Genomic DNA, 57,671 nt, shown 5'->3' with positions numbered 1-57,671 from the left:
GAGCAATACCATCAGGGTCGCGATAACCGTCTGGCCTATCGGATTGCCCGTCGCGATGCGCATAACACTGACGCAGAGCTGGCTTCCGTTGTCTCGAATATGTCAACTGAGCCGCGCGCCACGGCAGAAATCCGGGAGATAGCCTTCCGCCTGCTGTGTCTGAACCACACGTTCACCAGCTATATCTCTACCCTTGGCGCCCACCGAGAGAAACTGACGAATCCGGGCATCCTGGCACTACTGGACGATGCCGTTTGCTACGTTGATGATGCGCTTCATCATCAACCTGCGGATGAGCCACGGGTTCACCAGGCACTGGATGAACTGGTGCAACGTATCGCACACCTTGATCCAGGCACCGACAACAAAGCTCCGCTGGTCCTTCAGCAAATTGGCCTGCTTATCGCTTTGCTGCCGGAAATTTGTCGGCTGCGACAGCAGATCGCTACCTGGCGGAATGATGGCCCTGCGACTCAGGCAGCGCATTAAACCACTCCGTAAGCTCCCGGCGAATATCCGCCGGGAGTGCCGCTTCATGTAACCCTTCAATCGCGCCTTCAAGCGCGAACAATACCCGGATACTCAGCGCTTTATTCTTAGAGCGCATTTTCAGCCAGCTCGTCTTCGCCCCCAACTGTCGTAGCGTCTCTTCATTGGTAATGCCCGCCTCCATAAGCAGGACCTCAATCTGAAAGGTCAGGTTCGGCAGATCTTTAAGCCGGTTACGCTGATGGCGCTGGTAGCGCTCTTTCCTGGCGGCATCGAGCGCAAACGAGGAGAGCTGAAGCAGTTTTTCCCTGTTTTGCCACAGACCTTCATCCACACGGTAGTAATTAAGCAGCACAGGACGTCCTCGTTTCATCAGGGTCAGAACAGAGGACGCGTTTTTTACACAGTATTTTGCACTTTGCTCACAGGCGCGAAGGTAAAGCTCACCGTCAGACACCATCGCGAACACCGCTTCATCCACGGCCAGGGTATAACCGCCAAACAGGGCGCGATGATGAATTTCGCCCAGCGGAGAGAGGTATTCTTGAGATTGATAAATCCGATCATAAGATATCTTTTTCATGATAATTCCATTAAAAATCATACAGTAACCACGATATTTCTTAGTAACGGATCCGTTAGCAGGAAAATAGGCAACTTATTGCCGTTGGGCAAGATGATTTTTTCAGGTTCACCAGGAATGGATGAAATTTGCGAGTCGCTTTCCGAAAATGAGGTTGATCTTTATGCATACAGGGGTTACTGTATATCCATACAGTAACTACAGGGCTGGAATGAATATGTACACTTCAGGCTATGCAAATCACTTAACACCTTCTACTTCTGCCGCTGGCAATGCTGCGCAGAATTCTATCGGGCGTGAATCGACAGGGCTTATCAGTGAAGTGGTTTACCGTGAAGACCAGCCGCTGTTGACACAACTCTTACTCCTGCCGCTTTTGCAGCAGCTCGGGCAACAGTCTCGCTGGCAGCTCTGGCTGACGCCACAGCAAAAATTAAGTCGCGAATGGGTTCAGTCGGCTGGCCTGCCGTTAGCGAAGGTGATGCAGATTAATCAACTCTCCCCTTGCGATACGGTCGAGTCGATGGTCCGGGCATTACGTACCGGGAACTATAGCGTCGTGATTGGGTGGTTGCCTGAGGATCTGTCGCAAGAGGAACATTTGCGTCTGACTGAAGCGGCTGAAGAAGGTAACGCGATGGGTTTCATCATGCGGCCAGTTCGTGGAGATTCCTATCGCAGAGGACAACATCCCGGGCTAAAAATTCACTCAAATGTGTACCATTGAGTCATTTTAAGAGTTTTCCTGGAATTTTTTTCGACCGCAGTATGCAAAAAAAGTTCAACGCGCCAAAACTGCGGCAAGGCTTGTCTGACGCGGTTCTCGTTAATTTTACTGCACAAAATTCGTTCAAAAATTGTTAAATATTAGGTATACGGAACTTTTTTTTTCATATGCCTGACGGACTTCACACTTGTAAGTTTTCAGCTACGTTGTAGACTTTACATCGCCAGGGGTGCTCGGCCTAAGCCGAAGATATCGGTAGGTTTATATTTGACCACGCCCCCCGGTGAAGGATTTAACCGTGATTCCTCCGATGGAGATATTCATGGCAAATTTTGGATGATAACGAGGCGCAAAAAATGAAAAAGACAGCTATCGCGATTGCAGTGGCACTGGCTGGCTTCGCTACCGTAGCGCAGGCCGCTCCGAAAGATAATACCTGGTATGCAGGTGGTAAACTGGGCTGGTCTCAGTTCCATGACACCGGTTGGTACAACAGCAGCCTGAACAACGATGGCCCTACTCACGAGAGCCAGCTGGGTGCAGGTGCGTTCGGTGGCTATCAGGTTAACCCGTATGTTGGCTTTGAAATGGGTTACGACTGGTTAGGTCGTATGCCTTACAAAGGCGACAACGTAAATGGCGCTTTCAAAGCTCAAGGCGTACAGCTGACCGCTAAACTGGGTTACCCAGTAACTGACGATCTGGACGTGTACACCCGTCTGGGCGGCATGGTATGGCGTGCAGACTCCAGCAACAGCATCGCTGGTGACGACCACGATACTGGTGTTTCCCCAGTATTCGCTGGTGGCGTTGAGTGGGCAATGACCCGTGACATCGCTACCCGTCTGGAATACCAGTGGGTTAACAACATCGGTGACGGTGCTACCGTTGGTGTTCGTCCAGACAACGGCATGCTGAGCGTTGGTGTTTCTTACCGTTTCGGTCAGCAGGAAGATGCGCCAGTCGTAGCTCCAGCTCCGGCTCCAGCGCCAGAAGTACAGACCAAGCACTTCACTCTGAAGTCTGACGTTCTGTTCAACTTCAACAAAGCTACCCTGAAACCAGAAGGTCAGCAGGCACTGGATCAGCTGTACACCCAGCTGAGCAACCTGGATCCTAAAGACGGTTCTGTAGTGGTTCTGGGCTTCACCGACCGTATCGGTTCTGACGCTTACAACCAGGGTCTGTCTGAGAAACGTGCTCAGTCTGTAGTTGATTACCTGGTATCTAAAGGTATCCCAGCTAACAAGATCTCCCCACGTGGTATGGGCGAATCTAACCCAGTTACCGGTTCTACCTGTGACAACGTGAAACCACGCGCTGCACTGATCGACTGCCTGGCACCAGATCGTCGCGTAGAGATCGAAGTTAAAGGTATCAAAGACGTTGTAACTCAGCCTGCGGCATAAGTTATCGTCTTATAAAAAAACCCCGCCATGCGGGGTTTTTTATTATCTGAAGAAAAGTAAAAAGCTTATTTTTTACCTAACAGTGCCTGTAGATCGTTTTTCAACGTCGACATCTGGCTGGCATACTTCTCTTTGTGCTCGGCATCTTCAATCAGCTGCACCACCGTTTCCGACAGGGTTTTCCCGCGCCGTTGCGCAAGCCCGGCCAGACGCTGCCAGACCATGAATTCCAGGTCGATGGATTTCTTACGGGTGTGCTGATGCTCGGCATTGAAATGCCGTTTACGACGAGCACGGATAGTTTGCTTCATCCGGTTTAACAAGGCCGGATTAATGTGTTTCTCGATCCAGCCGTTGACCTGTACCGGTTCGTTTTCGAGGGTCAGCAACATATCCACAGCTTCTTGTGCCGCGCTGGCTTCGATGTAGCAGGTGATCAGCTCCCCTTCACGGTGCTTTTTGACCAGGTACTTCCATTTCCAGCCGCTTTCGAGGTTTTCCAGTTGTTGATATTTCATTGCGATCTCAGTGTTACCGTGTAACTCTGTTCAGAATATCAGTTTTTTGGCAATCTGCTGAAAAGAAATCATATCCTGTGAAACGTCGCAGGCGATCCGCATGACGAAAACCCGAATCCTGATTGGGCAGAGTGCGCCGCTTACGGTATACTCCACGGTTTTACTTCTGACTAAAAAACATCAACTTTGACCATTACGAAACTTGCATGGCGTGACCTGGTTCCGGATACCGAGAGCTATCAGGAGCTGTTTGCACAGCCAGACCTCACAAAAGAACACAAATTCATACTTAGCGAGACACAACCGCGTTTGCATTACGCGCTGGAGCAGATGTCATCCCCATGGGCTACATCTCCTTTCATGCTGCTCAAAGCCCCGGAAGAAGCCGAGTATCTGACGCTTCTCGGTGATGCCATGCGCCAGTTGCAGCCAAAAACGAATGCCGTTTTTGGTGGTCAGTATCATATTGCCGGTCGCGACGTGACATTCGAACCTGCCACGCAGGCAGATGGATTGTTCGCTGCAAAAGGCGAGGTGATCACCGCCAACTGGGTGGAAGCAGAACAGTTGTTCGGCTGCCTTCGTCAGTTCAATGGCGATGTTTCACTGCAACCCGGGCTGGTACACCGCGCTAATGGCGGCGTATTGCTCATCTCCCTTCGCACACTGCTTGCGCAGCCGCTGCTGTGGATGCGCCTGAAAACGGTGGTGACGCAGCAACGTTTTGACTGGGTAGGCTTCGACGATTCACGTCCTCTGCCTGTTTCCATTCCGTCTATGCCGCTGTCGCTGACCGTCGTGCTGACGGGTGACCGTGAATCACTGGCTGACTTCCAGGAAATGGAGCCAGAACTCGCGGAGCAGGCGGTTTACAGCGAATTTGAAGACAATATTCAGATTGTAGATGCCGATGACATGGCGCAGTGGTGTCAGTGGGTTATGGCCGTGGCGGAACGTTTTGCGCTGCCCTCACCTGCCGAGGATGCGTGGCCGGGCTTAATCCGCGAGGCCGTACGCTACACCGGCGATCAGGAAACCCTGCCGCTCTGTCCGCTCTGGATCGGCAAACAACTACGTGAAGTGGGCGTTATCAGCGGCAACGGTACGTTCAACGGTGAGCAACTGAGCCAGATGCTGGCCCAGCGTGAATGGCGCGAAGGCTATCTTGCTGACCGTATGCAGGATGAAATTCTGCTTGAACAGATTCTGGTGGAGACCGAAGGCGAACGTATCGGGCAAATCAATGCCTTGTCCGTCATCGAGTTCCCCGGGCACCCACGCGCCTTTGGTGAGCCTTCCCGTATCAGCTGTGTCGTACACATTGGTGACGGCGAATTTACCGATATCGAACGCAAGGCCGAACTGGGCGGAAACATTCATGCCAAAGGCATGATGATCATGCAGGCATTCCTGATGTCTGAACTTCAGCTCGAGCAGCAGATCCCCTTCTCTGCCTCGTTGACCTTTGAGCAGTCCTACAGTGAAGTCGACGGCGACAGCGCCTCAATGGCAGAGCTGTGCGCCGTGATCAGCGCGCTTGCAGACGTGCCGATTAACCAGAATATTGCGATTACCGGGTCCGTGGATCAGTTTGGCCGTGCCCAACCGGTGGGCGGACTGAATGAGAAAATCGAAGGCTTCTTCGCAATCTGCCAGCAGCGCGGTTTAAACGGCAAACAGGGCGTGATTATTCCGGCACCTAACGCTCGCCATTTGAGCCTGAGCCAGGCGATTCTGGATGCGGTAGAGCAGGAACAATTCACTGTCTGGGCCATCGAAGGGGTTGAGGATGCACTACCCTTACTGACAAACCTGGTCTGGGACGGCGAAGGCCAGACAACCCTGATGCAGACCATTCAGGAACGTATAGCTCAGGCGACACAGCAGGATGCTCGTCATCGTTATCCGTGGCCGTTACGCTGGTTAAGTTGGTTTAGTGCGAACTGATCGGACTTGTTCAGCGTACACGTGTTAGCTATCCTGCGTCCTTCACTAAAATAAGGCTTACTGAGAACATGGTAGATAAACGCGAATCCTATACTAAAGAAGACCTTCTTGCCTCTGGTCGCGGTGAACTGTTTGGCGCGAAAGGCCCGCAGTTACCAGCCCCAAATATGCTGATGATGGACCGTGTCGTGAAAATGACCGAAACCGGCGGCAACTTTGATAAGGGTTACGTAGAAGCAGAACTCAATATCAACCCGGACCTGTGGTTCTTCGGTTGCCACTTTATTGGCGATCCGGTAATGCCTGGCTGCCTGGGCCTCGATGCTATGTGGCAGCTGGTTGGCTTCTATCTGGGCTGGCTTGGCGGTAAAGGCAAAGGCCGTGCGCTGGGCGTAGGCGAAGTGAAATTCACCGGTCAGGTTCTGCCTACCGCGAAGAAAGTCACCTACCGTATCCATTTCAAACGCATCGTTAACCGCCGTCTGATTATGGGCCTGGCGGACGGTGAAGTGCTGGTTGATGGTCGTCTGATCTATACCGCGAACGACCTGAAAGTGGGTCTGTTCCAGGATACCTCCGCTTTCTGATAACGGCTTTTAGCCCCTTCCAGAAAGGCGAAACCTCCGCATTGCGGAGGTTTCTTTTTAAAGAGACGGTATCAAGCAAGTACTGCCCTGTCTCCGATGGCTTCTCGCCAGCCCCCTAGCCATTGGGACCTTTGATTCAGGGCCTGATAGGGACACATTTCTTTAGAACGTCCGGCGATGCCAGCCTGATAACCACGTTGATGAGCCCTTTCCAGGCGATCTCGTTTCTGTCTCTTCATGCCTCGTTTCCCTCATTCTTTTGTCTGGTGGAAAGAAAACAGTGGTTGCAATATGTGCAAGCACAGTTAACGAATACCCCGAATCTGCGTCAGCGTCAACGTTCAAAATTCATACGGGTGTCATATTTGTGAGCTACATGGAAGATCGTTTGTACAAAAAGTGTGATGCGGGACAAGTAACAACCTGAACGTAAAACGAAAAAAAAGCCGCAATCAGCAAGAAGCTGAGTGCGGCTTTCGTCGATGAATTTTACTTATGGCAGGCGGGAAATCTCTCTTGCTATAGTAGCCGACTCCTGTGCCCATCCCTGCGCAAGTACTTTCACCATTTCGTCATAGCCATCTTTCTGCTGCTTGAGTTCAAGATGGAAAGGACGCTTAATCAGCTGACCCTGGTGATTCAGCAGCCACTCCCCGCTGATAACAACGGCACCATCATAGCGGCCATGGAATCCCGTCACGTTAACATTCAGAGTGTCCTGATCGCTTCCCAGAGGCTGCGAGGCAACGACCCAACCGGGGAGCTGGCTGCTCAGATTCGCCACCAGCGTATTGCGTAGCTGCTGATCCAGCGGGCTGGCCCACAGGTTATTGTTGGCGATTACGTACTGCACATCGCTGGTCTGGTAGACCACCCCGTTGCCCGCCAGGTAATCTGGCACGGCAACCTGCTCAACCCACAGCAGACGGCTGCCCTGCGAGGCACTGCTCTGCGCCCCCGACTGCGCGCTTAACGGCAGCTGGTAGTAGCTTTTGTTATCGCTTCCAGAGCTACAGGCCGTTAATACCAGTGCGCCTGCGATGATTAGCCATTTTTTCATTGTTTCGCCCTCTTAGGCTCAGGATCCTTTTTATCTTTCGCTTCAAACACCAGCGCGTTGCTCTTTTCATTGAGCGTTTTCAGAACGGGCTGTAGCTCGCGTAAAACCTGATCAAGACGTTGCATATCCGCCACCATCTTGTTGTAGGCCGCTGAGCCCGGCTGGAAGCCCTGCATACTGCGATTCAGTTCACGCAACGTTTTCTGCATATCCTGCGGCAGCTGCTGCATGGACTGGTTGGCCGTGATCTTGTTGATATTATCCAGGGTGGTTTGCAGACGTTGCATCGTCGCCTGGCTCTGATGCAGTGATCCCGTCGCAGCCTCAAGCATTGGATTCAGCGGCAGATTGTTGATCTTATCCAGCGTTTCCATCAGACGCTGTTGGATCTGCGCCAGGCCACTGCTGACCGTAGGAATGATTTTGTAGCCGCCAAATTCACGGACTCCCGTCATAGGTGGCGCTTTTGGATAGAAGTCCATATCGACATACAACGCCCCTGTCACCAGGTTGCCGGTTTTCAGCGAGCCACGCAGACCGCGATTCATCAGGTCGCTGATATGCTCCCCAATATCCTGATCCTCACCAATCTGGTTAATTAAACGCTCAGGCTCAATGCGTATCAGCACCGGAATACGATAATCATCATCAAGCATTTGCTTGAGTCCCGGAACAAAGTAAGGCACTTGCCCCACTGTACCCAGACGGATACCGCGGAACTCAACTGGCGCTCCTGGCTGCAAGCCGCGTACAGAGTCCTTAAAGAACATCAGATAATCGATGTGATCGGTATAGAGCGCATCCTGAATGCTTTTTTGATCGTCAAACAGTCTGAAGGCGGTTTTTTCCGCCACCGGTTGTCCCAGATCTATACCTTCCGGCACGTCAAAACTGACGCCCCCACCAAACAGCGTGGTGAGTGAACCCATCTCAACGCGCATCCCCGCAGAGGTGAGATCCACAGCGATCCCACTGTCTTTCCAGAAACGAACGTTACTGGTCACCAGTCGGTCATTAGGCGCATTGATAAATAGCTGATAGCTGATGGTCCGTTTTTGCGGATCGAAGGTGCTCGTTTCAACCGAACCGACACGATACCCACGGAACAGCACCGGATCGCCCGGCGAGAGCTGGCCCGCTTTTTTGCTGTCCAGAATGACGCGGATCCCTTTTGCATCCGGTGGCGCAAGCGGCGGTGAATCCAGCAACTGATAGTTTGCTGGCTGGGCGCCTTTATTGCCGGGCTGGAGTTCAATGTAAGCCCCTGACAATAGCGTCCCTAAGCCGCTGATCCCTTCTCTTCCGACCTGCGGTTTCACCACCCAAAAAACGGAATCTTCATGGAGCAGTTTTTCCATGCCAGCATTCAGGCGGGCCTTAATTTCAACATGGGTTAAATCATCCGTCAGGGTCGCGCTTTCCACGACACCCACATCCACGCTGCGGCTCTTGATGGTGGTTTTTCCGCCCTCAATTCCCTCTGCATTGGTGGTAATTAGCGTGACTTCCGGTCCCTGATGGCTGTAATGATAAAACAGGATCCATGCACCGATCAGCGCGGTCACGATGGGGAAAATCCACACCGGCGACCAGTTTCTGACCTTCTGCACTTTAGCCTCTCCACTCTTATTTTCCATGCTCTTACTCTTCCTCATGGCTTGAATCGGGCTCACGATCCCACGATAAACGAGGGTCGAAGGTCATGGCCGCAAACATGGTCATAATGACGACCAAAGCAAACATCAGCGCTCCCATAGCGGGATAAATACTCATCAGCCCACCCATACGCACCAGCGCTGAGAGAACCGCAATCACGAACACGTCAATCATCGACCAGCGGCCAACAAATTCCACGACCTCATAAATCAGATGCATGCGCTCACTGTCACGCTTACCGTGCCCTTTTGCATCCCAGCAAAGCCAGGCAATGGCAATCATCTTTAAGGTCGGAACCATAATGCTGGCGAGAAATATGACGCCTGCAACAGGGTATGACCCTTCGCTCCACAGCAAAATCACCCCGGCAAGGATGGTCGAGGGCATTCTGTCGCCGAGCAGATCGGTGATCATGATCGGCAAAATATTGGCGGGCAGATAAAGCATGACAGAGGTCACCAGCAGCGCCATGGTCCATTGCAGGCTATTTTTGCGTCGGACGTGACCTTTTGTTTCACAGCGGGGACACACCTCGACATCCGCGGGCAGCACGGCGGTGCAGCAGGAGCAGGAGCGCAGCCCCTGACGGATACCCGGTACGCCCACCTTTACCGTCTGCGAGAGCGTCGGTGCCGGGGCAATATCGTCCCAGGTCCATCGTCGGTCCACGCACTGGAAAGCGCGCAGTTGCAGCACGCAATACAGACACCACGGAATAAAGCTGCTGCCAATCCCCACATCGCCGTAGGCCATCAGCTTCACGAAGCTGACCAGGATACCCGCCAGAAAAATTTCCGCCATCCCCCAGCTTTTTAGCTGGAACAGGATCCGCGCGAGTTTGATTTTAAGGGCGGTGGGCATCCTGACGCGATTGACCAGTAGCAGAATGACGACCAGGCAAAAAGCCGGGACTATCTGCACGAACAGAAGAAAGAAGGTGCCAAGGCTGGCGTAATCTTCCGAGAACATCACGCCTGGAATTTCCAGTAACTCCACCTGGCTTACCATCCCACCCACTTTCATAGAGATGAAAGGGAAGAGATTGGAGAGTAGTAACATGAACAGGGCTGCCAGTGCGTAAGCCGTAGGACGCTGCCTTGGCGCGTCCCACTCGGTCGTCAGCGTAGCTCCGCAGCGCGGGCAGGCAGCCTTATGTCCGTGACCAAGCTCTGGCAACGCCACGAGCATATCGCATTGCGAGCATAAAATATGCCGATCGGCATGGTGCTGGTCACACATAGATTATCCCTGTTTATGCGCCGTTTTTCAGAGACTCAAGGTACTCCCAGCGCTCAAATGCCTCTTCCAGCGCCTGCTCGGCCTGGGAGAGTTCAGCCAATACTTTCTGAGTATAGTCGTGAGGCTGCGTAAAGAATGACGCATCAGCGACCTGAATTTGCAGTGCTTCCAGTGCCGCTTCCAGCTCTTCCAGACGCTGCGGCAGTCCTTCCAGCTCGCGCTGCAAGTTATAGCTCATTTTAGCAGGAGACTTTTTGACAGTTTCTGCTTTCACAACAACAGGTTCAGCGACATTTTTGGTCTTCGCCTGTTTTTGCGCCAGCGACTGCGATTGCTGTCCACGCGCGTCATGATAGCCGCCCACATATTGACCGATGCGTCCTTCGCCTTCGAAGATCCAGCACTCGGTCACGGTGTTATCGACAAATTGACGATCGTGGCTGACCAGCATCACGGTTCCCTGATAGCCATCAATCAACTCTTCCAGCAGTTCCAGCGTTTCGACATCCAGATCGTTCGTCGGTTCATCGAGAATCAGTAAGTTACTGGGTTTCAGGAACAGGCGCGCCAGTAAAAGACGGTTACGCTCACCGCCGGACAGCGCGCGCACAGGCGTCAGGGCGCGTTTTGGGTGGAACAGGAAGTCCTGAAGGTAGCCCAGCACGTGACGCGGCTTGCCGTTAACCATCACCTCCTGTTTACCCTCTGCGAGGTTGTCCATCACCGTACGGTCCGGATCCAGCTCTGCGCGATGCTGGTCAAAGTACGCTACTTCCAGCTTGGTACCACAGTGAATACGACCGCTGTCTGCCTGCAACTGGCCCAGCATCAGTTTCAACAGCGTGGTTTTGCCGCAGCCGTTTGGACCAATAAGCGCAATTTTGTCGCCACGCTGAACCTGTGCGGAGAAATCGTTCACCAGCACTTTGCCGTCAACCGAATAATTCACGTTCTCCATTTCGAAGACAATCTTGCCCGAGCGGGACGCCTCTTCCACCTGCATTTTGGCGCTACCCATGACTTCACGGCGTTCGCTACGTTCGCGGCGCATCGCCTTCAGGGCGCGAACGCGGCCTTCATTACGGGTACGACGCGCCTTGATGCCCTGACGGATCCATACCTCTTCCTGCGCCAGCTTGCGGTCGAACTCGGCGTTTTGCAGCTCTTCCACGCGCAGGTTCTCTTCTTTCTCCAGCAGATAGGTATCGTAATCGCCCGGATAGGTCACCAGCTTGCCGCGGTCGAGGTCGACAATGCGCGTGGCCATGTTGCGGATGAACGAACGGTCGTGGGAGATGAAGATAATGGTGCCATTGAAAGTTTTCAGGAACCCTTCCAGCCAGTCAATCGCTTCGATATCCAGGTGGTTCGTTGGTTCGTCCAGCAGCAGTACCCTGGGCCCGCTCACCAGGGCACGGCCCAGCGCGGCTTTACGCAGCCAGCCGCCGGAGAGCGCCGACAGCTCCATATCCGCTTCCAGGCCAAGCTGAGCCAGCACTTCGTTAATGCGGTTTTCCAGCTGCCACAGGCCATGGTGATCGAGCATCTCCTGCACTTTTGCCAGCTCGTTGAGATTTTTGTCGCTCGGGTCGGTCATGACCAGATGCGAAATCTCGTGGTAGCGCTTGAGGTATTCCGCCTGCTCTGAAATTCCTTCGGCAACAAAATCGTACACGCTGCCGGTAACGTTACGCGGCGGATCCTGTTGCAGACGAGAGACGACCAGATCCTGCTCGTAAACAATACGGCCGTCGTCCAGCCCCTGCTCACGGTTGAGGATTTTCATCAGCGTCGATTTACCTGCGCCGTTACGGCCGACCAGACAGACGCGCTCGTTATCTTCGATATGCAGCTCTGCATTATCGAGAAGCGGTGAGTCGCTGAAAGAGAGCCACGCGCCGTGCATACTAATTAAAGACATTTATTTTTCCTTTCAGACCGCGGAGATCAGCCAGCAGTTGTGGATTTGACGGTTACGGGCAAAGTCCTGAGACAGCGTTTTTTGGCTGATTTCTTGTGCTTTAAGTCCCAGTTCGGCCAGGCCGTCGTGATCCATGCGGAATCCGCGCTTGTTATTCGAGAACATAATGGTGCCGCCTTTACGCAGCAGACGCTTCAGGTCGGTCATCAGGCGCAGGTGATCGCGTTGAACGTCAAAGCTATCCTCCATACGCTTGGAGTTAGAGAAGGTCGGCGGATCGATAAAGATCAGGTCAAACTGCTCGTCGGTATCGCGCAGCCAGCCCAGCACGTCGGCCTGTAACAGGCGATGCTGACGACCGGTTAAGCCGTTAAGACGCAGGTTGCGCTCTGCCCACTCCAGATAAGTACGGGACATATCGACCGTGGTGGTACTACGCGCCCCACCAAGCCCTGCATGAACGCTGGCGCTGCCGGTATAGGAGAACAGGTTCAGGAAGTCTTTGCCCTTACTCATCTGGCCCAGCATGCGGCGGGCGATGCGGTGATCGAGGAACAGACCGGTATCAAGGTAATCGGTCAGGTTAACCCACAGGCGCGCGTTATATTCGCCCACTTCGATGAAGTCGCCCTTCTCGCCCATCTTCTGATACTGGTTTTTGCCTTTCTGACGCTCACGGGTTTTCAGCACCAGCTTGTTTGGCGAAATGCCGAGTACGGCGATGGTGGCCGCAATCACATCCAGCATACGCTGACGCGCTTTTTGCGCATCAATGGTTTTCGGCGGGGCGTATTCCTGAACCACCACCCAGTCTGCATAGCGGTCAACCGCCACGTTGTATTCCGGCAGGTCAGCGTCGTAAAGGCGATAACATTCGATGCCTTCCTGCTTCGCCCACTTCTCAAATTTCTTCAGGTTTTTGCGCAGACGGTTGGCATAATCTTCCGCCACGCCAGACGGTTTGCTGTCCGCTGCTATCTCTGCCAGATGGTAGTTTTTCTGCACGCAGTCCAGCGGGCCGTTTTTCGCCTTGAACTGGCGATCGGCACGTAATTGCAGGCAGCTCAGCAGCTCCGGCGAGGCGCTAAACAGGGAGAGGTTCCAGCCGCCGAAATGCGCTTTCATGTTGCGGCCCAGCAGGCTGTGTAGCGCAATCAGCGCTGGCTCGCTGCCAAGACGCTCACCATACGGCGGGTTGCTGATCACCGTACCGTACGGGCCTTTTGGCAGCGGATTGGTCAGGTTCGCCACATCTTTGACGTCGAAGGTCACCAGCTCACCGATACCGGCACGACGGGCGTTGCTGCGCGCGCGTTCAATCACCCGTGGGTCGTTGTCCGAACCGTAAAAGTGAGAGGTGTACTCCGCCAGCCCTTTACGGGCACGGGTCTGCGCGTCGTCTTTGACCTCTTTCCAGAGGGCTTCATCGTGCTGCGCCCAGCCTTTGAAGCCCCACTGTCCACGATGCAGCCCTGGCGCGCGGTCGGTGGCCAGCATCGCGGCTTCAATCAGCAGCGTACCGGAACCGCACATTGGATCGAGCAACGGCGTACCCGGCTGCCAGCCGGAGCGCATCACGATAGCGGCGGCCAGTGTCTCTTTGATTGGGGCCATGCCGGTGCGATCGCGATAGCCGCGCAGATGCAGGCCTGCGCCGCTCAGATCCAGGGAAATACTGGCAGTGTCGCCGTTCAGCCAGACGTTGATACGCAGATCCGGGTTTTCACGATCTACGTTCGGACGTTCTCTATTACGACGCGTGAAGCAGTCCACAATGGCGTCTTTGACGCGCAGGGCGCCGTACTGGCTGTTGCGGATCTCATCGTTGACGCCGTTGAAATGCACCGCAAAGGTGGCGTCCGGGGTGAAGATCTCTGTCCAGTCGATCATCTGTACGCCGGTGTAGAGATCAAGATCGCTGTAGACCTTGCACTCTTTCATCGGCAGCATGATGCGCGACGCCAGACGGCTCCACATCAGGCTCTGGTAAATAAGCCGCGTGTCGCCCTCAAAATGGACACCACCCTGAACCACCTGGCACTCTTTCGCGCCCAGGGTTTCCAGTTCAGTTTTTAACAGCTCTTCCAGCCCACGGGCCGTACTGGCAAACAGAGAATTCATATCGTCACTTTTACTCATAGAAAATTGTCGCGCATTATAGCTAATATGGCGTGTATGTCATAAAGTTGAAGGCTTATTTTATTTAGCGGGAGTGTGCAGTGGCGACGTTATCCAGGCTTTTTATTCATCCGGTGAAATCCATGCGTGGTATCGGCGTGACGCACGCGCTGGCCGATATGAGCGGATTCGCCTTCGATCGTATTTTTATGATCACCGAGCCTGACGGTACGTTCATCACCGCACGTCAGTTCCCGCAGATGGTTCGCTTTACGCCTTCCCCGCTTCATGACGGATTGCATTTGACCGCGCCAGACGGTTCAAGCGTCGTGATCCGCTTTGCTGATTTTGCGCCGGTTGAAGCACCAACGGAAGTGTGGGGCAATCATTTTACCGCGCGTATCGCGCCGGATAACATTAACCAGTGGCTGAGCGGCTTTTTCTCACGTGACGTTCAGCTGCGCTGGGTTGGGCCTGCGCTGACTCGTCGCGTGAAACGCCACGACGCGGTTCCCCTCTCCTTTGCGGATGGTTTTCCCTTCCTGCTGACCAGCGAGGCCTCGCTGCGTGATTTACAAACCCGTTGCAAAGCCAGCGTGCAGATGGAGCAGTTTCGCCCGAATCTGGTGGTGACCGGAGCGGATGCCTGGGATGAAGATACCTGGAAAGTGATCCGCATCGGCAGCGTTATCTTTGATGTCGTGAAGCCGTGCAGCCGCTGTATTTTTACCACCGTCAGCCCGGAGAAAGGCCAGAAACACCCTTCCGGCGAACCGCTGAAAACCTTGCAGTCATTTCGTACCGCGCAGGATAACGGTGATGTCGACTTCGGCCAGAACCTGATCCCCCGCTCCAGCGGCGTAATCCGCGTGGGCGACGAGGTCGAAATTCTTACCCGCGGGCCTGCAAGAGTGTACGGCGCAGGCCAGGAAGAAGAAATGGTTGACGTTGTCACCAACGTCGCTTCCGCGGTGGATATTCACTGGGAAGGCAAAGTTATTCGTGGTAACAATCAGCAGGTGCTACTGGAACAGCTGGAGCAGGCGGGTATCCGCGTACCTTATTCCTGTCGCGCGGGGATTTGCGGATGCTGTCGCATTAAACTGGTCGATGGTGAAGTGAGTGCCCTGAAGAAATCTGCGATTGGCAGTGACGGCACGATCCTGTGCTGTAGCTGTGTACCGAAAACATCCGTACAGCTGGAAGCTTAAACCGCCTGTTCGAGGCTGAAGGAATCGACGCGCAGCTGAGGCTTCAGCCTGTCATTCATCACTTTGATGGCATCACCTAACTGCATGACTCGCCCGGCAATGGTCACGCCGGGTTGGGCCAGCAAACAGAGCGCAGCGTTTTCACCGGGTTCAACCACCAGCAAATTCACCTCTTCTTCGGTATCGCTCAGATTGACGCTGGCCGCATCGCCGATAGCCGGGGTCCAGCTCATACCGTGCGCGAGGAAATGCCAGCTTTTCGGCATTTGTGGTTTCAGGAAACGGATCGCCACCAGCGCATTTAGTACCAGTTCAGCGCGCTGTTCTTTGGAGAGATTGAAGTCGCGGCATTTTTCTTCAAAAGAGAAATAGAGTGCAGCGTCGTCAACGCAAAAGCCTGAGGGAGCAAACGCGTCTGGCGTTAACATTCGGCGCGCAAAACGAGAGCGAAACAACATGCCATTGGCTAAGTCGAGCATCATACGGTCATGCTCGTCACAAAAATACCAGCACCAGTTATCGTCAGGTTTAATTCGCATGTTTCTCTCCCGTCCCCAAAACGTCCTGTACTAAAAATGTCCTGTTTGCCGCTTCGCTTATAACACTAGTAATAAAAGACTATAATGTCTAAATAAGCAACAATGACGGAATATAAAACAACCAGGGCTGGAAATAAAGCCCTGGTTGTCTGATTAAGAGAAAAGATTAGATATGCGTGACAATTTCTTTAATCAATGGCGGCCCTTTAAAAATAAAGCCGGAATAAATTTGCACCAGTGAAGCCCCTGCCGCCATCTTCTCACGTGCAGCGATGACGGAGTCAATGCCACCCACGCCAATAATCGGCAGCTGGCCTTTTAATTCCGCGGAGAGTGCGCGAATAATTTCGGTGCTTTTTAATTGTACCGGACGGCCACTTAATCCACCCGCTTCGTCACAGTTTTTCATTCCCTGGACGAGGGAGCGATCGAGCGTTGTATTGGTCGCAATCACACCATCAATATTATGGCGAACTAAACTGTCGGCAACCTGGATCAATTCCTCTGCCGAAAGATCCGGGGCGATCTTAACCGCGACCGGAACATATTTATGGTGGATCGCCTGTAGTGCCGTTTGTTTATTTTTAATGGCGCTAAGAAGATCGTCAAGCGCTTCGCCATATTGTAATGAACGCAGCCCTGGGGTGTTAGGCGAGGATATATTCACCGCGATATAACCGGCATAGGCATAGACTTTTTCCATACAAATCAGATAGTCATCTTTACCCTGCTCGACTGGCGTGTCTTTATTTTTGCCAATATTAATACCCAGCACACCATCAAAATGGGCTTTCTTAACGTTCTCAACCAGATGATCGACGCCAAGGTTATTAAAGCCCATGCGGTTGATCAGCCCCTCGGCTTCAACCAGGCGGAACAGACGTGGCTTGTCATTTCCCGGCTGCGGACGCGGCGTCACCGTCCCGATTTCGATCGAGCCAAAGCCCATCGCACCGAGTGCATCAATGCATTCGCCATTTTTGTCCAGACCGGCCGCAAGGCCCAGTGGATTTTTGAACGTCAGGCCCATGCATTGGACAGGTTTTTCCGGCACGTTTTGACGCACCAGCGCGGCCAGAGGCGTTCCTGTAATACGACGTAACTGCTGAAATGTAAATTCATGAGCGCGCTCAGGATCGAGCTGGAAAAGGGCTTTACGAACGAAGGGGTAGTACATGAACTCTCCTGGATTCCCGGTGTGCAAACCGGGAGGGGATTATGTGCGATCCTGCCCGGAAAGGGAATTGACCTGTGGCAAAAAAAGCCATGTAAAACGCAATCGTTTACTTATCGGTTCGCTTCTTATGCTTTTTTCTGCATTCATCCTGAGGATAAATCATTTAGTGGAATAACCACGCAATGTCACACTCCTGAAAATTGTTATGAATGTTAGATAAAAGCAAACAATTAGTTATAAGGAGCAACCATGCGCGTCATTACCCTGGCCGGAAGCCCCCGCTTCCCCTCTCGATCCAGCGCACTGCTGGAATACGCTCGCGAAAAGCTTAATGCTCTGGATGTCGAAGTGTGTCACTGGAATTTGCACAATTTCGCGCCTGAAGATCTGCTCTACGCACGTTTCGACAGCCCGGCGCTGAAAACCCTGATCGAACAACTTAAGCGTGCTGACGGGTTGGTCGTCGCGACACCAATTTATAAAGCCTCTTTTTCCGGTGCACTGAAAACGCTGCTCGATCTGCTGCCCGAACGCGCGCTGGACGGTAAGGTCGTCCTGCCGCTGGCCACAGGCGGTACGGTAGCCCATTTACTGGCGGTGGATTATGCCCTCAAGCCGGTTCTGAACGCGCTGAAAGCGCAGGAGATCCTGCATGGCGTCTTCGCTGACGACTCACAGGTAATCGACTACCAGCATAAACCGCATTTCACGCCGAATCTGCAAACCCGCCTCGACAGCGCGCTTGAAACCTTCTGGCACGCCCTTAATCGTCGGGATCGCCACGCGGCGGCATTTCATCAATCACAAGGAGTGGCGCATGTTTAAAACAGTTACCCGTATCGGGCTGGCAGGTCTGCTGGCAGTGGCATCGCTGGCTCAGGCGGCGGAGAAAACGCCGGAGAGCCTGCGTATCGGTTATCAGAAAGGCAGCGTCAGCATGGTGCTGGCGAAAAGCCATGCGTTGCTGGAGAAACGTTTCCCGCAGACCAAATTCTCATGGGTCGAGTTCCCTGCCGGACCGCAGATGCTGGAGGCGCTGAACGTCGGGAGTATTGATTTAGGCAGCACCGGCGATATCCCGCCGATCTTTGCCCAGGCGGCCGGGGCGGATCTGGTTTACGTTGGCGTTGAACCCGCCAAGCCGAAGGCAGAGGTTATTTTGGTGCCGGAAAACAGCGAGATCAAAAGCGTCGCCGATCTCAAAGGCCATAAGGTTGCTTTCCAGAAAGGTTCCAGCTCGCACAACCTGCTGCTGCGCGCGTTGCAGGAGGCCGGCCTTAAATTCACCGATATCCAGCCCGTTTACCTGACGCCTGCCGATGCGCGCGCGGCGTTTCAGCAAAAAAATGTTGATGCCTGGGCTATCTGGGATCCGTACTACTCCGCCGCACTGTTGCAGGGCGGTGTGCGGGTGCTGAAAGACGGCACCACCCTGAAGCAAACCGGTTCGTTCTACCTGGCGGCACGTCCTTACGCTGAAAAAAATGGCGCATTTATTCAGCAGGTGCTGGATACCTTCTCTCAGGCCGATGCGCTGACCCAAAGCCAGCGTCAGCAGAGCATCACGCTGCTGGCAAAAACCATGGGCCTGCCTGAACCGGTGATCGCCACCTATCTTGACCACCGTCCTCCCACCACCATAGCGCCGGTTGACGCCCACGTTGCCGCCCTCCAGCAGCAAACGGCAGACCTCTTTTATCAAAACCGCCTGGTTCCAAAGCAGGTGAATATTCGCGAACGCATCTGGCAACCCGCTGGCATTGAAGGAAAAAAATCATGAGTCTGAATCTTTTCTGGTTTTTACCCACCCACGGTGATGGACACTATCTTGGCACAGAAGAAGGCGCCCGCCCGGTCGATCACGGCTATCTACAGCAGATCGCCCAGGCGGCAGACCGCATCGGTTTTACCGGGGTGCTGATCCCGACGGGCCGTTCATGTGAGGACGCGTGGCTGGTTGCCGCGTCGATGATCCCCGTCACCCAGCGCCTGAAATTCCTGGTAGCCTTGCGCCCAAGCGTGGTGTCGCCCACCGTCGCGGCACGCCAGGCGGCAACGCTGGACAGGCTCTCCAACGGCCGCGCGCTGTTCAACCTGGTGACGGGCAGCGATCCGCAGGAGCTGGCGGGCGATGGCGTTTTTCTCGATCATACCGAGCGCTATGAAGCCTCCGCAGAGTTCACCCGCGTCTGGCGACGTCTGCTGGAAGGGGAAACCGTCACCTTCGAAGGAAAACATATTCACGTTCGCGATGCGCAACTCTACTTCCCGCCGGTACAACAGCCGCGCCCTCCCCTTTATTTCGGCGGATCGTCGGACGTGGCGCAGGAGCTGGCGGCTGAGCAGGTCGATCTCTATCTGACCTGGGGCGAGCCACCGGAGCTGGTTAAAGAGAAAATTGCTCAGGTACGCGCCAAAGCCGCAGAACATGGCCGTACGGTGCGCTTCGGCATTCGCCTGCACGTGATCGTACGCGAAACCAACGACGAGGCCTGGCAAGCTGCCGACCGTCTGATCGCTCATCTGGACGACGACACTATCGCCAAAGCACAGGCGGCGTTTGCCAAAACCGACTCAGTGGGCCAACACCGAATGGCCTCCCTGCACAACGGCAAGCGTGAAAATCTTGAGATCAGCCCGAACCTGTGGGCCGGGGTGGGTCTGGTGCGTGGCGGCGCCGGTACGGCGCTGGTCGGCGACGGTCCAACCGTAGCGGCACGCATTAATGAATACGCGGCGCTGGGGATCGACAGCTTTATCCTGTCTGGCTACCCGCATCTGGAGGAGGCCTACAAGGTGGGTGAACTGCTCTTCCCGCACCTGGATGTCGCTATCCCGGAAATTCCGCAGCCACGTCAGCTTCAGTTGCAGGGCGAAGCCGTGGCGAATGCGTTTATCCCGAGAAAAGTCGCGCAAAGTTAAGGAGCCACCATGTCTGAAACCGCACAAAAATGGCTGCTGCGCGCCGCGCCGTGGTTTCTGCCCGTCGGCATTGTCCTCGTCTGGCAACTGGCGTCTTCAACTGGCTGGCTGTCGAGCCGTATTTTGCCCTCTCCGGAGGGCGTTGTGGAAGCGTTCTGGTCGCTAAGCGCCAGCGGTGAGCTGTGGCAACATCTTGCCATCAGCTCCTGGCGCGCGGTAATCGGCTTTTCGATTGGCGGGAGCATCGGCCTGACGCTGGGGCTGATCAGCGGCCTGTCCCGCTGGGGTGAGCGGCTGCTGGATACCTCCGTTCAAATGCTGCGTAACGTGCCGCATCTGGCGCTTATTCCGCTGGTTATCCTGTGGTTCGGCATTGATGAGAGCGCCAAAATTTTCCTCGTGGCGCTGGGAACATTATTCCCGATTTATATCAATACCTGGCATGGGATCCGCAATATCGATCGCGGTCTGGTTGAGATGGCCCGCAGCTATGGCCTGTCAGGTTTTGCCCTGTTTACCCATGTGATCCTGCCGGGCGCCCTGCCCTCCATTATGGTTGGGGTACGTTTTGCGCTCGGCCTGATGTGGCTAACCCTGATCGTGGCGGAAACCATTTCGGCCAACTCCGGCATTGGTTATCTGGCGATGAACGCCCGCGAGTTCCTGCAAACGGACGTGGTGGTGGTTGCCATTATCCTTTATGCCCTGCTCGGCAAACTTGCGGACGTCAGCGCCCAGTGGCTGGAACGTAGCTGGCTGCGCTGGAACCCGGCCTACACCGCTCAGGAGGCGAAAGCATGAATACTGCACGACTGAACCAGGGAACACCGTTACTGCTGAACGGCGTGACCAAACGCTACGGCGACAACACCATTCTGAATGCACTGGATCTGCATATTCCTGCCGGACAGTTTGTGGCCGTTGTTGGCCGCAGCGGTGGCGGCAAGAGTACCCTGCTGCGTCTTTTAGCCGGGCTGGAGGCGCCAAACAGCGGTGACATTCTGGCAGGCACCACGCCGCTGTCCACGATTCAGGATGATACGCGCATGATGTTTCAGGACGCGCGTCTGCTGCCGTGGAAAACGGTGATGGATAACGTCGGGCTGGGCCTGAAGGGTAGCTGGCGGGAGGATGCCCGGCAGGCACTCGCCGCCGTCGGGCTGGAGAATCGCGCGGGAGAGTGGCCTGCGGCCCTGTCGGGTGGACAAAAGCAGCGCGTGGCCCTGGCACGCGCGCTGATTCATCGTCCCGGTCTGCTGCTGCTTGATGAACCGCTCGGCGCGCTTGATGCCCTGACGCGGATCGAGATGCAGGATCTGATTGAAACCCTCTGGCAGACGCACGGCTTTACGGTGCTGCTGGTGACGCATGACGTAAGCGAAGCTGTGGCAATGGCAGACAGGGTGCTGTTAATAGAAGAGGGTAAAATTGGTCTGGATCTGACGGTGGATATTCCACGTCCTCGCCGGGTGGGATCGGCCAGACTGGCGGAGCTGGAGGCGGAAGTGCTGGATAGAGTGATGAAACGTGGAGAAGCGGAGATTCAGCGGATAAAGGCTAATGCCTGATGCCCTCACCCCGGCCCTCTTCAACAGGGAGCACGGCGCAAGGGCAAATCGTAGGCCCGGTAAGCGAAGCGCCACCGGGCTTTTTTACATCAGGCCAGCGCCTTTGTAATCTTCTCGTACAGATCGCCAGACAAATTTTCCAGCCCTTTCAGCTGCTCAAGTGCGGCACGCATTTTCGCCTGACGCTGCGCATCGTAGCGTTTCAGGCGGATCAGCGGCTCAATCAGACGAGACGCCACCTGCGGGTTACGGCTGTTCAGCTCGGTCAGCATTTCAACCATGAACTGATAACCGCTGCCGTCTTCAGCATGGAACGCGGCCGGGTTGCTGCTGGCAAACGCGCCAATCAGGGAGCGGACGCGGTTCGGGTTGCTCATGGTGAACGAACGGTGCTTCAGCAGGCTGCGTACGTTGCTGAGTACATCGGCTGCCGGGCTGGTGGCCTGAAGAATGAACCACTTGTCCATTACCAGACCATCCTGATGCCACCTGTCGTCGTACTCCTGCATCAGCGCATCGCGGCACGGCAGCTCGGCGGCAACGCTTGCAGCCAGCGCGGCCAGCGCATCCGTCATGTTATCGGCTTCGTGGTACTGCTTGCTGACCAGCGTGTTCGCCAGCTCTGCCTCACCAAATGCCAGATAGCGCAGGCAGGTATTGCGCAGGGAACGTTTACCGATATCCGCATGTTCCACCCGATACGCGTCCAGCTTGTTGGCGTTGTAAATTGCGAGGAATTCATCTGCCAGTTCGGTCGCCAGCGTGCGGGTCAGCGCTTCACGCACGGCGACGATCGCAATGGGGTCAATGATGTCAAACAGCTCGGCGATTTCAGTCGCAGACGGCAGCGTCAAAATTTCAGCCGCCAGCGCCGGGTCAATATTCTCATCCAGCAGGATGGCACGGAAGGCGTCTGCCACATGAACCGGCAGCGTCAGCGGCTGGCCCTGCTGGTAACGGTTGACGTTCAGCTTGATGTAGGTCGCCAGCAGGCTTTGTGCCGCATCCCAGCGCGAGAAATCGTTGCGCGCGTGACGCATCAGGAACGTCAGCTGCTGATCGCTCCACTTATATTCGAGTTTCACCGGCGCGGAGAATTCGCACAGCAGGGCAGGAACGGGCTGGAAATAGACGTTATCGAAGATAAAGGTCTGCTCTGCCTGGGTCACGTTCAGCACGTTATGCACCGGGTGGCCGCCCTTCTGTAACGGGATCACGTTGCCTTCGTTGTCGTACAGCTCAACGCTGAACGGAATGTGCAGCGGATGTTTCTCTTCCTGCTCCGCCGTTGGCGGCGTGCGCTGGCTGATGGTCAGCGTGTACTGCTCGGTTTCCGGGTTGTAGTCGTCTTTGACCGTCACAATCGGCGTACCGGCCTGGCTGTACCAGCGGCGGAAATGAGACAGATCGACGTTAGAGGCGTCTTCCATCGCCTGAACAAAATCGTCGCAGGTGGCCGCACTGCCGTCATGACGCTCGAAGTAAAGCTGCATCCCTTTCTGGAAATTCGCTTCGCCCAGCAGGGTGTGGATCATGCGGATAATTTCAGCGCCTTTTTCGTACACCGTCAGGGTGTAGAAGTTATTCATCTCAATGACTTTATCCGGGCGGATCGGATGGGCCATTGGGCTGGCATCTTCTGCAAATTGCAGACCACGCATGGTGCGCACATTGTTGATGCGGTTCACTGCCCGCGATCCCAGATCGGAGCTGAACTCCTGATCGCGGAAGACGGTTAAGCCCTCTTTCAGGCTCAGCTGGAACCAGTCGCGGCAGGTGACGCGGTTCCCGGTCCAGTTATGGAAATATTCGTGGCCGATAACGCGTTCGATATCGAGGTAATCTTTATCCGTTGCGGTATCGGTACGCGCCAGCACGTATTTGGAGTTGAAGATGTTAAGACCTTTATTCTCCATCGCGCCCATATTGAAGAAATCGACAGCAACGATCATATAGATGTCGAGGTCATATTCGAGGCCAAAGCGCGTTTCATCCCACTTCATGGAGTTGATGAGGGAGGTCATTGCCCACGGGGCGCGGTCAAGGTTGCCACGGTCCACGAACAGCTCCAGCGCGACTTCACGGCCAGAGCGCGTTTTAAAGGTGTCGCGCAGAACATCGAAATCGCCCGCCACCAGCGCAAACAGGTAGCAGGGTTTAGGGAACGGATCCTGCCACTGTACCCAGTGACGGCCATTCTCCAGTTCCCCTTCACCAATCCGGTTGCCGTTGGAAAGCAGGTACGGGTACAGCGTTTTGTCGGCAATAATTTTGGTGGTAAAGCGCGCCAGGACGTCCGGGCGATCCAGATACCAGGTAATGTGGCGGAACCCTTCGGCTTCACATTGGGTGCACAGGGCTACGCCTGACTGGTAAAGCCCTTCCAGCGCGGTATTGGCGGCAGGGCTGATTTCATTCACGATGCGCAGGGTAAAGCGTTCCGGCAGGTTGTCGATGACCAGCTGGTTGCCTTCTTCTTTATAGTCTGACCAGGCTTCATCATTAATATGCAGGGAAACCAGCGTCAGGTCTTCACCATCCAGACGCAGCGGCACGGCTGTCGCGCTCTGGCGCGTCACCTGGCTTACCGCCGTCACGACGGTTTTTGTGGCATCCAGGTCGAAGGTCAGATCGATATCGCTTATCAGGTAATCCGGCGCACGGTAGTCGTGGCGGTATTTAGCTTGTGGCTGTTGTGTCATAGAAAACCTTATGCATCGTTTGTCGAGTAACGATTCAATATATTCCGGTTGTGTAAAACGCGCTATGCAGAATGTTCATCTTTTCAGGCACAACGCCGTTTTTGCTACATTTTTATAACACGGGGCACGAAATGCGCTCGACCATAAAGTGTGCTTATGTTGTGATCGGGGTTCAATAAATCACTAAACAGGGTATACTCCGGAGTTGTTTATTGTACTAAACGCTCCCGTGAGAGGATGCTACAGCGCACCTATGACTCAATTCGCTTCTCCGGTTCTGCATACGTTGCTGGATACCGACGCGTACAAGCTGCATATGCAGCAAGCCGTGTTTCACCACTATCATGATGTTCATGTTGCGGCGGAATTTCGCTGCCGGGGTGACGACTTGCTGGGTATCTACGCAGATTCCATTCGTGAACAGGTCGATGCCATGCAGCATCTGGCGCTCACCGATGACGAATATCAGTGGCTTTCAGGCCTGCCTTTCTTTAAAGCGGACTATCTGAACTGGCTGCGTGAGTTCCGCTATAAGCCGGAACAGGTCACCGTCACCAATGATAACGGCAACCTGGACATTCGTCTGACCGGCCCGTGGCGCGAAGTGATCATGTGGGAAGTGCCGCTTCTGGCCGTGATCAGCGAGCTGGCCCACCGCTATCGCTCCCCTGAAACCGGTGTAACGCAGGCGGTTGCCGCTCTGGAGAATAAACTCGTTGAGTTTTCCAGACTGACAGAAGGGCTGGATATGTCCCGCTTCCGTCTGATGGACTTTGGCACGCGCCGCCGCTTCTCTCGCGAGGTTCAGGAAGCCATTGTCAGACGTCTGCAACAGGAGCCGTGGTTCGTTGGCACCAGTAACTACGATCTGGCGCGTCGCCTTGATTTAACGCCGATGGGTACCCAGGCGCACGAATGGTTCCAGGCGCACCAGCAGATCAGCCCTGACCTTGCCAACAGCCAGCGCGCCGCCCTCGCCGCGTGGCTTGAGGAATACCCGGATCGGCTGGGTATTGCCCTTACCGACTGCATTACCATGGACGCGTTCCTGCGCGACTTTGGCCCTGAGTTTGCCGAACGCTACCAGGGTTTGCGCCATGATTCCGGGGACCCGGTTGAATGGGGTGAGAAAGCCATCGCCCATTACGAAAAACTGGGTATCGATCCCATGAGTAAGGTGCTGGTCTTCTCCGATAACCTTGACCTGGCGAAAGCCGTCGACCTTTATCGCCACTTCTCATCGCGGGTGAACCTGAGTTTCGGAATTGGTACGCGCTTAACCTGTGATATCCCCCAGGTGAAACCGCTGAACATCGTCATAAAGCTAGTGGAATGTAACGGTAAGCCGGTCGCGAAGCTCTCCGACAGCCCTGGCAAAACCATCTGCCATGACAAAGCGTTTGTCCGCGCATTACGTAAAGCCTTCGATCTGCCTCAGGTTAAAAAAGCCAGTTAACGGCTTCGGGGGAGCCTTCATGGCTCCCCTTCTCTTATTAATTTCTTATTTCTTCTCTTAAGACGGTGAAATTTACTTGTCTGATAGCGGATGGCAGGTAACATAGATATCCCCCCTATAAGGGCGGACAAGTGTTTATTTTTTCCGACTATTAACAGAGAGAATATTATGAGCGTTGTGCCTGTAGCCGACGTACTCCAGGGCCGTGTCGCCGTTGACCAGGAGGTCACCGTGCGCGGATGGGTGCGTACTCGCCGAGATTCTAAAGCTGGCATCTCCTTCCTCGCCGTCTATGACGGTTCCTGCTTTGATCCTGTACAGGCCGTCATTAATAATTCTCTGCCCAATTACAATGATGGCGTTCTGCACCTGACAACCGGCTGTTCCGTGATCGTCACCGGTGTTGTGGTGGCCTCTCCGGGCCAGGGTCAGAGCTACGAAATTCAGGCGACCTCAGTGGAAGTGACCGGCTGGGTTGAAGATCCGGACACCTATCCGATGGCTGCAAAGCGTCACAGCATCGAATATCTGCGTGAAGTTGCGCACCTGCGTCCGCGCACCAACCTGATTGGTGCAGTGGCGCGCGTGCGTCATACGCTGGCGCAGGCGCTGCATCGCTTCTTTGACGAGCAGGGTTACTTCTGGGTGTCTACTCCGCTGATCACGGCATCCGATACCGAAGGCGCAGGTGAAATGTTCCGCGTTTCAACGCTGGATATGGAAAACCTGCCACGTACGCCGGAAGGAAAAGTCGATTACGACAAAGACTTCTTTGGTAAAGAAGCCTTCCTGACGGTTTCCGGCCAGCTCAACGGCGAAACCTACGCCTGTGCGCTGTCTAAGATCTACACCTTCGGCCCAACCTTCCGTGCGGAAAACTCTAACACCAGCCGTCACCTGGCGGAATTCTGGATGCTGGAGCCGGAAGTCGCCTTTGCCGATCTGAATGACGTGGCTGGCCTGGCAGAAGCGATGCTGAAATACGTGTTCAAAGCCGTTCTCGAAGAACGCGCAGACGACATGAAATTCTTCGCTGAGCGTGTCGATAAGGACGCCATCGCCCGTCTTGAGCGCTTCGTCTCCGCAGACTTCGCGCAGGTGGATTACACCGACGCGGTCGCTATCCTGGAAAAATGCGGTGAGAAATTCGAAAACCCGGTTTACTGGGGCGTGGATCTCTCCTCCGAGCATGAACGTTATCTGGCAGAGAAGCACTTCAAAGCACCGGTTGTGGTGAAAAACTATCCGAAAGACATTAAGGCGTTCTATATGCGCCTTAACGAAGATGGTAAAACCGTTGCCGCGATGGATGTTCTGGCGCCGGGCATCGGTGAGATCATCGGTGGCTCCCAGCGTGAAGAGCGCCTGGATGTGCTGGACGCGCGTATGCAGGAGATGGGCCTGAACCCGGCGGACTACAGCTGGTATCGCGATCTCCGTCGCTACGGCACCGTTCCGCACTCTGGCTTTGGCCTGGGCTTCGAACGTCTGATTGCTTACGTAACAGGTGTTCAGAACGTACGTGATGTGATTCCGTTCCCACGCACACCGCGTAACGCAAGTTTCTAACCGACCAAATCATTAATGGCCAGCAAATGCTGGCCATTATTTTATCCTGCAATGTCAGTTTTCGTCAGTCAAAAGTAAGCGTCTATAAACCACAACCCCGCAATTCCCTCTACCTGTTACGTTTTGTTTCCACGAAATATCCTTAGACAAAAAAATAACCCTATTCTTATTGCGCTTAATACAATCCTTACGTAATAGCACAAAAAACAACCACATTCACAGCCATCTGGATGGCTTTTGTCGATTATAAGAAAAAATGAGCCGTTTAACTTCTGTTTATACGAAAGACCTTTAGCTAAATTAAACATAAGGAAATCATATATATAAGAATAAAGCGGAGGTTTAATTCACCAGAACGCGCTGAAGTTTGAGGTGCTTCACAAAGTTCCCAAAAATACATATTTAGTTACACATATTTTCTTTTGGTAACTGAATCTTGAAGATTGTAGCACTTTCAGTGTAGCGAAACGGTTCTATGAATGGATAGATGCCTGTCAGACACATAAAGACACCTAACTCTCATCAATAGTTCCGGAAATATTTATTGACAGAATTTATTGACGGCAGTGGCGAGTGTCATAAAAAAACCAATGAGGGTAATAAATAATGATGAAGCGCAATATCCTGGCAGTGGTAGTCCCTGCCCTGCTGGTAGCCGGTGCAGCAAACGCTGCTGAAATCTATAACAAAGACGGCAACAAATTAGATCTTTACGGGAAAGCAGTTGGCCTGCATTACTTCTCTGATTACGCGGGCAACGATGGCGACAACACTTACGCGCGTCTGGGCTTCAAAGGTGAAACTCAGATCAACGATCAGCTGACTGGCTACGGTCAGTGGGAATACAACTTCCAGGGTAACAACTCTGAAGGCGGCGATGCGCAGAACGGCAACAAAACCCGTCTGGCATTCGCAGGTCTGAAATTTGGTGACGCAGGCTCCTTCGACTACGGTCGTAACTACGGTCTGGTCTATGACGCAATCGGCATCACCGATATGCTGCCTGAGTTCGGCGGCGACACCGGCGCGAGCGATAACTTCTTCGCAGGCCGTACGGGTGGTCTGGCGACTTACCGTAACAGCAACTTCTTCGGCCTGGTTGACGGTCTGAACTTTGGTGTTCAGTACCTGGGCAAAAATGAACGTGATGACGCGGTACGTTCCAACGGCGACGGCTGGGCGACCTCTCTGAGCTATGACTACGAAGGCTTCGGCATTGTCGGTGCTTATGGCGCCGCTGACCGTACCAACAACCAGCAGACTCTGGAATGGGGTGAAGGCGACAAAGCTGAACAGTGGGCAACCGGCCTGAAATACGACGCGAACAACATCTACCTGGCAGCCATTTATGGCGAAATGCGTAACGCAGCGCGCCTGGGCAGCCGTGGTTTCGCTAACAAGTCTCAGGACTTCTCTGTTGTCGCTCAGTACCAGTTCGATTTCGGCCTGCGTCCATCCATCGCTTACTACAAATCTAAAGCGAAAGACGTAGAAGGTATCGGTGACGAAGACTACATCAACTACGTTGATATCGGTGCGACCTACTACTTCAACAAAAACATGTCTACCTATGTTGACTATCAGATCAACCAGCTGAAAGACGACAACAAGCTGGGCATCAACAACGACGACATCGTGGCTCTGGGTCTGGTTTACCAGTTCTAATCAGCACACCTCGTTGCTATATGCTTAAAGAACAGGGCTTCGGCCCTGTTTTTTTATTCCCGAGAGAAAATAATAGCGACTTTTGAAAAGCCGCACGCTTTTCGTCGCAAACGGTTGGCATTTTGTAAATCTACCGTTAACCTGATAGCGGATTTCACTTCTGTAATCACAATGGAACTTCGTCATGTTTGAGAACATTACTGCCGCTCCTGCCGACCCAATTCTGGGCCTGGCCGATCTGTTTCGTGCCGACGACCGCCCTGGCAAAATCAACCTGGGTATTGGTGTATATAAAGATGAAACCGGCAAAACTCCGGTACTGACCAGCGTCAAAAAAGCTGAGCAGTATCTGCTGGAAAACGAAACCACCAAAAACTACCTCGGTATTGATGGTATCCCTGAATTTGGTCGCTGCACCCAGGAGCTGCTGTTCGGCAAAGGCAGCACCATTGTGAGCGAAAAACGCGCCCGCACGGCGCAGACCCCAGGCGGTACCGGCGCACTGCGCGTGGCGGCAGATTTCCTGGCGAAAAACACCTCTGTGAAGCGTGTCTGGGTAAGCAATCCAAGCTGGCCGAACCACAAGAGCGTGTTTAATTCTGCGGGTCTGGAAGTCCGTGAATACGCCTACTATGACGCGGCAAACCACACGCTGGATTTCGACGGTCTGCTGGCCAGCCTGAGCGAAGCCCAGGCGGGCGATGTGGTGCTGTTCCATGGCTGCTGCCATAACCCAACTGGTATCGATCCTACGCTTGAACAGTGGGAACAGCTGGCTAAGCTGTCCGTTGAAAAAGGCTGGCTGCCGCTGTTCGACTTCGCTTACCAGGGCTTTGCCCGTGGTCTGGAAGAAGATGCTGAAGGTCTGCGCGCATTCGCCGCCGTCCATCAGGAGCTGATTGTCGCAAGCTCCTATTCCAAGAACTTTGGTCTGTATAACGAGCGTGTCGGCGCCTGTACGCTGGTGGCCGCTGACGATCAAACTGTCGATCGCGCATTCAGCCAGATGAAGTCCGTGATCCGCGCTAACTACTCCAACCCACCGGCACACGGTGCGTCTGTAGTTGCGACGATCCTGAGCAACGATGCGCTGCGCGCAATCTGGGAACAAGAGCTGAACGATATGCGTCAGCGCATTCAACGCATGCGTCTGCTGTTTGTGAACACGCTGGCTGAGAAAGGCGCCGACCGTGACTTCAGCTTCATCATCAAGCAGAACGGCATGTTCTCCTTCAGCGGCCTGACCAAAGAGCAGGTGCTGCGCCTGCGTGAAGAGTTTGGCGTCTATGCCGTTGCCTCTGGCCGCGTGAACGTTGCAGGTATGACGCCTGACAACATGGCGCCACTGTGCGAAGCCATTGTCGCGGTGCTGTAACCTGCACCCATAAAAAAAGCCTGCATCGCGCAGGCTTTTTTATTGAAAGGGTTTACCAGACAGGCATTTCATCCTGAAGGAACGGGTTATGCAACCGCTCATCGCCCAGCGTTGACATTGGTCCGTGTCCAGGGATAAACGTCACATCATCACCTAACGGTAATAACTTCTGCTTAATCGACTGAATCAGCTGACCGTGATCGCCGCGTGGGAAATCGCTGCGTCCTACGCCCCCTTTGAAAATCACGTCACCGGAAATCAGCAGACGCGACGCGTCATCAAAGAAGACAATATGGCCAGGCGTATGCCCGGGGCAATGCAACACCTGTAAAGTTACATTCCCTACGTTAACGCGATCGCCTTCGTTCAGCCAGCGGTCCGGTGTCAGTGGCTGACAGTCATCCAGACCAAACATGCGGCTTTGGGCAGGCAGCCCCTGAAGCCAGAACTCATCTTCTTTTTCCGGGCCGATAATCGGCACACCGTAGTGTTCAGCCAGTTCAGCCGCTGCACCCACATGGTCAAGATGGCCATGGGTCAGTAAAATCTGCATCAGCGTTACACCGCTTGCAGCGACTTCCTGCTTGATTGTCTCAGCGTCGCCACCGGGATCAACAAGCGCGGCCAGTTTAGTTTGTTCACACCAGATCAATGAACAGTTCTGTGAGAACGCGGTAACCGGAATAATACGATAGTTCATACTGCTCCTGTGTTTCGTTATTACCAGTGCCGAACCGGCCCGGTATCAATATGCACAAAGTTGCTACGTGGGTAGTATCCTACACCACCTGCGCGCATAGATAACGCCGCTTTGCGAATATTGGCTAACGAAACGCCTTCAATATGGAAATCCATCGCCTGCCCTTTGGTGTGATAGCTTTTTTTCGCTACCCCACGGCTGTGGGCGCGAAGTTCATTGTTGGTATCCAGAGAGCGATAGCCAGAAATGAGTTGCACCGGCCTTTTGGTCCCCAGCAGTCCCTGCAAGCGGTAAAGCTGATCGAATAATCCAGGGTCGATGGCTTTGATTTTGTTCGCGCGGAAATCACGGAAAAAATGGTTGAGTCGTGCTAATTCATCCTGAATATAGCCTCTGCCATCGAAAAATTCCGCTTTAAGCGTCTCACCAGTATGCAGATTGTTGAGCGTTAAAATACGCGGACGGGGTGTCGAGAGGGTGGCAAATGCTGGCGTCGGAAGGATGGCTGCTGCGCCCAGCGCAACGCCACCTAACGCCAGCAATTTGCGGCGATTAGCGTCAAATTTGTCCATGATAATCAGGTCTACAGGTAAAAGAAATTGTCAATATGCTTAGCGCACGAAGGGCACCATAACTGGCAAAGCCTGCTACGTCAAGGCGCCCAATCCCAGTGAATACGCGGCTTTCAGCCAGATCGCCTCATATTCACCATAACTTACGACAATCATTTTTACCGAACTACTTCATTTACCTGATTAATTGTTCCGCTTTTGGCAAGATTTGTGCGCCGGATCGCGCTGTCAGATCATAATTGTAAATATCTGTACGATACTGGGTACGTCCGTCCGCGCCCACAAACGCCGTCAGATAGTAAAGATTGACCGGAATATTGTGGCGGATATTGACGTAACGCGTATCCCCCTGCTTCAGGGCATCTGATATCCGCGTATCGTTCCAGCCTGCATCCTGCAACAGCATATTCGCCAGCTCCGAGGCCTTATTCACGCGAACGCAGCCAGAACTGAGCGCGCGTGCGTCTTTCTGGAACAGATTATGGTTCGGGGTATCATGCAGATAGATTGCGTCCGAACTTGGCATATTGAATTTGTAACGTCCGAGCGAGTTATGCGCACCTGGTGCCTGCTGGAAACGGAACGGCAGGTTCGAAGGCGTAATCGTTGACCAGTCGACCATCCAGGGGTCAATCGCTTCTTTGCTGTTCCAGCCACGCATCACCGTATAGTTATGTCGCTCCAGATAGCCCGGGTCATTCCAGACCTTAGGCAGGATATCTTTGCGCGCCAGCGTCGGCGGCACGTTCCACGGCGGGTTAACCACCACGTTATTCAGCGCGCTGCTCATCATCGGCGTTTTGCGGTCAGGTCGACCCACAATCACGCGGGACGCCAGCACTTCGCTACCGTCCTGATAGTAGACCAGGGAGTACGCCGGAATGTTGACCATAATGCCGGTGGATAACGTGCCCGGCAGCAAGCGCAAGCGCTGGATATTCAACGCCAGCACCCCTGCCCGCTGGGCCGGAGAGACGTTCAGCCAGTCGCGAGTCGATGGACCAATCACGCCGTCGGCGCCCAGCCCCTGCGCGGCCTGGAACTGCTTCACTGCCGCGACCAGTTCGCGATCGTAAGCGGCGGGCTTATTGCTCAGCGCAACGGCGGTTTTCTCTTTTACCGGCGCCGACGGGCTGACGACTGCGTTTTGCGTCTCGTCGCCGGGCAGCGCAATTTTAGGGCCGCTGTCAAGCATGCCAGACCGTTTCATAATTTCGCGAATCGCAGGCACATCGCTGCTCCATTGTCCCGGACGCAGCGTTGCTGTTTCACGCAACTGAGGCCACGGGCGGGAATCCGCGACCAGCTCAAGAAGCGACTGATGCATCGTGGCATACTGCGGGTGGGCGGGCGCAAGGCTTGCGATAAAGCGCGGCAGTTCACCGTTGTCCAGCGACAGCTGCCACTGATTAATGACGGACAGCGCGGGCGTCGCCAGCTTGTACGGTTTACTGCTGTATAACCAGCGGTTGCCGTTCACCGAAATCCCCGCCACAAACTGCAAGTAGCCCATCATGGCATCAGACAGCACCACGTCACGCGCCTGTCCGGTTACGGCAGGGTCGGTCAGGAGTTCAACCCAGGTCGTGAACTGTGGCTGAAAACCTGCAATCGCCACTTCAGCCAGCTGCTGCTGGAAGGCACGTACCGCCTCGCGATTTTCCCACATCGGTTTCATATCGCGCGCAGCGTAAAGCAGCGTGAGCTGGTTAATATAAGCGGGAGTATAGCCCGAGGGCAGCCCGGTCATAAGCTGCTGGCGTAATGATTCAGTATCGATGCCTTCCGGCAGCGGTTTAATGCCGGCCATGATGGCCGTCGCCGGAGACTGATCCAGCGGTTGTGACAGCGACGTCGGCTGCGCGCCCATCGTCGCGGAGCTGTCAGTCGGTACAATTTCAGGCTCATCGGCCTGAGCGGTAAACAGTGGAGCAAACATCACTGTCAGGCACAAACTCAGCGCAGACAGCTGACGACCACGATCTTTCTTAAGCAACATCCCTTGCCCCCTGTTTTTCACGACATGCCCAGTATTATGGAGCTTTCCTTCAGTATAGAAAGGCATACACGCTGCTGCCTTGCCTTATGTAAAGAAGTTTAAAGATAACGCAGCCCTGAACACAAGGTAAGTGAATAAAAAAAGCGACGCCTGAGCGCCGCCTTTTATCATACCCGGGGTTAAGAGGCGTCAGCCGTGCCCGGTAAAGACTCCGGAGGCTGCGGCGCAAAGCCACGCAGACCTACGACGTGTACATGTTCACTGTTCTGGAACACTTTACGCACCAGCTTATAGGTTGTCCCCTTTTCCGGACTGATGTTTTCCGGCGCCGCGATGATGAGCTGCATATCGAGTCGCTCGCAAAGCTCAAACAGCGTGGCGATGGAGCGGGCGTCGAGACGCGCGGCTTCATCGAGGAACAGCAGACGGCATGGAGAGATGTCCTTGCCGCGCAGACGACGCGCTTCATCTTCCCAGCTCTGCACCACCATCACCAGAATCGACATACCGGTACCGATGGCTTCACCGGTAGAGAGCGCACCGGATTCCGCGCGCAGCCAGCCGTCTGAGCCACGGTTAACCTCAACTTCCATTTCCAGATAGTTGCGGTAGTCCAGCAACTCCTCGCCGATGGTTTGCGGCGTACGCTGGCCCATGTCAATCTGCGGATTCAGACGCTGATACAGCTTCGCCAGCGCTTCGGAGAAGGTCAGGCGGTTACTGTTGAACAGATCCTGATGCTGCTCATGCTGTTCAGACAACACGTCCAGCAGCGTGGAGTGCGCCTCACGCACGTTCACGTTCAGCCGCACGCTGTTTACCTGGCCAAACGACACGCTTTGCAGGCCCTGGTTCAGCTGACGGATACGGTTCTGCTCGCGCTGAATGGTTTTACGAATAATATTCGCCACGCTGCGGGAGCTGATTGCCAGCTTCTGCTCGCGGGAGGTCAGCTCCTCCGTCAGACGGCCCAGCTCGATCTCCATCTGTTCGATCGCTTCAACCGGATCGTCGGTACGGATGATGTCCTGACGAATACGTTCGCGTAAGTGCTGATAAACCGCCACGAAGAACTGAATTTTGCGCTCAGGACGCTTCGGATCTTCGGACATGCGCAGCACGTCGCGCAGGTGTTCATTGTCCGCCACGGCCAGACGCAGCGCACCCAGCGCCTTATCCGACATAGAGCGCAGTTCATCGGCTGACAGGTACGCCAGCTCGCGACGGTGCAGACGACGCTCCACGTTGTTGTCCTTCACCATGCGCATCACCGCGCACCAGCCCGCCTTCGCAGTCACAACCTGTTCACGCATCTCAAAATAGTCGCGCTCCAGCTTGCGCAGACGACGCGTCAGGTTGTCCATCTCCGCTTCACAGAAGGTCAGCGCTTTTTCGAGCTGATTACGACGCGCACGGTTGTTGCTGAGCTGAGCATGCAGCTCATCGCGGCGAATACGCGCCCGCTCTTCTGCGCCGCTGTCGGCGCGCACGCCAATGTCCTGCAACTCTTTATGCAGGTCATTTAACAGCTCTTTCTTGGTGTCGAAGGAGCTTTTCAGCGACGCCATGACCTGGCTGTACTGGCTCAGCTGTGCAGCGTGAGTACGCATCGCTTCACGGGCGCGCGTTCGTTCCGCTTCGGCCTGCTCAAGACGCTGGCGCAGCTTTTCATTCAGATCGCTGTTCCCGCTCAGCATTTCTGCTGAATCGGAGTAGCCGAAGTGTGCGCGACGTTGCACCACTTCCGTGAGGGCAAACGCCTGCTGACGCGCTTCGCGCTGCACCTGCTGTGACCAGGCGTAATCTTCTTTTAACTGCTCAAACTGTTCCGGGTCGCTCTGGAGAACGGAAACCATCGGCTCCAGTTTTGCCAGTTGATTGCCGTGTTGCTGCACAAAGCGCGCCGCTTCCTGCGCTTCGTCCAGACGTTCCTGAATCTCATCCACGCGGTCGGCGAGCGTATCGTCCGCCAGCAGGTTCAGGCGCGGCAGGATGCGGTTAAGGGCCGCAACGCCCTCTTTCGCCTGCTCAAACTGCACGCGACTTTGCTGGTTGTCATTTTCATGGCTGGCAAGCGCACGCTCCAGCTCACCACGGCGGGTGTTGAGCTTACGAATTTCGGCTTCCGGATCGGGCTGGAAGGCAACGCCCAGATGGCTGCCGATAAAGCGGCTGAACGCCTGATGCAGACGCTGGGTTTTCTGCACGTCAAACGACAGGGTCGCAAAACGCTCTGAAAGCGTTTCACGCTCGGCGTGCAGGTTTTCAATACGGTTTTCACGCGCGGCGCGGCCAAACAGCGGCAGTTCCGGGAAGCGCGAATAGCGCCACTGGCGATCGGCGATTTTCACCACCACCGCTTTTTCCAGCTCGTCGACGCTGAATACGCTGTCATCAAACGACTGCGGATCCCCTTCGATGAGGTAGAGATCTTCCGGGCAGTCTTCCAGCCCTGCAAGCTGGTCAGAAATCAGCGACAGATCCGGCACTACAATCGCGTTACGGGACGGACCGTACAGCGCGGAGAAGTACGGCGCATCGTCCAGGCCGACGTCGTCGTAAATTTCAGACAGCAGCACGCCGCCGAAACGCTCGGCTAACGCATTCAGGCGCGGATCTTCTGAGCCGCCAGGCTGGCTTAAACGCTCGATTTCTTCATCGACGTCACGCTTGCGCGCGCCCACTTCGTCACGCTCAACAATCGCTTCGCGTTCGCGCTCCAGCAGCTGTTGCATGTATTCGGTGACGTCCTGGCTGGAGGCAAACTCCTGACCACACTGCTCGCTGAGCTGGTTCAGGCTGCTTTGTGCGGCCAGCCAGATCGGCGCACGCTGTAAGAGCGTCTTCGAACGGGACTGAAGCTGTTCCAGCTCCTGACGCAGCGTCATGCGCTGTTCGCTGGCGTTCGATACGGTATCGGACAGGGCCGCAATACGCGCTTCCAGCTCCTGATGCAGAGCCTCAAGCTCGTCGAAATCGTAATTTTTACCCTGACGTTTGCAGAATTCCGCCAGCAGACGCTCAGCTTCCTGCTGTTCACGCAGACGCTGTTCCAGCTCGTTCAGGCGCATGCGCAGCGGCTGCACCTGCTCGGCCAGATGGCGTTGATTGACGCCGTCGCGCAGCAACTCACGGGCAACGTCCCACGCTTCGTTACGCGCCAGCGGACCGTTGATCGCCACCACCAGCTGGTACGCCTGCTCAAACTGGCTGTGTGCCGTTTGCGCCACGCTCATTTTCTGATCGAGAGAAAGCAGTTTCTCAGTGGCTTCCTGCTCTTTGGCCTGGAAGGTATCCAGCCATTCGTCAGCGCTTTCAGGGGTCAGGTCCGGCAGGTGGCACAGCTCTTTGGCACGCTGCAACGCCTGCAGCGCCTGGTTGTATTGGATCGCGCGGGTCTGCTGCACGTCCAGCGCCTGCTGGTAGTCTGCGAGCTGGCTTTTCAGCTCATCCACTTCCAGCTCGGCGGCTTCCGCGCGGGCTTCGTTCTCTTCCTGCAAATCGGCGGCTTCTGCCACCACTTCATTTTGCTCTTCAAGACGAATTTGCAGCTCATCAAGATCGGCTTCATAACGCTCGATTTTTTCCTGCTGACGCAGCGCGGTTTGCACCAGGTTCAGATGATCGCTGGCCGCCTGGTAATCGGCTTCCAGATCCCCTTCGGCACCGTTGTGCTCGCCCAGTTCGCGCGCCATTTCGACATGCTTATACTGCTCGGCCACCAGCTGTTTGCGGGAGGTAAACAGCTCGCGGCGGTATTCCAGCGCCTGATCGAGATGAATACGGCGCTCGTTGGCGTGACGCATATAGTCTGCCGCCACGTAGTTGGTGGCTTCGCTGATCAGGTGCTTAAACAGATCGCGGTCAGATTGCGTAACGCGAATCGCTTCCAGCGTCATGCGGTTTTCACGCAGCGCGGCTTCCATATCCTGGAAGGCCTTACGCACGCCGCTGTTTTCCGGCAGCAGGTAGTCGCGCAGGGAGCGGGTAATGGCGCTTGAGATACCGCCGTACAGGGAGGCTTCAATCAGACGGTAGTATTTACTACGATCTGACGCGCTGCGCAGACGACGGGCCACCACGCCGAGATCGAACATCAGAGAGTGGTAGTCGGTAATGGAGTTAAACTGCTTAAACTGCACGCCTTCGATGGCTTCCAGCTTGTCTTTCAGCTCCTGGAGCGTCAGAACGCGCGCCTGTCGTTCATTCAGGGTTTCCGTCAGCAGCGCGGTCGGCTGCACGGAGGTTGGCAGCCCCTGGATCGCAAACGGTTTGATATCTACTTTACGGTCGCGGCCGGCAACCTGCTGCAGGCGCACGCCTACAACCACGCGCTGATGACGGGAGTTGATCACGTCCAGCACCGAATAACAGACGCCCGCTTTCAGCTTACCGTGCAGCCCTTTATCTCGGGAGCCGCTCGTTGCACCCGCTTCAGTGGTGTTACGGAAGTGCAGCAGGGTCAGGTCAGGGATCAGCGCCGTCACGAAGGCCGCCATGGTGGTGGATTTACCTGCCCCGTTACCGCCGGAGAGCGTTGTCACCAGCTCATCCAGATCGAAGGTTCGGGCAAAGAAGCCGTTCCAGTTAATCAGCGTTAGTGAGCGAAATTTACCGCGTTCAATCATTACTCTTCCTCCCCGCTATCCGGCTGATTCTCTTCGTGCTCGTCATTGAGCTGCAAATGGTTTTCCACCGGCATCGCTTCACCGTCACGGATCATGCGCAGCTGTGCTTCACGCGCATCGTCACCCGCACGCACATCGGCACCAAAGCGGAAGACCGATTCGGTAATGCGGAACTTGCTGCTGTCGTGACCCATGAACCAGACCATTCCCAGACGGCGCAGACGGTTCAGGGAAGAGCGAACTTTTTCCTGTAATTTCTGACGGTCCAGATCGGACCCCGTCGAGCGGTTATTTACCAGCTTGAGCAGCTTGCTTTCATCCGCCAGCGACAGCAGCTCATCGTAAAGCTCCTGCTGGGTGAAGATCCCTTCATTCGCCAGACGTTCCGGGCTGAGGTAGAGGTAGCAGAGAATTTTGCCGACCATCATATCCAGTTCGGAAAGCACCGAGCGCGGAATAAGCGTAGTAGAGCGCGGACGCAGGTAGAAAAACCCTTCCGGCGCGCGGATCAGCTCAACGTTATAGCGAGCGTAAAACTCTTCCAGATACTCCTGAAAGTCCATCAAAAAGGCGTGATTATCCAGCTCGTCAAGGCCAATGTGACGACCGGCACGCAGCTGGCTGTCCAGCGCCGGAAACAACGGATTCGCCAGCGCCTGTGCCAGCTTAACTGGCATCACTTGTTCAATATTTGTCAATGACATGCGCCTGTACCTTGGCTCCGTAATCGTTAATCGGCTGCCACTTCGGCGGCAGTCCGGTGAAATCGGCTTGTGCGATGCCCAGGCGCACCGCCTGGTCTACAACAATGCGGGCTACATCGAAGTGGCGCGCTCGCGGATACTGCGCCAGATAGTCGCGTACCACGAGGCCAAGATCCAGCGGTGCTTGTCTGGCTTTATAGACAGCGAGCTGTTCTTCGATCATCGCCGCAAGCTGCTCGCGAATTTCGTTAAATTCTTCGTATTCCAGATCCGGCGGCAGTTCCCCGGTAACCTCTTCATCACGCAGCGCCATCTCTTCGTCGCGCATATCCAGAAGACGATCGGCGTTGGCGTAGGTCAGCGCCCACGGCGCATCAAAGTAGGTCTGTACCGACTGGCGCAGACGCTGAGCAAAGACGCGGTTCTTATCCATATCGATGGCGGTACGGATAAATTTATGCACGTGGCGGTCGTAACCGATCCACAGGTCGATCGACTGCTGGCCCCAGCTGATAATGCGGTCAAGCTTACTCTGCAAATCAAACACCAGACGGTCGATAAAATGCAGATCGTCGTGCGCCATCGTCGCGTCCTGGATGCGCAGCAGGTTGGCCTGTAGCTTATCCCCAGCCGCCTCCAGCGTATCCTGCAACTCACGTAGCGTACCGGACGTTTCTGACAGCAAAAGTTCACAGCTGGAGATGGCCGCACGCCAGTCTTTATTCAGCAGTTGAGCGATATCGTCTTTGACCTGCTGCTGCTGTTCGTCCATCAGACGTTGAGTCAGATCGATACTGTCGAAAATCTCGGCGACCGAGTATTTTAGCGGCGCGTAAACGTTGCGATGCCAGTGGAATTCGTCACCGTTTTCATCAGCCGCGTCGGCGGCACGCTTCAGCTCGCCTGCAACAATGGAGAGCTGCATGGAGAGACGCAGCGTGGAAAATTCGCGCTGGCGGATGTAATAGTCGGTAATGCCAATGCCCAGTGGCGTAAGACGATAGATGGCGTTTCCTTCCGCCTGCTCGCTGGTAAAGCGGTTCAGCAGACGTTGACGCACCATATCATTGATTGCGTTGTTGGCACGCACGCTAATGGTTTCGCTGGTTTGCTCAAACGCATCACTGACGTGGCGGAACGCATCCACCAGTTCGCCTTCACTCATTTCGCCATCCAGGCGTTCGCCGTTTAGCGTCGCAACCGCCAGCAGGAATGAGAGTCTGTCTACCGGCAGCGAGATGGAGAAATCGTTTTTCCTGGCCCAGGCAACCAGTTCGGGGACTGTCTGGGAAAATTCACTCATAGATTATCCTTGCATCTGCGGCTTGCGCGCGGTGACGTGGATATAGCGGCCAAGGCTCAGATAAGGCTCCTGGCGGCAGTACCGCGTCTCTATTTCTGTTAAGGCGTCTAAACAGTCATCCTGTTTTTGTTTATCACGCAGATAATCATGAAACACCCTCACGCCGGTTTTGCCGGTAATTTCCCAACCGATCTCCTCCAGCCAGCCATAGACCTGCTGCGGTTCACGGGGGAAATCCGGTGAAAGCGTGCGTCGTTTCTTTTTATACATGCCCTGCTGTACATAGCCAAAATTGCCGACCAACACGTTTCGCATCAGCAGGCCGTTGGCATTGTAAAACATCAGCGATAACGCACCGCCCGGGCGCAACATCGACCACAGCGTTTTTAACATCGCTTGTGGTTCGGCGACCCATTCGAGCACAGCATGAAACAATATCAGATCAACCTGCGTTTCCAAATGCTGCGGAATGTCCTGAGCGGCGCAATGTATAAAATGCATGTTGTCGCTCACACCTTTCTCTTCTGCCGCTCGCCCGGCGCGCGCAACCATCTCGGCAGAAAGATCGCAAAGCGTGACGTGATGACCCCGCTGCGCCATCAGAATTGCAGTCTGCCCTTCCCCACCGCCGGCATCCAGTACGCGCAACGGTCGGTCACCAAATTCAGCCAGCAGCTTATCCAGATCCTGCCAGAGGATCGTCTGACGAAGCTGACCTTTGGTGGTGCCATAAATGTTGCGCGAAAACTTTTCCGCGATGTCATCAAAATTGCGATCCCGCATTGGGAGGGTTCCACTCACTGCAAAACCGCTATTTTGTCACACCCGCGCGGAGAATGAACCACTCTGGTGTAATATCACGGGCAATCGCCTGCTGTATGGTTAAAAAAGGAACCAAAAAGGATGCTTTTTACCCTAAAAAAATATATCGGAGGCATGATGCTTCCCCTTCCCCTGCTGTTGCTTCTCATCGCGCTGGGGCTGGCATTGATATGGTTTAGCCGCTTTCAGAAAAGCGGTAAATCCCTCGTCACCGTGGGCTGGCTGGCGCTGCTGTTACTCAGCCTGCAACCGGTCGCTGACGGTTTGTTACGCCCGATTGAAAACACCTACCCTACATGGCAGGGAAAACAGAAGGTGGGCTATATCGTGGTGCTGGGAGGCGGGTATACCTGGGATCCGAACTGGGCGCCCAGCTCGAACCTGATCAACAACAGTCTGCCGCGTCTGAACGAGGGGATCCGCCTGTGGCTGGCCAATCCGGGATCGAAGATGATCTTCACGGGCGCTGCGGCAAAAACCAACCCGGTAAGTACCGCTGAAGCAGGGGCAAGAGTGGCTGAATCGCTTGGCGTACCACGTTCCGCCATCATCACGCTGGATAGCCCAAAAGATACCGAAGAAGAAGCTGCTGCGGTGAAACAAGCCATCGGTGATGTGCCGTTCCTGCTGGTGACCTCTGCTTCACACCTGCCGCGCGCAATGATTTTCTTTGAGAATCAGGGCCTGCATCCGCTTCCTGCTCCGGCAAACCAGCTGGCCATTGACGCCCCGCTCAACCCGTGGGAACGGATAATCCCGTCCCCGGTATGGCTGATGCACAGCGACCGCGTCGGTTACGAGACGCTTGGCCGCCTGTGGCAGTGGCTTAAGGGTTCGTCAGGCAAGCCAGGGCAGGAGTGATTTTGCGGCCAGATCGAAACTGGCCCGATTAAAGCGCCCGGTGTTGACCAGTTGCGCCACCTCATCCCAGAGAAGATAGAGCCAGCGTCGCCAGAGAAAGGCCTCCGCAACGGGGGCGCGCTGAAGATAGTGCCAGAGCAAATCTTCCGCCGCCCCGCCCTCGCTCAGCCTGAACAGTTCGTACTCGCGCGGCGCCCAGAGCATGATCCCCGGCCCGACCATTGCCAGAAGCTGATCGCTGCGCGAGTCTTTAAGCATACTGCGCAGCGTGAAGTTGCCGTGAACCAGCACGCAGTTGTCGTTAAAACCCTCAAACAGCGTCGGAAGACATTCCCGGGTGCGGAACAGAATACGTTTGTCCTGCATCGTTAAACCGGTGTTGTTGAACTGGTTCAGCGTGCCCCAGAGCACTTCGACACGCTGGCGATACCATAGCGGCCACAGGTTTTCCTGAGTGCTGTCTACCGCGCCAACAAGACCCCGGCTGTCCTGCCGATGCCAGGCTAGCAGGGCCTCGACAATCTGATCTTTCAGCTGTTCCCAGCGCTCCGGTGTACGCGTCGGGGCTCCAACAGAAACCCCGCGTAAACGTTCGATAAGCAGAACATCCGGGCCGGGATGCTCCTCATGGGTCATCACGCCGTAAACCGTCGGCATACGGACTGTCCCTTCCCGCGCCAGCATCGACATTTTCCAGGCCAGCTGTCTGGCGACGCCCGGCGAGGTAAAACTTCTGGCCATCAGCGGCATGGGGTTTCCCTGACTGTCGTACAACGACCAGAGTGCGGTATCGGCCTTTTCATTCACGCATTCCACCCGGCTTAGCTTTTCACCAAGGAGATGGCTGAGTTCAGCACGCAGCTGTTCCATATGAGATTACCCCCATTAAGACTACTGCTTTTATAATGAGCGCGCGAAACCCGGATGTCACCCGGTAGAGATCAATAATGAAAAAGAAAAGGAAGAGAACATCCCCCCAGAACGAGGGGATGGCAGCGAATTAACGCAATTCGACGCGTACGCGCTCGAGATCTTCAGGCGTATCCACGCCGGTGCCAGGGACTTCCTGGGCAACCGCAACGTGAATTTTCTCGCCGTACCACAGTACGCGAAGCTGTTCGAGCATTTCGATATGCTCAAGCGGGCTTGGTGCCCAGGCGACATAGCGACGAATAAAGCCGGCGCGGTAGCCGTAAATACCGATGTGGCGCAGGAAGGTTTCGCCGATCGTCTCTTTCGATTGCGCGAAACGATCGCGATCCCACGGAATGGTGGCGCGGGAGAAATAGAGCGCGTAGCCCTCTGCGTCCATGACCACTTTCACCGCATTCGGATTGAACGCCTCTTCAGCGTGGTGAATCGGCACCGCGAGGGTCGCCATGCCAACCTTACGCTGGGCCAGGTTGTCGGCCACCTGACGGATAATAGCCGCCGGGATCATCGGCTCATCGCCCTGCACGTTCACAATCACCGTCTCGTCACTGAAACCGCATTTTTCGACGACTTCCGCCAGGCGCTCGGTGCCTGACTGGTGGTCGGCACGGGTCATGCACACTTCCCCACCCGCGGCCTCAACCGCTCGCGCGACATCCGGGTGATCGGTGGCGACGATGACGCGTCCGGCGCCCGATTCGCGTGCCCGTTCAAGGACATGCACAATCATCGGTTTACCGTTGATATCCACCAGCGGTTTACCTGGCAGGCGCGTTGAAGCATAACGCGCAGGGATAATGACAACAAAACTCATGGTTTGATCTCTTCTGCCACCAGAGAACGGGCTTCATTTTCCAGCAGGACCGGAATACCGTCACGCAGCGGGAACGCCAGGCTGTCCAGTTTGCAAATCAGCTCTTGTTTATCCTGGCTGTAATACAGTTTGCCGTTGCACACCGGGCAGGCAATAATTTCAAGTAAACGGTGATCCATAGTTCCTCCGTATGGGTAATTGCTAAAGCTTACCACATTCTTTTTTCAGGGAGTGCCTGTTTCCCAGCCACCTCGACAGGTCGTAAACAGCCCCGCAGGCACGCGACCGAGTACAATTTCATACGCCCCCTGCCAGCGCGCAAATTCACTGAGCGCAGACGTTAGCCCTTTTTCCAGGCCAGCCGTGACTTTTATGCCCTCTTCCAGCCAGAGCGCGATAACTTCAAGCATGCCGGTTTTACGGTGCATTTTAGCGTCCATGCGCCCGACAAGCTGCCCTTTATGAAGCAACGGCAAAACAAAATAACCGTACTGACGCTTTTGCGCCGGGGTGTAGCATTCCAGACGGTAGCTGAAATCAAACAGCTGTTCGGCCCGCTTTCTGTCCCAGACTACGGGGTCGAATGGCGAGAGCACGGCACTGTGGGTCGCCTGGAGTTTGCCCTCTTGCGCCTGCGCCAGCAGAGGGAACAAATCCGCATACAGCCACATTTCACCTAACGACTCAACCGAGACCGGCATCACGCGCTGTTCACGCTGCCACGTTTCCAGCAGCGGTTTTAGCTGCGGCTGACGCAGGCGATAATAATCCGCCAGCCACTGTGGGCGGAATATGCCCAGGCTGCGGGCGCTGTTCCCGAGCATAATGGCTTCGGCTGCGTCCTGAGACAGCAGGTCACGCGTATCGTCCCAGTGAGGCATAACGCGGTGCGTGAGGTCATAGACGCGCTGAAAGTTGCGGCGCTCGACCACCATCACTTTGCCCGACGTAAACAGCCCTTCAAGATGGCGTTTGTGCGGTTTCCACTCCCACCATCCGCTTGCGCCTTTTCGCGGGTGTTCAAAATCCGCGGAGCGTACCGGACCGTTTTCCTGAATATGGGCAATCAGTTGTTCTATTTCATCCGCGTGTTCCACCATCCACTCCTGACGGTATTTCCAGCCCATTTTGTCCGGGGCGAGCATGCGGTGACGCACCAGTGCAAAATCGCTGCGCGGGAGAAAACAGGCTTCATGCGCCCAGTATTCCATCAGTTCGCCCTGACTTAGCGCATTATCCAGCCACTGCGGAGGATAGTTTCCCAGGCGGCTAAACAGGACCAGATACGGGCTACGCGCCACGATGTTAATGGTGTCGATTTGCAGCAACGACATGCGTTGCACGGTAGAGAGGATATCCGCTGGCTGTGCGCGGCGGCGGGGCTTTTTCAGAAGCCCCTGGGCGGCAAGATGCAGGTTTCGTGCGGCTGCAAGTGAGAGTTGCGGTAGAGACATGCGTTTTCCTGTCAGTCAAAGCGCCACCGGAACCGCGTAGAAGTTACTGCACTAACGCGAGCAGTTCCTTGAGCAAATGTTCCGGCTGTTCGCCGCTGAGTTCAGCATCAACCGGCAGATACCACCAGTTTTCTTTCGCAAAGGCCCGGCATTTTACCGCGTCTTTTTCCGTCATGATCAGCGTCTGGCCCGGTGCGGCCAGCCTCTCAATCTCTTCGGCAACCAGCGCCTGGTGATCGGCCAGCGGTACCCGTTTCTCCAGCCGCGCGCCGCACTGCTCCAGCGTCGCGAAGAAACGCGGCGGATGACCAATCCCGGCCATCGCAATCAGATGATCCAGTAACGCGACGTCTTTACGCTCGCCGGTCAGCATATTCACTGCCTTTCCGGGACGAAGATGCATCGGGATCTCACCCGCTCTGGCTTCACCACCGTTTACAATCACGGCATCGACGCTCTTCAGGCGCGACGCACGCTCACGCATTGGACCGGCTGGCAGCCACCAGCCGTTGCCAAAACGCCGCACGCCGTCAATAACCACGATCTCTTTGTCACGCGCCAGCGCGTAATGCTGCAAACCATCATCGGTAATTATGATTTGTACGCCATGCTCTGCAAGCAGTGCCTTTACGGCATCACTGCGCACCGGCGATACCGCAACCGGCGCGCCAGTACGTTGGTAAATCAGTACCGGCTCATCACCGGCTTCAGCGGTTGTCGTAGCTGGGCTCAGCACCAGTGGATACTGCGCCGCTTTACCACCGTAACCGCGTGAGACAACTCCCGGGCGGATACCGCGCTTCTGGAGCTGTTCTACCAGCCAGATCACCACCGGCGTTTTGCCGTTTCCACCCGCCGTCAGGTTGCCGACCACCACTACCGGTACCGGTGCGCGCCAGGCGCGCTTGATCCTGAGGCGATAAAGCAGACGAATAGCACCGCTCACCAGGCCATACAGCCAGGAGAGCGGGAGAAACAGCACCCACAGAGGGGACTCACCCGACCAGATGCGTGCAATCATTGACCGAACTGCATTTTATGAAGCTGCGCGTATACACCACGTTGTTCCAGCAGGTCCGCATGGCTGCCGCGTTCAACGATAACGCCGTCTTCCACCACCACGATTTCGTCAGCCTGTTCGATGGTCGACAGACGGTGCGCGATAACCAGCGAGGTACGGTTTTTCTGTAATTCATCCAGAGCCGACTGGATAGCGCGTTCAGATTCCGTATCCAGTGCGGACGTTGCTTCATCGAGGATCAGAATCGGGCTGTTGCGCAGCAGCGCTCGGGCAATCGCGATACGTTGACGCTGACCACCGGAGAGCAGCACCCCGTTTTCGCCAATGATCGTATCCAGACCGTTATCCATTTTGTTAATGAAGTCCATCGCATAGGCCATACGCGCCGCATTCTCGATCTCTTCACGGCTGTACTCTTCGGTACGGGCATACGCAATGTTGTTCGCCACCGTATCGTTGAACAGATGCACGTTTTGCGAAACCAGCGCGACCTGGTTACGCAACGACTGTAGGGTATATTCCCGCAGGTCGTGACCATCAAGCAGGATTTCGCCCTGGTCGATATCGTAGAAACGGGTAATCAGGCTGGCAATAGTCGACTTGCCCGAACCGGAACGACCGACCAGTGCAACGGTCTTACCCGCCGGGATGGACAGGCTGATATCACGCAGCGCCGGCACTTCACGGCCTGGATAGGTAAAGGTCACGTTGCGGAATTCCAGGTCACCTTTAGCGCGCTCGATCACGCGTGTACCTTCATCTTTTTCCTGTTCGGAATCGAGGATGCTGAACAGCGTCTGACAGGCTGCCATCCCGCGCTGGAACTGGGCGTTGACGTTAGTCAGCGATTTCAGCGGACGCATCAGCGCAATCATGGATGAGAACACCACGGTAATGGTACCCGCAGTCAGGGTTTCCATGACGCTCGGGAAGCTTGCTGCATACAGGACGAAGGCCAGGGCCAAAGAGGCAATCAGCTGAATGATCGGATCGGAAATCGACGAGGCCGATACCATTTTCATCCCTTGCAGGCGCATTCTGTTGCTGACCTTGTCAAAGCGTTTGGTTTCGACTTCCTGACCGCCGAAGATCAACACTTCCTTATGGCCTTTCAGCATCTGCTCGGCGCTGGTAGTCACCTGCCCCATCGTATTCTGCATATTTTTACTGATGTTGCGAAAACGCTTTGATACCACGCGGATCGCGATGGAGACAATCGGCGCCAGCACAATAAGGATCAGCGACAGTTGCCAGCTGTAATAGAACATCATCGCAAAAAGACCGATGATGGATGCGCCTTCACGCACAACGGTAATCAGTGCGCTGGAAGAGGACGACGCCACCTGCTCTGAATCGTAGGTAATACGCGACAGCAGGGTACCGGTTGACTGTTTGTCAAAGAATGAGACTGGCATCCCCATCATATGGCTGAATAACCGACGGCGCATGGTCATCACCACTTTACCGGATACCCAGGAGATGCAGTAGCTGGATACATAGCTGGAGATTCCGCGTAAGATCATCAGCCCAATAACCACCAGCGGCATCCATAGCAGCACTGAACGATCCGTTTTACCAAAACCGTCATCCAGTAACGGTTTGAGAAGCGATAACATAAACGTATCGCTGGCTGCGTTGAGGATTAACGCTACGCCCGCCACGATCAAGCCTGCTTTGAAAGGTGCAATCATCGGCCAGAGCCGGCGGAACGTTTGCCACGTGGAGAGATCTTTGTCGTTATGCATTCAAAAAACCAGCATTTGTTGAAATAGCCGCATATTCTACCCGTTATCTACGGGCGCGCCAAACCACTGATGATACCAACGCGGTAAATAGTGTTCACGTAAGCGGCGAATTTGCCGACTTTGGTGCGAAAACGTCACAGTTATCTGTCCGGACTGCGGGGTATCAAGCCAGAGATATCCCTCAGTTCGATAGCGCCTGACTACTTTGATGGAAGGGAAACGCCACGCGTTATAGCGGGCCATCGAGGCCAGCGAAACCTGCCCCTCCACGCGCTGTAGCAGCGGTGTTGAAGATGACGTGTTACTCCCATGATGCGGCACCTGAATCAGTGTAGCCGCAAGTTGACGCCAGCGGTGGCTCAACATTGCCAGTTCTGCCTGCGCTTCAATATCTCCGGTCAGTAAAACGCTCTGTTCGCCGTCATCGATTTTTACCACGCAGGAGCGGTTGTTACCTTTCGCCGGGGTGTTTTCGGGTGGCCAGTGCACGGAGAACGTTAACCCATGCCACTGCCATCGCTGTCCACGAAAGCACGGAAGATGTCCGGTCCAGGCTAAGGGGCTTCTGATCCACATTGCAGGCCAGGCAGCTTTTAGCGATGCCAGTCCCCCCGCGTGGTCGAGATGTTCATGGCTCAGGATCACCCCTTCCGGCCTCAGATGATGCCAGCGTAGCCAGGGGATAATCAGCTGCTGCGCGCTGTCCCCACCGGGCCATGCCAGCCCGGTGTCATACAGAATGGCCTTCCCGTGACGCTCAATGACCATCGCCAGCCCTTGCCCTACATCCAGCATATGCAGGGACCAGCTGTCAGTTTTAATCCTGTGCCAGAGGGGAAATGCCATCACCACGCTGCCTGCCAGACAGACTGCGGGTACTGCGCTGAAGGCCCTGAATCGCCAGCCAATGATCAGCAGCCACGGCAGTAACGTCAGGTATTGCCAGCGTTCATCCACGTCCTGCCAGCCATTCGGTAAACGCATCAATAGCCAGAAAAGTCCTGCCAGAGATTTATCGGCAGCCAGCCAGACGATACTTTCCAGCGTCGCCACCGGATACAGATGCAGAAACATGCCGAGCAGGATCAGTGGAACTGAGATAAACGTTACCAGAGGAACAGCAAACAGATTCGCCACCAGCGAGGAGAGACTGAAACCATGGAAAATCAGTACCTGAAGCGGCAACAGAAGCAGCAGCATTCCAACCTGCAAATACAACAGCGTAACCAGCGGCCGCAGGCACCGGCCACGTTGCCAGTGCGGGAGAGGCAACCACTGATACCAAAAAATAAGCGCGGCGACCGCAAACGCGGATAACGCCAGGCTTTGTGACAGTACCGCCAGCGGATCGAAAAACAGGATCGCCGCCACGCAGGTAAGCCATACCTGCCAGGGCGACCAATGGCGACCACTCATTTTTAATGCAGCCAGTACCACAAGCGCCATAACCGTACGCAGCGCGGGCGGCTGCAATCCCGTTAGCCATGCGTAAAACGCGGCAAAAAGCAGACCTGCCAGTAAGGGCACTTGCCAGATAATCCAGCGGCCCGGCAGGAAAAATTGGATGCCCCGAGCCAGTAGCCAGACAGCAGAAGCGGCCAGCGCAATATGCAATCCCGAGATTGCCATCAGATGCATCGTTCCGGTCTCACGCATCAGGTTTTTTATCTCCCGCGAGACCGACAACCGCTCCCCCATCCCCAGCCCCAGGATCACGGGCCCCCACTGATATGCTGAAAGCGTATTCTGTAGTGATGTCAGGTATTGCGAACGCAGGCTACAGCGTGCGTCGATAATCTCCGCATGGGTAAACCGTCCGCTCAGCGTCTGGTGTCGGGCAAAGGCGTTTTTCTGCGAATCATAGCCGCCATCGTTGAGCTCTCCGTGTACCGCCCTGAGCCGCAGGGTCATTGCCCAGCGTTGACCCACGCAGACATTTTGAGGCAGGTAGTTGCCGTAGAGTGACACGCCCATGGCAGCCCACACGCGTTCTCCATTGAGGCTGATAATCCTTCCCTGATGCATCGTTGCGCCGTCCGTTGCGGTAATAACCACCTCGGCCTGCTGCGGAACTTTCGTTAAATGGTTCATCGGCCACACGCTTTCCTGAGCGGCCAGGATCCCCCAGCACATAAAAAACAATGCGAGGCCTGAAAACCTGAGCCATTTTCTCTGCTGTACGGATAACGCAATTCCTGCGGCAATCAGCAACCAGACAATATGCAAGTCTGGCAAAACGGGTAACCAATAGAGCGGGATTATGGCCAGAATGGCGCACATACTGATAACGTGGATCCCCATCTTCACCTCCATGTTTCAGGCGATTATGCGGCGGGACTGATGCGTCGTCAGACAGAAAAGGCGTGATTTACAGCGGGCGCTGCAACGTTTTTAAGCGTTTACAGCAAAGAGAAAATTTAAATGCGGCGCGTATTCAGAAATGCAGGGCGGGATACAAAAAAAGCACCCTAAGGTGCTTTCTTTAAACTCAGTTTAACCCTGATGATTAAACTCAGTTACCGTAAATATTGGCGCGATCGCGCAGTTCTTTACCCGGCTTAAAGTGCGGAACATACTTTCCTTCCAGCTCCACTTTATCGCCAGTCTTCGGGTTACGCCCGGTACGTGGTGCACGATAGTGCAGGGAAAAACTACCGAAACCGCGGATTTCAATGCGCTCGCCCTGGGCAAGAGTGGTAGCCATATGCTCCAGCATCTCTTTAACGGCATCTTCCACAGCCTTGGCAGGGATATGCGGTTGCTGACTGGCAAGTCTTTCAATCAATTCTGACTTGGTCATGATTCCTCCGGTTCCTTTCAAACCCATTAGCTGAACAGCTTATTAAACAAGGGCGGCCGTAGCCGCCCTTTGTTATTGATTACAGGACGAATCCTGCAATCTGTCAAGTCTGCTCTCCATCCTTCGCGCTGTAAATGCGTTACAGCTCAAATGATGGTGCGAACCTGAACTTACTCGCCTTTAGCTGCTTTGAAAGCTTCAGCCATTGCGTTGTTAGAGAAGTTTGCATCTTCCTGTTTGTTCACAGTTGCGATTGCATCTTTCTCATCAGCTTCGTCTTTAGCACGAACAGACAGGCTGATTGCACGGTTCTTACGGTCAACACCGGTGAACTTAGCTTCAACGTCGTCACCAACGCTCAGAACCAGAGTTGCATCTTCAACGCGGTCACGTGAAGCTTCGGAAGCGCGCAGGTAACCTTCAACGCCGTCAGCCAGTTCTACGGTTGCGCCTTTAGCGTCAACAGCAGTCACTTTACCGTTTACGATTGCGCCTTTCTTGTTCAGTGCAACCCAGTTGTTGAACGGATCTTCTGCGAGCTGTTTAACGCCCAGGGAGATACGTTCACGCTCTGCGTCAACCTGCAGAACAACTGCTGCGATTTCGTCGCCTTTTTTGTATTCACGAACTGCTTCTTCGCCTGCAACGTTCCAGGAGATGTCAGACAGGTGAACCAGGCCATCGATGCCGCCGTCCAGGCCGATGAAGATACCGAAGTCAGTGATAGACTTGATTTTACCTTCAACACGGTCGCCCTTGTTGTGGGTTTCCGCGAACTGCTGCCATGGGTTGTTTTTGCACTGCTTCAGGCCCAGGGAGATACGACGACGTTCTTCGTCGATATCCAGAACCATCACTTCCACTACATCACCAACGTTAACAACTTTGGATGGGTGGATGTTTTTGTTGGTCCAGTCCATTTCGGAAACGTGCACCAGGCCTTCAACGCCTTCTTCGATTTCAACGAAGCAGCCGTAGTCGGTCAGGTTGGTAACGCGACCAGTCAGTTTAGTACCTTCTGGGTAACGCTTAGCGATAGCTACCCATGGATCTTCGCCCAGCTGTTTCAGGCCGAGGGATACACGAGTACGCTCGCGGTCGAACTTCAGCACTTTAACAGTGATTTCGTCGCCCACGTTCACGATTTCGCTTGGGTGCTTAACGCGTTTCCACGCCATGTCGGTGATGTGCAGCAGGCCATCAACGCCGCCCAGGTCAACGAATGCGCCGTAGTCAGTGAGGTTCTTAACGATACCTTTGACTTCCATGCCTTCCTGCAGGTTTTCCAGGAGCTGATCGCGTTCTGCGCTGTTTTCGGATTCGATAACGGCACGACGGGAAACAACAACGTTGTTACGCTTCTGGTCCAGCTTGATTACTTTGAACTCAAGCTCTTTGCCTTCGAGGTGCAGGGTGTCACGGACTGGACGAACGTCTACCAGAGAACCTGGCAGGAACGCACGAATACCATTCAGCTCAACAGTGAAGCCACCTTTAACTTTGCCGTTGATAACACCGACCACAGTTTCAGCTTCTTCGTAAGCTTTTTCCAGCGTGATCCATGCTTCGTGACGTTTAGCTTTCTCACGAGACAGCAGGGTTTCGCCGAAGCCGTCTTCTACTGCGTCCAGAGCAACGTCAACTTCGTCACCTACCTGGATTTCCAGCTCGCCCTGGGCGTTTTTGAACTGCTCAGCCGGGATGGCGGACTCAGATTTCAGACCGGCGTCAACCAGTACTACGTCTTTGTCGATAGCAACAACAACACCGCGAACGATGGAACCCGGACGGGTTTCGATTTCTTTTAAGGATTCTTCAAACAGTTGAGCAAAAGATTCAGTCATGTTTAATCTTCAGGTTAATATTAACGTCCACCTGGCTCCGTGCCGGATGGGGTTGTTTCACATACCCGCCGTCAATCCATTGCAGCGGGGGTACTGCTAAATCGGTCGCGATTACGCGAGTGCCAGTTTTTGGCGCGCATATTGTAGCGCTTTTTCAATCACTTGCTCAATAGTTAAACTGGTTGAATCCAGCACTAATGCGTCTTGCGCGGGAACAAGTGGTGCGACGGCGCGGTTACGATCGCGGTCATCGCGCTCTTTTATCTCGGATAAAAGGCGATCAAAGTTAACACTAAACCCCTTTTCCTGCAACTGAAGCATGCGGCGTTGAGCACGTTCTTCCGAAGAGGCGTCAAGGAAAATTTTCACTGGCGCATCAGGGAATACCACGGTTCCCATGTCGCGGCCGTCGGCGATCAGCCCCGGCGCTTCGCGGAAACCGCGCTGGCGACGTAACAGCGCTTCACGAACGCGTGGGAAAGCCGCCACCTGAGAGGCCGCATTGGCCACTTCCTGCGTACGGATTTCACCGCTGACATCTTCCCCTTCCAGGATCACTTCAAGGTTGCCATCAGTAGAGACAAAGCGCACATCCAGATGTGCAGCCAGCGGTACCAGCGCTTCTTCAGACGCAACATCTACATGATGATGCAGCGCAGCCAGCGCCAGCACGCGATAGATTGCTCCCGAATCTAAAAGATGCCATTGCAATGCTTCCGCCATCGCTTTGCACAGAGTACCTTTCCCTGCGCCACTTGGCCCATCAATGGTGATTACCGGGGCAATTGCCGTCATCTTTTTCTCCTTAATTAAGGCATACCGTTTACATGAACGCCGCGCATTATACGCGCCAACGTGCGCAACTGTTACCTTTGCGTGCAAATTACGGAATGATTGAAGCAGAGTGTAGAAGAAATGAAAGAGGATGACTGTCAGAAAGCGTAAGGAAATGCCGCATCAGGAGATGCGGCATACGATCGTCAGGCCAGGGTGCTAATGCGCGCCAGCTGTTCGAAGTAGTCCGGGAAGGTTTTCGCCGTGCACTTCGGGTCAAGGATGGTGACTGGCGTATCTGACAGCGCCACCAGCGAGAAACACATCGCCATGCGGTGATCGTTGTAGGTGCCAATTTCTGCAAATTGCAGTTTTGCCGGCGGCGTGACGCGAATGTAGTCTTCGCCCTCTTCTACCACCGCCCCCACTTTACGCAGCTCGGTTGCCATTGCGAACAGGCGGTCAGTCTCTTTTACGCGCCAGTTATAGATGTTACGCAGCGTGGTGGTGCCTTTCGCAAACAGCGCAGCGGTGGCGATGGTCATTGCCGCGTCAGGAATATGGTTCATGTCCATGTCGATGGCGTTCAGCTCACCGTGCGTACAGGAGATGAAGTCATCGCCCCAGGTCACAACCGCGCCCATTTTTTCCAGCACGTCGGCAAAACGAATGTCGCCCTGCACGCTGTTGCGACCAATACCCGTCACTTTTACCGTACCGCCTTTAATCGCACCCGCGGCCAGGAAGTAGGACGCGGATGACGCATCCCCTTCAACCAGGTAGTTGCCCGGAGACTGGTACTGCTTTGCCCCGCGCACCACGAAGCGCTGATAAGACTGGTTTTCCACCTCAACGCCGAAGGTTTTCATCAGGTGCAGCGTGATATCAATGTACGGCTTAGAGACCAGATCGCCTTTAATGCTAATCACGGTATCATTTGGAGCCAGCGGTGCGGTCATCAGCAGTGCCGTCAGGAACTGGCTGGAGACGCTACCGTCAACCTCAACGTTACCGCCAGTGAAACCACCGCGCAGACGCAGTGGCGGGTAATTTTCTTGCTCAAGATAATCAATCTGCGCGCCGCCCTGACGCAGGGCATCGACCAGGTGGCCGATCGGACGCTCTTTCATGCGCGGCTCGCCGGTCAGCACAATATCGTTGCTCCCAAGACACAGCGCAGCGGCCAGAGGACGCATCGCCGTACCGGCGTTACCCAGGAAAAGCTCCAGCGCTTCAGCGGAATGTAATGCGCCGCCGTTACCGGTGACTTCACAACGGGTACGATCGTCTGACAGCGCGTACTGAACGCCCAACGCTTTCAGTGCATTGAGCATATGGCGCACGTCATCGCTGTCCAGCAGGTTGGAAAGGACGGTGGTGCCGTTTGCCAGAGCTGCCAGCAGCAGAGCGCGGTTCGAGACACTTTTTGAACCAGGCAGATTAATGGTGCCATCTACCCGCGCGATAGGTTGTAACGTCAGGGATTCCATGAAACTTAACTCTCAACTCAACATAATAAAAACCCCGCAGGAACGCTGCGGGGGTGAAAAACAGCCAATTAACCGTGACGACGTTCGAAGTCGATCATGAAATCAGTCAGGGCTTTAACGCCTTCCAGCGGCATCGCGTTATAGATAGAGGCACGCATACCGCCTACCACACGGTGACCTTTCAGCGCATGCAGACCCGCCGCGAAGGACTCTTCCAGGAACACGTTATCCAGGTTGTTGTCCGCCAGCTGGAACGGCACGTTCATGCGCGAACGGTTAGTTTTGGCGACATCGTTACGGTAGAAATCGCTCTTGTCGATCACGCCGTACAGCAGTTCAGCTTTTTGCTGATTGATCTTGTCCATCTGCGCCACGCCGCCTTTTTGCTTCAGCCATTTGAAGACCAGGCCGGAGAGATACCAGGCGAACGTTGGTGGAGTGTTGAACATGGAATCGTTGTCGTTCAGGACGGTGTAATCCAGAATTGACGGGCAAGACTTATGGGCTTTCCCCAGCAGGTCTTCACGCACGATAACGATAGTCAGACCCGCAGGACCGATGTTTTTCTGGGCACCCGCGTAGATGACGCCGTAGCGGCTGACGTCCAGCGGCGTGGACAGAATGGTGGAGGAGAAGTCCGCCGTCACAATGACATTTTCGCCAAAGTCTGGCTCTTCGTGAATAGCGATACCGTCGATGGTTTCGTTCGGGCAGTAATGAAGATACGCGGCGTTGTCAGAAAGCTGCCACTCACTCATCGGCTTCACGGCGCGCATACCGTCAACGGTCACTTTGGCATCGATAACGTTCGGCGTGCAATATTTGTGCGCTTCTTTTACCGCACTGGCCGCCCAGTAGCCGGCATCAACGTAATCAGCGGTGGATTTGTCGCCCAGTAGATTGAGCGGAATACCCGCAAACTGACCGCGTCCACCGCCGTGACAGAACAATACTTTGTAGTTCGAGGGAATGTTCAGCAGATCGCGAAAATCCTTTTCTGCCTCTTCCGCCACCTGAATAAACGCTTTACCCCGGTGGCTGACTTCCATCACCGACGTACCCAGACCGTTCCAGTCACACAGCTCCTGTTGAGCCTGTTTGAGCACGTCTGCCGGTAACATTGCCGGACCTGAACTGAAATTAAAGACTTGAGCCATTTCCCCTCACCACGCTAAAAGCCATAAGTTATAACTGTGGATATCGGTTTTATCATTCAGTGACACGCGCCGCAATGTCTAAAACTTATGGCCGAAGAAATGTGCCCCTCGTCACACAAAACAATCTGCCGTACCGTTGTCGCAAAACCGACAAAATCGCTGTCAGGTAATGCGTTTAGCCCGGCTAACCTTCGTCCATTCTGGATTTGTACAGCGAGGGCATAATTGATGATCGCCCGCCTGCATGACCACCACATGGCTGCATTTTATGCAGGCATACTGGCCCGCATCAGGGACGGTTTTGTATCGCTCGATAAGCATATCCGGCAGTATGCACAGGCCGGGCTTGACCTCATCGTCAGGATAGTAATAAACGCTGATTTGACCGTTCGTTTCCATAATCGCCAGACGCACCTGCCCCAGCTGTTCAACGCTGCTTATACGTAGCTCCATAAAGAACTCAAACTCCGTCATATTGGCGCTTTGCACATTCTCCCAGGCAAGTTGACCATCTTCGACAATCACCACCGGTTTTCCTTCGAACAGATCTTCCAGTTTTTCACTTTTCGACATCAGCCACATGACCAGCCGGTACAGCAGCGCAAGCGTCACGAAGACGATAAAAACCGGCACCATCGGCACATCGTCATAAAAGGCAACGTCCCCTGCCGCCGAACCCAGCGTCAGGATAATCAGCACTTCAAACAGTGACATCTGCCGCACGCCGCGACGTCCGGTGATTTTCAGAAACAGGAAGACGAGTACAAAGGTGTACAGGCTACGCAACGCCACTTCGCCTAAAAACTCAGGTGGGACTTTATCAAACGCCATCCGCTGGAGATCAAATGCTTTCATTTTTTTATGCCTTAACAGTAGGTTACTGCTTATAAGCATAGCCCAGCCATTTATTTTCGCCGGAGATAGCACCCGTCACGCAAAACCCGTATCATTGCGCGCTTTACGTACGATAAAAGTGAACGCCATGACTCAAACGTTTATCCCCGGCAAAGACGCCGCTCTGGAAGATTCCATCGCTCGCTTCCAGCAGAAACTGACCGACCTGGGCTTTAATATCGAAGAAGCCTCCTGGCTGAATCCGGTGCCTCACGTCTGGTCCGTGCATATTCGCGACAAAGATTGTGCGCTGTGCTTTACCAACGGCAAAGGCGCGACCAAAAAAGCGGCACTGGCCTCTGCGCTGGGTGAGTATTTTGAGCGTCTGTCCACCAACTATTTCTTCGCCGACTTCTGGCTGGGTGAAACGATTGCCAACGGCCCGTTCGTTCACTACCCGAACGAAAAATGGTTCCCGCTACCCGAAGACGACGAACTGCCGGAAGGCATTCTCGATGCCCGCCTGCGCGCGTTCTACGATCCGGAAAACGAACTGACCGCCAGCATGCTGATCGACCTGCAATCCGGCAATGAGGATCGTGGTATCTGCGCCCTGCCGTTCACCCGTCAGTCTGACGAGCAGACCGTTTACATTCCAATGAACATCGTTGGCAATCTGTATGTGTCTAACGGTATGTCTGCCGGTAACACCCGTAACGAAGCGCGTGTACAGGGGTTGTCTGAAGTTTTCGAGCGTCACATCAAAAACCGTATTATT

General features: G+C 54.7%; 48 protein-coding genes (2 of these 48 running past the window's edge). 17 read left to right on the top strand and 31 right to left on the bottom strand.

Features of this window, described 5'->3' with window-relative positions:
- Window positions 1-489, top strand: partial view of a YccS family putative transporter gene (gene yccS, locus L2Y28_RS07555; protein WP_022647659.1) — the 3' portion only. 1,674 nt of this gene lie to the left of the window's left edge; only the last 489 of its 2,163 coding nucleotides appear in the window; its start codon lies beyond the left edge, outside the window; the stop codon is at window positions 487-489.
- Here the strand turns inward: yccS and L2Y28_RS07550 are convergent.
- Window positions 446-1,072 (bottom strand): TfoX/Sxy family DNA transformation protein, encoded by a 627-nt coding sequence (locus L2Y28_RS07550; protein ID WP_022647658.1) that lies wholly within the window; start codon window positions 1,070-1,072, stop codon window positions 446-448. The two genes, yccS and L2Y28_RS07550, sit on opposite strands and share 44 nt — an antisense overlap.
- Before the next feature lie 217 nt (window positions 1,073-1,289).
- Between L2Y28_RS07550 and sulA the strand changes: the two genes are divergently transcribed.
- Window positions 1,290-1,799, top strand: coding sequence for an SOS-induced cell division inhibitor SulA (gene sulA / locus L2Y28_RS07545; RefSeq protein ID WP_032610196.1), 510 nt, complete (start codon window positions 1,290-1,292; stop codon window positions 1,797-1,799).
- A 356-nt stretch (window positions 1,800-2,155) separates the two neighbouring features.
- Complete coding sequence (gene ompA / locus L2Y28_RS07540) at window positions 2,156-3,208, top strand: porin OmpA (protein ID WP_017694761.1); 1,053 nt, start codon at window positions 2,156-2,158, stop codon at window positions 3,206-3,208.
- A 65-nt stretch (window positions 3,209-3,273) separates the two neighbouring features.
- Here the strand turns inward: ompA and matP are convergent, their stop codons facing one another.
- Window positions 3,274-3,726, bottom strand: a complete 453-nt coding sequence (gene matP, locus L2Y28_RS07535) for a macrodomain Ter protein MatP (RefSeq protein ID WP_006809347.1) — start codon at window positions 3,724-3,726, stop codon at window positions 3,274-3,276.
- 186 nt (window positions 3,727-3,912) lie between these two features.
- On the opposite strand from matP, the gene L2Y28_RS07530 reads away from it, so the two are divergent.
- Together L2Y28_RS07530 and fabA are read left to right on the top strand one after the other, a co-directional pair.
- Window positions 3,913-5,673 (top strand): Lon protease family protein, encoded by a 1,761-nt coding sequence (locus tag L2Y28_RS07530; RefSeq protein WP_236919580.1) that lies wholly within the window; start codon window positions 3,913-3,915, stop codon window positions 5,671-5,673.
- Between the two features lie 68 nt (window positions 5,674-5,741).
- Window positions 5,742-6,260: a bifunctional 3-hydroxydecanoyl-ACP dehydratase/trans-2-decenoyl-ACP isomerase gene (fabA, locus tag L2Y28_RS07525; RefSeq protein WP_022647655.1), complete on the top strand. Its 519-nt coding sequence runs from the start codon at window positions 5,742-5,744 to the stop codon at window positions 6,258-6,260.
- A 71-nt stretch (window positions 6,261-6,331) separates the two neighbouring features.
- Here fabA and rmf read toward each other — a convergent pair whose 3' ends face one another.
- From rmf to rlmKL, 6 genes are all read right to left on the bottom strand, one after another.
- Window positions 6,332-6,499: a ribosome modulation factor gene (gene rmf, locus L2Y28_RS07520; RefSeq protein ID WP_003858162.1), complete on the bottom strand. Its 168-nt coding sequence runs from the start codon at window positions 6,497-6,499 to the stop codon at window positions 6,332-6,334.
- A gap of 254 nt (window positions 6,500-6,753) precedes the next feature.
- Window positions 6,754-7,320, bottom strand: a complete 567-nt coding sequence (gene pqiC / locus L2Y28_RS07515) for a membrane integrity-associated transporter subunit PqiC (protein WP_022647654.1) — start codon at window positions 7,318-7,320, stop codon at window positions 6,754-6,756.
- Complete coding sequence (gene pqiB, locus L2Y28_RS07510; RefSeq protein WP_022647653.1) at window positions 7,317-8,957, bottom strand: intermembrane transport protein PqiB; 1,641 nt, start codon at window positions 8,955-8,957, stop codon at window positions 7,317-7,319. The genes pqiC and pqiB overlap by 4 nt, the downstream gene beginning before the upstream one ends.
- A gap of 4 nt (window positions 8,958-8,961) precedes the next feature.
- Complete coding sequence (pqiA, locus tag L2Y28_RS07505; protein WP_022647652.1) at window positions 8,962-10,215, bottom strand: membrane integrity-associated transporter subunit PqiA; 1,254 nt, start codon at window positions 10,213-10,215, stop codon at window positions 8,962-8,964.
- A 13-nt stretch (window positions 10,216-10,228) separates the two neighbouring features.
- Window positions 10,229-12,136 (bottom strand): ABC transporter ATP-binding protein, encoded by a 1,908-nt coding sequence (locus L2Y28_RS07500; RefSeq protein WP_022647651.1) that lies wholly within the window; start codon window positions 12,134-12,136, stop codon window positions 10,229-10,231.
- A 12-nt stretch (window positions 12,137-12,148) separates the two neighbouring features.
- On the bottom strand, window positions 12,149-14,257 hold the full coding sequence (rlmKL, locus tag L2Y28_RS07495; RefSeq protein ID WP_032622253.1) for a bifunctional 23S rRNA (guanine(2069)-N(7))-methyltransferase RlmK/23S rRNA (guanine(2445)-N(2))-methyltransferase RlmL: 2,109 nt from the start codon (window positions 14,255-14,257) through the stop codon (window positions 12,149-12,151).
- 98 nt (window positions 14,258-14,355) lie between these two features.
- On the opposite strand from rlmKL, the gene L2Y28_RS07490 reads away from it, so the two are divergent.
- Complete coding sequence (locus L2Y28_RS07490; protein WP_022647649.1) at window positions 14,356-15,465, top strand: YcbX family protein; 1,110 nt, start codon at window positions 14,356-14,358, stop codon at window positions 15,463-15,465.
- Here L2Y28_RS07490 and zapC read toward each other — a convergent pair.
- Both zapC and pyrD read right to left on the bottom strand, forming a co-directional pair.
- On the bottom strand, window positions 15,462-16,004 hold the full coding sequence (gene zapC, locus L2Y28_RS07485; RefSeq protein ID WP_022647648.1) for a cell division protein ZapC: 543 nt from the start codon (window positions 16,002-16,004) through the stop codon (window positions 15,462-15,464). The two genes, L2Y28_RS07490 and zapC, sit on opposite strands and share 4 nt — an antisense overlap.
- 166 nt (window positions 16,005-16,170) lie before the next feature.
- Complete coding sequence (gene pyrD, locus L2Y28_RS07480) at window positions 16,171-17,181, bottom strand: quinone-dependent dihydroorotate dehydrogenase (RefSeq protein ID WP_015570907.1); 1,011 nt, start codon at window positions 17,179-17,181, stop codon at window positions 16,171-16,173.
- A 249-nt stretch (window positions 17,182-17,430) separates the two neighbouring features.
- Between pyrD and ssuE the strand changes: the two genes are divergently transcribed.
- From ssuE to ssuB, 5 genes are read left to right on the top strand one after another with little or no spacing between them, the layout of a single operon-like run.
- A complete protein-coding gene (gene ssuE, locus L2Y28_RS07475; protein ID WP_022647647.1) occupies window positions 17,431-18,006 on the top strand; it encodes an NADPH-dependent FMN reductase in 576 nt (191 codons plus the stop codon).
- The gene (locus L2Y28_RS07470) at window positions 17,999-18,961 is read left to right on the top strand and encodes a sulfonate ABC transporter substrate-binding protein (RefSeq protein WP_022647646.1); all 963 of its coding nucleotides are present in this window, start codon (window positions 17,999-18,001) and stop codon (window positions 18,959-18,961) included. Before ssuE ends, L2Y28_RS07470 begins: the two co-directional genes overlap by 8 nt.
- The gene (ssuD, locus tag L2Y28_RS07465; protein ID WP_017384817.1) at window positions 18,958-20,103 is read left to right on the top strand and encodes an FMNH2-dependent alkanesulfonate monooxygenase; all 1,146 of its coding nucleotides are present in this window, start codon (window positions 18,958-18,960) and stop codon (window positions 20,101-20,103) included. Before L2Y28_RS07470 ends, ssuD begins: the two co-directional genes overlap by 4 nt.
- 9 nt (window positions 20,104-20,112) lie before the next feature.
- Window positions 20,113-20,904 (top strand): aliphatic sulfonate ABC transporter permease SsuC, encoded by a 792-nt coding sequence (gene ssuC, locus L2Y28_RS07460; RefSeq protein WP_022647645.1) that lies wholly within the window; start codon window positions 20,113-20,115, stop codon window positions 20,902-20,904.
- Window positions 20,901-21,671 carry an aliphatic sulfonates ABC transporter ATP-binding protein gene (gene ssuB / locus L2Y28_RS07455; RefSeq protein ID WP_022647644.1) on the top strand — a complete coding sequence of 257 codons (771 nt, stop codon included), beginning with the start codon at window positions 20,901-20,903 and terminating at the stop codon, window positions 21,669-21,671. Before ssuC ends, ssuB begins: the two co-directional genes overlap by 4 nt.
- Window positions 21,672-21,760: 89 nt before the next feature.
- Here the strand turns inward: ssuB and pepN are convergent, their stop codons facing one another.
- Window positions 21,761-24,373: an aminopeptidase N gene (gene pepN, locus L2Y28_RS07450; RefSeq protein WP_022647643.1), complete on the bottom strand. Its 2,613-nt coding sequence runs from the start codon at window positions 24,371-24,373 to the stop codon at window positions 21,761-21,763.
- A gap of 253 nt (window positions 24,374-24,626) precedes the next feature.
- Between pepN and pncB the strand changes: the two genes are divergently transcribed.
- From pncB to L2Y28_RS07430, 4 genes are all read left to right on the top strand, one after another.
- A complete protein-coding gene (gene pncB / locus L2Y28_RS07445; RefSeq protein WP_022647642.1) occupies window positions 24,627-25,829 on the top strand; it encodes a nicotinate phosphoribosyltransferase in 1,203 nt (400 codons plus the stop codon).
- Between the two features lie 168 nt (window positions 25,830-25,997).
- A complete protein-coding gene (gene asnS / locus L2Y28_RS07440) occupies window positions 25,998-27,398 on the top strand; it encodes an asparagine--tRNA ligase (protein ID WP_022647641.1) in 1,401 nt (466 codons plus the stop codon).
- Window positions 27,399-28,004: 606 nt separating this feature from the next.
- Window positions 28,005-29,063: a porin OmpF gene (gene ompF, locus L2Y28_RS07435; protein ID WP_022647640.1), complete on the top strand. Its 1,059-nt coding sequence runs from the start codon at window positions 28,005-28,007 to the stop codon at window positions 29,061-29,063.
- A 184-nt stretch (window positions 29,064-29,247) separates the two neighbouring features.
- A complete protein-coding gene (locus L2Y28_RS07430; protein WP_022647639.1) occupies window positions 29,248-30,438 on the top strand; it encodes an amino acid aminotransferase in 1,191 nt (396 codons plus the stop codon).
- A 52-nt stretch (window positions 30,439-30,490) separates the two neighbouring features.
- Here the strand turns inward: L2Y28_RS07430 and L2Y28_RS07425 are convergent, their stop codons facing one another.
- The 7 genes from L2Y28_RS07425 to cmoM all read right to left on the bottom strand — a co-directional run bounded on the left by L2Y28_RS07425 (window position 30,491) and on the right by cmoM (window position 41,127).
- Window positions 30,491-31,138 carry an MBL fold metallo-hydrolase gene (locus L2Y28_RS07425; RefSeq protein WP_022647638.1) on the bottom strand — a complete coding sequence of 216 codons (648 nt, stop codon included), beginning with the start codon at window positions 31,136-31,138 and terminating at the stop codon, window positions 30,491-30,493.
- A gap of 20 nt (window positions 31,139-31,158) precedes the next feature.
- On the bottom strand, window positions 31,159-31,710 hold the full coding sequence (locus tag L2Y28_RS07420) for a YcbK family protein (protein WP_003858202.1): 552 nt from the start codon (window positions 31,708-31,710) through the stop codon (window positions 31,159-31,161).
- 175 nt (window positions 31,711-31,885) lie between these two features.
- Entirely contained in the window at window positions 31,886-33,709 is a 1,824-nt protein-coding gene (ldtD, locus tag L2Y28_RS07415) for a L,D-transpeptidase (RefSeq protein WP_032621720.1), read from the bottom strand.
- Between the two features lie 179 nt (window positions 33,710-33,888).
- A complete protein-coding gene (gene mukB, locus L2Y28_RS07410; RefSeq protein ID WP_022647636.1) occupies window positions 33,889-38,337 on the bottom strand; it encodes a chromosome partition protein MukB in 4,449 nt (1,482 codons plus the stop codon).
- Window positions 38,337-39,041, bottom strand: coding sequence for a chromosome partition protein MukE (gene mukE, locus L2Y28_RS07405; RefSeq protein WP_003858208.1), 705 nt, complete (start codon window positions 39,039-39,041; stop codon window positions 38,337-38,339). The genes mukB and mukE overlap by 1 nt, the downstream gene beginning before the upstream one ends.
- Complete coding sequence (gene mukF / locus L2Y28_RS07400; protein ID WP_022647635.1) at window positions 39,022-40,344, bottom strand: chromosome partition protein MukF; 1,323 nt, start codon at window positions 40,342-40,344, stop codon at window positions 39,022-39,024. Before mukF ends, mukE begins: the two co-directional genes overlap by 20 nt.
- Before the next feature lie 3 nt (window positions 40,345-40,347).
- Entirely contained in the window at window positions 40,348-41,127 is a 780-nt protein-coding gene (gene cmoM / locus L2Y28_RS07395; RefSeq protein WP_006809373.1) for a tRNA uridine 5-oxyacetic acid(34) methyltransferase CmoM, read from the bottom strand.
- A 120-nt stretch (window positions 41,128-41,247) separates the two neighbouring features.
- On the opposite strand from cmoM, the gene elyC reads away from it, so the two are divergent.
- Entirely contained in the window at window positions 41,248-42,027 is a 780-nt protein-coding gene (elyC, locus tag L2Y28_RS07390) for an envelope biogenesis factor ElyC (RefSeq protein WP_022647634.1), read from the top strand.
- Here the strand turns inward: elyC and L2Y28_RS07385 are convergent.
- The 13 genes from L2Y28_RS07385 to L2Y28_RS07325 all read right to left on the bottom strand — a co-directional run bounded on the left by L2Y28_RS07385 (window position 42,004) and on the right by L2Y28_RS07325 (window position 56,914).
- The gene (locus L2Y28_RS07385; protein WP_022647633.1) at window positions 42,004-42,897 is read right to left on the bottom strand and encodes a YcbJ family phosphotransferase; all 894 of its coding nucleotides are present in this window, start codon (window positions 42,895-42,897) and stop codon (window positions 42,004-42,006) included. The genes elyC and L2Y28_RS07385 overlap by 24 nt on opposite strands.
- 130 nt (window positions 42,898-43,027) lie before the next feature.
- The gene (gene kdsB / locus L2Y28_RS07380) at window positions 43,028-43,774 is read right to left on the bottom strand and encodes a 3-deoxy-manno-octulosonate cytidylyltransferase (protein ID WP_022647632.1); all 747 of its coding nucleotides are present in this window, start codon (window positions 43,772-43,774) and stop codon (window positions 43,028-43,030) included.
- On the bottom strand, window positions 43,771-43,953 hold the full coding sequence (ycaR, locus tag L2Y28_RS07375; protein WP_003858220.1) for a protein YcaR: 183 nt from the start codon (window positions 43,951-43,953) through the stop codon (window positions 43,771-43,773). The genes kdsB and ycaR overlap by 4 nt, the downstream gene beginning before the upstream one ends.
- Window positions 43,954-43,998: 45 nt before the next feature.
- Window positions 43,999-45,228: a winged helix-turn-helix domain-containing protein gene (locus tag L2Y28_RS07370; RefSeq protein WP_022647631.1), complete on the bottom strand. Its 1,230-nt coding sequence runs from the start codon at window positions 45,226-45,228 to the stop codon at window positions 43,999-44,001.
- A gap of 43 nt (window positions 45,229-45,271) precedes the next feature.
- Window positions 45,272-46,249: a tetraacyldisaccharide 4'-kinase gene (gene lpxK / locus L2Y28_RS07365; RefSeq protein ID WP_022647630.1), complete on the bottom strand. Its 978-nt coding sequence runs from the start codon at window positions 46,247-46,249 to the stop codon at window positions 45,272-45,274.
- Window positions 46,246-47,994 (bottom strand): lipid A ABC transporter ATP-binding protein/permease MsbA, encoded by a 1,749-nt coding sequence (gene msbA / locus L2Y28_RS07360; RefSeq protein WP_003858227.1) that lies wholly within the window; start codon window positions 47,992-47,994, stop codon window positions 46,246-46,248. The genes lpxK and msbA overlap by 4 nt, the downstream gene beginning before the upstream one ends.
- Before the next feature lie 36 nt (window positions 47,995-48,030).
- Window positions 48,031-50,295: a ComEC family protein gene (locus L2Y28_RS07355; RefSeq protein WP_022647629.1), complete on the bottom strand. Its 2,265-nt coding sequence runs from the start codon at window positions 50,293-50,295 to the stop codon at window positions 48,031-48,033.
- A 211-nt stretch (window positions 50,296-50,506) separates the two neighbouring features.
- Window positions 50,507-50,794, bottom strand: coding sequence for an integration host factor subunit beta (ihfB, locus tag L2Y28_RS07350; RefSeq protein ID WP_003858233.1), 288 nt, complete (start codon window positions 50,792-50,794; stop codon window positions 50,507-50,509).
- A 170-nt stretch (window positions 50,795-50,964) separates the two neighbouring features.
- The gene (gene rpsA / locus L2Y28_RS07345; RefSeq protein ID WP_003858235.1) at window positions 50,965-52,638 is read right to left on the bottom strand and encodes a 30S ribosomal protein S1; all 1,674 of its coding nucleotides are present in this window, start codon (window positions 52,636-52,638) and stop codon (window positions 50,965-50,967) included.
- Window positions 52,639-52,749: 111 nt separating this feature from the next.
- On the bottom strand, window positions 52,750-53,433 hold the full coding sequence (gene cmk, locus L2Y28_RS07340; protein WP_015570968.1) for a (d)CMP kinase: 684 nt from the start codon (window positions 53,431-53,433) through the stop codon (window positions 52,750-52,752).
- A gap of 185 nt (window positions 53,434-53,618) precedes the next feature.
- On the bottom strand, window positions 53,619-54,902 hold the full coding sequence (gene aroA / locus L2Y28_RS07335; protein ID WP_022647628.1) for a 3-phosphoshikimate 1-carboxyvinyltransferase: 1,284 nt from the start codon (window positions 54,900-54,902) through the stop codon (window positions 53,619-53,621).
- Between the two features lie 68 nt (window positions 54,903-54,970).
- Entirely contained in the window at window positions 54,971-56,059 is a 1,089-nt protein-coding gene (gene serC, locus L2Y28_RS07330) for a 3-phosphoserine/phosphohydroxythreonine transaminase (RefSeq protein ID WP_022647627.1), read from the bottom strand.
- Window positions 56,060-56,221: 162 nt separating this feature from the next.
- Window positions 56,222-56,914, bottom strand: a complete 693-nt coding sequence (locus tag L2Y28_RS07325; RefSeq protein WP_023299721.1) for a DUF421 domain-containing protein — start codon at window positions 56,912-56,914, stop codon at window positions 56,222-56,224.
- 127 nt (window positions 56,915-57,041) lie between these two features.
- On the opposite strand from L2Y28_RS07325, the gene ycaO reads away from it, so the two are divergent.
- Window positions 57,042-57,671: the 5' end (the start) of a 30S ribosomal protein S12 methylthiotransferase accessory factor YcaO gene (gene ycaO / locus L2Y28_RS07320; protein WP_022647625.1), read on the top strand. It continues 1,131 nt past the right edge of the window; the window shows 630 of its 1,761 coding nt (coding positions 1-630); it begins with the start codon at window positions 57,042-57,044; its stop codon lies beyond the right edge, outside the window.

Source organism: Enterobacter sp. JH25, assembly GCF_021725435.1.
GTDB lineage: Bacteria > Pseudomonadota > Gammaproteobacteria > Enterobacterales > Enterobacteriaceae > Enterobacter > Enterobacter intestinihominis.
This window is presented reverse-complemented; position numbering and strand designations above follow the sequence as displayed.

Coding starts and splice junctions, on each gene's coding strand:
- serC (WP_022647627.1), bottom strand. CDS start 56,059: ATGGCTCAAGTCTTTAATTTCAGTTCAGGTCCGGCAATGTTACCGGCA.
- L2Y28_RS07550 (WP_022647658.1), bottom strand. CDS start 1,072: ATGAAAAAGATATCTTATGATCGGATTTATCAATCTCAAGAATACCTC.
- ldtD (WP_032621720.1), bottom strand. CDS start 33,709: ATGTTGCTTAAGAAAGATCGTGGTCGTCAGCTGTCTGCGCTGAGTTTG.
- L2Y28_RS07385 (WP_022647633.1), bottom strand. CDS start 42,897: ATGGAACAGCTGCGTGCTGAACTCAGCCATCTCCTTGGTGAAAAGCTA.
- ssuD (WP_017384817.1), top strand. CDS start 18,958: ATGAGTCTGAATCTTTTCTGGTTTTTACCCACCCACGGTGATGGACAC.
- sulA (WP_032610196.1), top strand. CDS start 1,290: ATGTACACTTCAGGCTATGCAAATCACTTAACACCTTCTACTTCTGCC.
- L2Y28_RS07425 (WP_022647638.1), bottom strand. CDS start 31,138: ATGAACTATCGTATTATTCCGGTTACCGCGTTCTCACAGAACTGTTCA.
- asnS (WP_022647641.1), top strand. CDS start 25,998: ATGAGCGTTGTGCCTGTAGCCGACGTACTCCAGGGCCGTGTCGCCGTT.
- ssuE (WP_022647647.1), top strand. CDS start 17,431: ATGCGCGTCATTACCCTGGCCGGAAGCCCCCGCTTCCCCTCTCGATCC.
- ompF (WP_022647640.1), top strand. CDS start 28,005: ATGATGAAGCGCAATATCCTGGCAGTGGTAGTCCCTGCCCTGCTGGTA.
- elyC (WP_022647634.1), top strand. CDS start 41,248: ATGCTTTTTACCCTAAAAAAATATATCGGAGGCATGATGCTTCCCCTT.
- rpsA (WP_003858235.1), bottom strand. CDS start 52,638: ATGACTGAATCTTTTGCTCAACTGTTTGAAGAATCCTTAAAAGAAATC.
- zapC (WP_022647648.1), bottom strand. CDS start 16,004: ATGCGAATTAAACCTGACGATAACTGGTGCTGGTATTTTTGTGACGAG.
- cmk (WP_015570968.1), bottom strand. CDS start 53,433: ATGACGGCAATTGCCCCGGTAATCACCATTGATGGGCCAAGTGGCGCA.
- aroA (WP_022647628.1), bottom strand. CDS start 54,902: ATGGAATCCCTGACGTTACAACCTATCGCGCGGGTAGATGGCACCATT.
- mukE (WP_003858208.1), bottom strand. CDS start 39,041: ATGTCATTGACAAATATTGAACAAGTGATGCCAGTTAAGCTGGCACAG.
- L2Y28_RS07420 (WP_003858202.1), bottom strand. CDS start 31,710: ATGGACAAATTTGACGCTAATCGCCGCAAATTGCTGGCGTTAGGTGGC.
- ssuB (WP_022647644.1), top strand. CDS start 20,901: ATGAATACTGCACGACTGAACCAGGGAACACCGTTACTGCTGAACGGC.
- L2Y28_RS07355 (WP_022647629.1), bottom strand. CDS start 50,295: ATGGGGATCCACGTTATCAGTATGTGCGCCATTCTGGCCATAATCCCG.
- L2Y28_RS07500 (WP_022647651.1), bottom strand. CDS start 12,136: ATGTCTTTAATTAGTATGCACGGCGCGTGGCTCTCTTTCAGCGACTCA.
- pepN (WP_022647643.1), bottom strand. CDS start 24,373: ATGACACAACAGCCACAAGCTAAATACCGCCACGACTACCGTGCGCCG.
- pncB (WP_022647642.1), top strand. CDS start 24,627: ATGACTCAATTCGCTTCTCCGGTTCTGCATACGTTGCTGGATACCGAC.
- pyrD (WP_015570907.1), bottom strand. CDS start 17,181: ATGTACTACCCCTTCGTTCGTAAAGCCCTTTTCCAGCTCGATCCTGAG.
- pqiA (WP_022647652.1), bottom strand. CDS start 10,215: ATGTGTGACCAGCACCATGCCGATCGGCATATTTTATGCTCGCAATGC.
- matP (WP_006809347.1), bottom strand. CDS start 3,726: ATGAAATATCAACAACTGGAAAACCTCGAAAGCGGCTGGAAATGGAAG.
- ihfB (WP_003858233.1), bottom strand. CDS start 50,794: ATGACCAAGTCAGAATTGATTGAAAGACTTGCCAGTCAGCAACCGCAT.
- msbA (WP_003858227.1), bottom strand. CDS start 47,994: ATGCATAACGACAAAGATCTCTCCACGTGGCAAACGTTCCGCCGGCTC.
- mukF (WP_022647635.1), bottom strand. CDS start 40,344: ATGAGTGAATTTTCCCAGACAGTCCCCGAACTGGTTGCCTGGGCCAGG.
- rmf (WP_003858162.1), bottom strand. CDS start 6,499: ATGAAGAGACAGAAACGAGATCGCCTGGAAAGGGCTCATCAACGTGGT.
- ycaR (WP_003858220.1), bottom strand. CDS start 43,953: ATGGATCACCGTTTACTTGAAATTATTGCCTGCCCGGTGTGCAACGGC.
- rlmKL (WP_032622253.1), bottom strand. CDS start 14,257: ATGAATTCTCTGTTTGCCAGTACGGCCCGTGGGCTGGAAGAGCTGTTA.
- cmoM (WP_006809373.1), bottom strand. CDS start 41,127: ATGCGGGATCGCAATTTTGATGACATCGCGGAAAAGTTTTCGCGCAAC.
- mukB (WP_022647636.1), bottom strand. CDS start 38,337: ATGATTGAACGCGGTAAATTTCGCTCACTAACGCTGATTAACTGGAAC.
- ssuC (WP_022647645.1), top strand. CDS start 20,113: ATGTCTGAAACCGCACAAAAATGGCTGCTGCGCGCCGCGCCGTGGTTT.
- pqiC (WP_022647654.1), bottom strand. CDS start 7,320: ATGAAAAAATGGCTAATCATCGCAGGCGCACTGGTATTAACGGCCTGT.
- kdsB (WP_022647632.1), bottom strand. CDS start 43,774: ATGAGTTTTGTTGTCATTATCCCTGCGCGTTATGCTTCAACGCGCCTG.
- ompA (WP_017694761.1), top strand. CDS start 2,156: ATGAAAAAGACAGCTATCGCGATTGCAGTGGCACTGGCTGGCTTCGCT.
- pqiB (WP_022647653.1), bottom strand. CDS start 8,957: ATGGAAAATAAGAGTGGAGAGGCTAAAGTGCAGAAGGTCAGAAACTGG.
- fabA (WP_022647655.1), top strand. CDS start 5,742: ATGGTAGATAAACGCGAATCCTATACTAAAGAAGACCTTCTTGCCTCT.
- L2Y28_RS07470 (WP_022647646.1), top strand. CDS start 17,999: ATGTTTAAAACAGTTACCCGTATCGGGCTGGCAGGTCTGCTGGCAGTG.
- L2Y28_RS07370 (WP_022647631.1), bottom strand. CDS start 45,228: ATGTCTCTACCGCAACTCTCACTTGCAGCCGCACGAAACCTGCATCTT.
- L2Y28_RS07430 (WP_022647639.1), top strand. CDS start 29,248: ATGTTTGAGAACATTACTGCCGCTCCTGCCGACCCAATTCTGGGCCTG.
- lpxK (WP_022647630.1), bottom strand. CDS start 46,249: ATGATTGCACGCATCTGGTCGGGTGAGTCCCCTCTGTGGGTGCTGTTT.
- L2Y28_RS07325 (WP_023299721.1), bottom strand. CDS start 56,914: ATGAAAGCATTTGATCTCCAGCGGATGGCGTTTGATAAAGTCCCACCT.